58 protein-coding genes (1 of these 58 running past the window's edge) are annotated in these 56,363 nt (G+C 70.5%); 31 read left to right on the forward strand and 27 right to left on the reverse strand.

The window, feature by feature from the left end; translation table 11 throughout:
- Positions 1–201: 201 nt before the first annotated feature.
- Positions 202–846: an SIMPL domain-containing protein gene (locus VMD91_17460; GenBank protein ID HTW85861.1), complete on the forward strand. Its 645-nt coding sequence runs from the start codon at positions 202–204 to the stop codon at positions 844–846.
- A gap of 9 nt (positions 847–855) precedes the next feature.
- Here VMD91_17460 and VMD91_17465 read toward each other — a convergent pair whose 3' ends face one another.
- Both VMD91_17465 and VMD91_17470 read right to left on the reverse strand, forming a co-directional pair.
- Positions 856–1,560, reverse strand: a complete 705-nt coding sequence (locus tag VMD91_17465; protein ID HTW85862.1) for a GNAT family N-acetyltransferase — start codon at positions 1,558–1,560, stop codon at positions 856–858.
- A gap of 73 nt (positions 1,561–1,633) precedes the next feature.
- Positions 1,634–1,984, reverse strand: coding sequence for a hypothetical protein (locus tag VMD91_17470; protein HTW85863.1), 351 nt, complete (start codon positions 1,982–1,984; stop codon positions 1,634–1,636).
- A gap of 233 nt (positions 1,985–2,217) precedes the next feature.
- On the opposite strand from VMD91_17470, the gene VMD91_17475 reads away from it, so the two are divergent.
- From VMD91_17475 to VMD91_17490, 4 genes are read left to right on the forward strand one after another with little or no spacing between them, the layout of a single operon-like run.
- Positions 2,218–3,357 (forward strand): hypothetical protein, encoded by a 1,140-nt coding sequence (locus tag VMD91_17475; GenBank protein HTW85864.1) that lies wholly within the window; start codon positions 2,218–2,220, stop codon positions 3,355–3,357.
- A complete protein-coding gene (locus tag VMD91_17480) occupies positions 3,357–4,925 on the forward strand; it encodes a hypothetical protein (protein ID HTW85865.1) in 1,569 nt (522 codons plus the stop codon). The genes VMD91_17475 and VMD91_17480 overlap by 1 nt, the downstream gene beginning before the upstream one ends.
- On the forward strand, positions 4,922–5,557 hold the full coding sequence (locus VMD91_17485) for a hypothetical protein (protein HTW85866.1): 636 nt from the start codon (positions 4,922–4,924) through the stop codon (positions 5,555–5,557). Before VMD91_17480 ends, VMD91_17485 begins: the two co-directional genes overlap by 4 nt.
- Positions 5,557–6,387, forward strand: coding sequence for an alpha/beta hydrolase (locus VMD91_17490; GenBank protein HTW85867.1), 831 nt, complete (start codon positions 5,557–5,559; stop codon positions 6,385–6,387). The genes VMD91_17485 and VMD91_17490 overlap by 1 nt, the downstream gene beginning before the upstream one ends.
- Before the next feature lies 1 nt (position 6,388).
- On the opposite strand, the gene VMD91_17495 is transcribed toward VMD91_17490, so the two are convergent.
- The 3 genes from VMD91_17495 to VMD91_17505 form a co-directional block, all read right to left on the reverse strand.
- Entirely contained in the window at positions 6,389–6,853 is a 465-nt protein-coding gene (locus VMD91_17495) for a hypothetical protein (protein ID HTW85868.1), read from the reverse strand.
- Positions 6,854–6,969: 116 nt separating this feature from the next.
- Positions 6,970–9,000 carry an elongation factor G gene (locus VMD91_17500; protein ID HTW85869.1) on the reverse strand — a complete coding sequence of 677 codons (2,031 nt, stop codon included), beginning with the start codon at positions 8,998–9,000 and terminating at the stop codon, positions 6,970–6,972.
- Positions 9,001–9,036: 36 nt separating this feature from the next.
- Positions 9,037–10,230, reverse strand: a complete 1,194-nt coding sequence (locus VMD91_17505; GenBank protein HTW85870.1) for an MFS transporter — start codon at positions 10,228–10,230, stop codon at positions 9,037–9,039.
- A gap of 146 nt (positions 10,231–10,376) precedes the next feature.
- Between VMD91_17505 and VMD91_17510 the strand changes: the two genes are divergently transcribed.
- From VMD91_17510 to VMD91_17575, 14 genes are all read left to right on the forward strand, one after another.
- On the forward strand, positions 10,377–11,294 hold the full coding sequence (locus VMD91_17510) for a branched-chain amino acid ABC transporter permease (GenBank protein HTW85871.1): 918 nt from the start codon (positions 10,377–10,379) through the stop codon (positions 11,292–11,294).
- Positions 11,295–12,170 carry a branched-chain amino acid ABC transporter permease gene (locus VMD91_17515; GenBank protein HTW85872.1) on the forward strand — a complete coding sequence of 292 codons (876 nt, stop codon included), beginning with the start codon at positions 11,295–11,297 and terminating at the stop codon, positions 12,168–12,170.
- Positions 12,167–12,982 (forward strand): ABC transporter ATP-binding protein, encoded by an 816-nt coding sequence (locus tag VMD91_17520; protein ID HTW85873.1) that lies wholly within the window; start codon positions 12,167–12,169, stop codon positions 12,980–12,982. Before VMD91_17515 ends, VMD91_17520 begins: the two co-directional genes overlap by 4 nt.
- Positions 12,979–13,698, forward strand: coding sequence for an ABC transporter ATP-binding protein (locus VMD91_17525; protein ID HTW85874.1), 720 nt, complete (start codon positions 12,979–12,981; stop codon positions 13,696–13,698). Before VMD91_17520 ends, VMD91_17525 begins: the two co-directional genes overlap by 4 nt.
- 11 nt (positions 13,699–13,709) lie before the next feature.
- On the forward strand, positions 13,710–14,882 hold the full coding sequence (locus VMD91_17530) for an ABC transporter substrate-binding protein (protein HTW85875.1): 1,173 nt from the start codon (positions 13,710–13,712) through the stop codon (positions 14,880–14,882).
- Between the two features lie 62 nt (positions 14,883–14,944).
- The gene (locus VMD91_17535; GenBank protein ID HTW85876.1) at positions 14,945–15,889 is read left to right on the forward strand and encodes a thiamine pyrophosphate-dependent dehydrogenase E1 component subunit alpha; all 945 of its coding nucleotides are present in this window, start codon (positions 14,945–14,947) and stop codon (positions 15,887–15,889) included.
- On the forward strand, positions 15,882–17,324 hold the full coding sequence (locus tag VMD91_17540; protein HTW85877.1) for a pyruvate dehydrogenase complex E1 component subunit beta: 1,443 nt from the start codon (positions 15,882–15,884) through the stop codon (positions 17,322–17,324). Before VMD91_17535 ends, VMD91_17540 begins: the two co-directional genes overlap by 8 nt.
- Complete coding sequence (locus VMD91_17545) at positions 17,314–18,156, forward strand: 2-oxo acid dehydrogenase subunit E2 (GenBank protein ID HTW85878.1); 843 nt, start codon at positions 17,314–17,316, stop codon at positions 18,154–18,156. The genes VMD91_17540 and VMD91_17545 overlap by 11 nt, the downstream gene beginning before the upstream one ends.
- 79 nt (positions 18,157–18,235) lie before the next feature.
- The gene (locus VMD91_17550) at positions 18,236–19,399 is read left to right on the forward strand and encodes an ABC transporter substrate-binding protein (protein ID HTW85879.1); all 1,164 of its coding nucleotides are present in this window, start codon (positions 18,236–18,238) and stop codon (positions 19,397–19,399) included.
- Between the two features lie 7 nt (positions 19,400–19,406).
- Positions 19,407–20,513: an Ldh family oxidoreductase gene (locus VMD91_17555; protein HTW85880.1), complete on the forward strand. Its 1,107-nt coding sequence runs from the start codon at positions 19,407–19,409 to the stop codon at positions 20,511–20,513.
- Between the two features lie 148 nt (positions 20,514–20,661).
- Complete coding sequence (locus tag VMD91_17560) at positions 20,662–20,940, forward strand: hypothetical protein (GenBank protein HTW85881.1); 279 nt, start codon at positions 20,662–20,664, stop codon at positions 20,938–20,940.
- Positions 20,941–20,978: 38 nt separating this feature from the next.
- A complete protein-coding gene (locus VMD91_17565; protein HTW85882.1) occupies positions 20,979–22,172 on the forward strand; it encodes a thiolase family protein in 1,194 nt (397 codons plus the stop codon).
- 58 nt (positions 22,173–22,230) lie between these two features.
- The gene (locus VMD91_17570) at positions 22,231–23,718 is read left to right on the forward strand and encodes an alpha/beta hydrolase-fold protein (GenBank protein ID HTW85883.1); all 1,488 of its coding nucleotides are present in this window, start codon (positions 22,231–22,233) and stop codon (positions 23,716–23,718) included.
- On the forward strand, positions 23,719–24,576 hold the full coding sequence (locus VMD91_17575) for a hypothetical protein (protein HTW85884.1): 858 nt from the start codon (positions 23,719–23,721) through the stop codon (positions 24,574–24,576). It abuts the gene before it with no gap.
- Here the strand turns inward: VMD91_17575 and panB are convergent.
- The 6 genes from panB to VMD91_17605 are packed head-to-tail and all read right to left on the reverse strand — an operon-like array spanning position 24,564 to position 29,585.
- The gene (panB, locus tag VMD91_17580; protein ID HTW85885.1) at positions 24,564–25,367 is read right to left on the reverse strand and encodes a 3-methyl-2-oxobutanoate hydroxymethyltransferase; all 804 of its coding nucleotides are present in this window, start codon (positions 25,365–25,367) and stop codon (positions 24,564–24,566) included. The two genes, VMD91_17575 and panB, sit on opposite strands and share 13 nt — an antisense overlap.
- Before the next feature lie 41 nt (positions 25,368–25,408).
- Positions 25,409–26,305, reverse strand: a complete 897-nt coding sequence (locus VMD91_17585) for a 2-dehydropantoate 2-reductase (GenBank protein HTW85886.1) — start codon at positions 26,303–26,305, stop codon at positions 25,409–25,411.
- Between the two features lie 10 nt (positions 26,306–26,315).
- On the reverse strand, positions 26,316–26,777 hold the full coding sequence (locus VMD91_17590) for a GNAT family N-acetyltransferase (GenBank protein ID HTW85887.1): 462 nt from the start codon (positions 26,775–26,777) through the stop codon (positions 26,316–26,318).
- Complete coding sequence (locus VMD91_17595; protein ID HTW85888.1) at positions 26,774–27,577, reverse strand: enoyl-CoA hydratase-related protein; 804 nt, start codon at positions 27,575–27,577, stop codon at positions 26,774–26,776. Before VMD91_17595 ends, VMD91_17590 begins: the two co-directional genes overlap by 4 nt.
- Positions 27,562–28,314 carry an enoyl-CoA hydratase-related protein gene (locus VMD91_17600; protein HTW85889.1) on the reverse strand — a complete coding sequence of 251 codons (753 nt, stop codon included), beginning with the start codon at positions 28,312–28,314 and terminating at the stop codon, positions 27,562–27,564. The genes VMD91_17595 and VMD91_17600 overlap by 16 nt, the downstream gene beginning before the upstream one ends.
- The gene (locus VMD91_17605; GenBank protein HTW85890.1) at positions 28,311–29,585 is read right to left on the reverse strand and encodes a phenylacetate--CoA ligase; all 1,275 of its coding nucleotides are present in this window, start codon (positions 29,583–29,585) and stop codon (positions 28,311–28,313) included. Before VMD91_17605 ends, VMD91_17600 begins: the two co-directional genes overlap by 4 nt.
- A 122-nt stretch (positions 29,586–29,707) precedes the next feature.
- On the opposite strand from VMD91_17605, the gene VMD91_17610 reads away from it, so the two are divergent.
- Entirely contained in the window at positions 29,708–30,745 is a 1,038-nt protein-coding gene (locus tag VMD91_17610; GenBank protein ID HTW85891.1) for a methyl-accepting chemotaxis protein, read from the forward strand.
- Position 30,746: 1 nt separating this feature from the next.
- Here VMD91_17610 and VMD91_17615 read toward each other — a convergent pair whose 3' ends face one another.
- Genes VMD91_17615 through VMD91_17635 form a run of 5 tightly spaced genes read right to left on the reverse strand, consistent with a single transcriptional unit; the run spans position 30,747 to position 35,668 of the window.
- On the reverse strand, positions 30,747–31,592 hold the full coding sequence (locus VMD91_17615) for a LysR family transcriptional regulator (protein HTW85892.1): 846 nt from the start codon (positions 31,590–31,592) through the stop codon (positions 30,747–30,749).
- A gap of 9 nt (positions 31,593–31,601) precedes the next feature.
- Positions 31,602–32,600 carry a polyprenyl synthetase family protein gene (locus tag VMD91_17620; GenBank protein ID HTW85893.1) on the reverse strand — a complete coding sequence of 333 codons (999 nt, stop codon included), beginning with the start codon at positions 32,598–32,600 and terminating at the stop codon, positions 31,602–31,604.
- A complete protein-coding gene (hpnH, locus tag VMD91_17625) occupies positions 32,600–33,619 on the reverse strand; it encodes an adenosyl-hopene transferase HpnH (GenBank protein HTW85894.1) in 1,020 nt (339 codons plus the stop codon). Before hpnH ends, VMD91_17620 begins: the two co-directional genes overlap by 1 nt.
- Positions 33,619–34,623: a hopanoid-associated sugar epimerase gene (gene hpnA / locus VMD91_17630; GenBank protein ID HTW85895.1), complete on the reverse strand. Its 1,005-nt coding sequence runs from the start codon at positions 34,621–34,623 to the stop codon at positions 33,619–33,621. The genes hpnH and hpnA overlap by 1 nt, the downstream gene beginning before the upstream one ends.
- A 4-nt stretch (positions 34,624–34,627) precedes the next feature.
- Positions 34,628–35,668 carry a squalene/phytoene synthase family protein gene (locus VMD91_17635; GenBank protein HTW85896.1) on the reverse strand — a complete coding sequence of 347 codons (1,041 nt, stop codon included), beginning with the start codon at positions 35,666–35,668 and terminating at the stop codon, positions 34,628–34,630.
- A gap of 146 nt (positions 35,669–35,814) precedes the next feature.
- On the opposite strand from VMD91_17635, the gene VMD91_17640 reads away from it, so the two are divergent.
- On the forward strand, positions 35,815–36,690 hold the full coding sequence (locus VMD91_17640; GenBank protein ID HTW85897.1) for a hypothetical protein: 876 nt from the start codon (positions 35,815–35,817) through the stop codon (positions 36,688–36,690).
- On the opposite strand, the gene shc is transcribed toward VMD91_17640, so the two are convergent.
- Complete coding sequence (gene shc / locus VMD91_17645; protein HTW85898.1) at positions 36,651–38,618, reverse strand: squalene--hopene cyclase; 1,968 nt, start codon at positions 38,616–38,618, stop codon at positions 36,651–36,653. The genes VMD91_17640 and shc overlap by 40 nt on opposite strands.
- Here shc and VMD91_17650 point away from each other — a divergent pair.
- A complete protein-coding gene (locus VMD91_17650; GenBank protein HTW85899.1) occupies positions 38,608–39,786 on the forward strand; it encodes a glycosyltransferase in 1,179 nt (392 codons plus the stop codon). The two genes, shc and VMD91_17650, sit on opposite strands and share 11 nt — an antisense overlap.
- Positions 39,787–39,795: 9 nt before the next feature.
- On the opposite strand, the gene VMD91_17655 is transcribed toward VMD91_17650, so the two are convergent.
- From VMD91_17655 to VMD91_17675, 5 genes are read right to left on the reverse strand one after another with little or no spacing between them, the layout of a single operon-like run.
- The gene (locus VMD91_17655; GenBank protein HTW85900.1) at positions 39,796–40,230 is read right to left on the reverse strand and encodes a lysozyme; all 435 of its coding nucleotides are present in this window, start codon (positions 40,228–40,230) and stop codon (positions 39,796–39,798) included.
- Between the two features lie 30 nt (positions 40,231–40,260).
- Positions 40,261–40,872, reverse strand: a complete 612-nt coding sequence (locus VMD91_17660) for a hypothetical protein (protein HTW85901.1) — start codon at positions 40,870–40,872, stop codon at positions 40,261–40,263.
- Positions 40,869–41,990, reverse strand: a complete 1,122-nt coding sequence (gene hpnI / locus VMD91_17665; GenBank protein HTW85902.1) for a bacteriohopanetetrol glucosamine biosynthesis glycosyltransferase HpnI — start codon at positions 41,988–41,990, stop codon at positions 40,869–40,871. Before hpnI ends, VMD91_17660 begins: the two co-directional genes overlap by 4 nt.
- On the reverse strand, positions 41,980–42,834 hold the full coding sequence (gene hpnK / locus VMD91_17670) for a hopanoid biosynthesis-associated protein HpnK (protein ID HTW85903.1): 855 nt from the start codon (positions 42,832–42,834) through the stop codon (positions 41,980–41,982). Before hpnK ends, hpnI begins: the two co-directional genes overlap by 11 nt.
- Positions 42,835–42,850: 16 nt before the next feature.
- Positions 42,851–43,489, reverse strand: coding sequence for a hypothetical protein (locus VMD91_17675; protein ID HTW85904.1), 639 nt, complete (start codon positions 43,487–43,489; stop codon positions 42,851–42,853).
- Between the two features lie 88 nt (positions 43,490–43,577).
- On the opposite strand from VMD91_17675, the gene VMD91_17680 reads away from it, so the two are divergent.
- The 5 genes from VMD91_17680 to VMD91_17700 all read left to right on the forward strand — a co-directional run bounded on the left by VMD91_17680 (position 43,578) and on the right by VMD91_17700 (position 47,539).
- Positions 43,578–43,739: a hypothetical protein gene (locus tag VMD91_17680; protein ID HTW85905.1), complete on the forward strand. Its 162-nt coding sequence runs from the start codon at positions 43,578–43,580 to the stop codon at positions 43,737–43,739.
- Positions 43,736–44,056 (forward strand): hypothetical protein, encoded by a 321-nt coding sequence (locus VMD91_17685; protein ID HTW85906.1) that lies wholly within the window; start codon positions 43,736–43,738, stop codon positions 44,054–44,056. Before VMD91_17680 ends, VMD91_17685 begins: the two co-directional genes overlap by 4 nt.
- A 30-nt stretch (positions 44,057–44,086) precedes the next feature.
- On the forward strand, positions 44,087–45,154 hold the full coding sequence (locus VMD91_17690; GenBank protein HTW85907.1) for a type I phosphomannose isomerase catalytic subunit: 1,068 nt from the start codon (positions 44,087–44,089) through the stop codon (positions 45,152–45,154).
- 1 nt (position 45,155) lies between these two features.
- Complete coding sequence (locus VMD91_17695; GenBank protein ID HTW85908.1) at positions 45,156–46,490, forward strand: APC family permease; 1,335 nt, start codon at positions 45,156–45,158, stop codon at positions 46,488–46,490.
- A 143-nt stretch (positions 46,491–46,633) separates the two neighbouring features.
- Positions 46,634–47,539, forward strand: a complete 906-nt coding sequence (locus VMD91_17700) for a restriction endonuclease (GenBank protein HTW85909.1) — start codon at positions 46,634–46,636, stop codon at positions 47,537–47,539.
- Positions 47,540–47,572: 33 nt separating this feature from the next.
- On the opposite strand, the gene VMD91_17705 is transcribed toward VMD91_17700, so the two are convergent.
- A complete protein-coding gene (locus tag VMD91_17705; protein ID HTW85910.1) occupies positions 47,573–47,890 on the reverse strand; it encodes a cyclic nucleotide-binding domain-containing protein in 318 nt (105 codons plus the stop codon).
- A gap of 117 nt (positions 47,891–48,007) precedes the next feature.
- Entirely contained in the window at positions 48,008–48,439 is a 432-nt protein-coding gene (locus VMD91_17710) for a metallopeptidase family protein (protein HTW85911.1), read from the reverse strand.
- Positions 48,440–48,608: 169 nt separating this feature from the next.
- Between VMD91_17710 and VMD91_17715 the strand changes: the two genes are divergently transcribed.
- The 4 genes from VMD91_17715 (at position 48,609) to VMD91_17730 (ending at position 53,178) form a co-directional block, all read left to right on the forward strand.
- A complete protein-coding gene (locus tag VMD91_17715; GenBank protein ID HTW85912.1) occupies positions 48,609–50,300 on the forward strand; it encodes an efflux RND transporter periplasmic adaptor subunit in 1,692 nt (563 codons plus the stop codon).
- The gene (locus VMD91_17720; GenBank protein HTW85913.1) at positions 50,297–51,007 is read left to right on the forward strand and encodes an ABC transporter ATP-binding protein; all 711 of its coding nucleotides are present in this window, start codon (positions 50,297–50,299) and stop codon (positions 51,005–51,007) included. Before VMD91_17715 ends, VMD91_17720 begins: the two co-directional genes overlap by 4 nt.
- The gene (locus VMD91_17725; GenBank protein ID HTW85914.1) at positions 51,004–52,224 is read left to right on the forward strand and encodes an ABC transporter permease; all 1,221 of its coding nucleotides are present in this window, start codon (positions 51,004–51,006) and stop codon (positions 52,222–52,224) included. The genes VMD91_17720 and VMD91_17725 overlap by 4 nt, the downstream gene beginning before the upstream one ends.
- Before the next feature lie 216 nt (positions 52,225–52,440).
- Positions 52,441–53,178 (forward strand): hypothetical protein, encoded by a 738-nt coding sequence (locus tag VMD91_17730; protein ID HTW85915.1) that lies wholly within the window; start codon positions 52,441–52,443, stop codon positions 53,176–53,178.
- On the opposite strand, the gene VMD91_17735 is transcribed toward VMD91_17730, so the two are convergent.
- The 3 genes from VMD91_17735 to VMD91_17745 all read right to left on the reverse strand — a co-directional run.
- Positions 53,175–54,035, reverse strand: coding sequence for a hypothetical protein (locus VMD91_17735; GenBank protein HTW85916.1), 861 nt, complete (start codon positions 54,033–54,035; stop codon positions 53,175–53,177). The two genes, VMD91_17730 and VMD91_17735, sit on opposite strands and share 4 nt — an antisense overlap.
- A complete protein-coding gene (locus VMD91_17740; GenBank protein HTW85917.1) occupies positions 54,032–54,919 on the reverse strand; it encodes a hypothetical protein in 888 nt (295 codons plus the stop codon). Before VMD91_17740 ends, VMD91_17735 begins: the two co-directional genes overlap by 4 nt.
- A 64-nt stretch (positions 54,920–54,983) precedes the next feature.
- Positions 54,984–56,363: the 3' portion of an aldehyde dehydrogenase gene (locus tag VMD91_17745; GenBank protein ID HTW85918.1), read on the reverse strand. 102 nt of this gene lie beyond the right edge of the window; the window shows 1,380 of its 1,482 coding nt (coding positions 103–1,482); its start codon lies off the right edge, out of view; its stop codon occupies positions 54,984–54,986.

A 56,363-nucleotide genomic window follows, 5' to 3' on the forward strand; every position in this document is an offset into this window, starting at 1 on the left:
GGAGGTGGTGCGCGCCGCCGACCACGCGCTGCTCCAGCCGATGTTCGTGGCCAAGCTCGAGCCGGCCGGGACCGGCTTCGAGCCCAAGCTGCTGCGCACGATCCCGCGCGAGGCGGTCGCACCGCCGGTGCGTCCCTTCAAGTAGCGAAACCGCTAGTCGAACCGGAGTGCTCGCACGGACCCACGAAGCGAGCGCGTATGGTGAAGGCGTTGGTATTCGCGGCGTTGGCCGCGGTCGTTCCGGCCGCGGCCGTTGCGCAGGCTCGGCTGCCGATCTCGCAGCATCCGCCGGCCGGGATCACCGTCACCGGTCACGGCACGGTGACCGTGAGGGTGCAGCAGCTCTGGTTCGTCGCGTTGGTGCGCGGGACCGCCGACGAGCAGTCGATTCGCGCCGCGCTCGAGGCCGCCGGCATCGATAACGTCTCGATCGGCAGCGAAGGTTCGGCCGTCTTTCCGAACGCGCCGACGGCGGTGCGCGGGATGATCCACGACGTCTCGCCGCTGCGGCTCGATCAGGTGCGGGCGGCCGCGGCCGACTTCGTGCGCACGCACCCGGGGACGACCATCGACAACATCCGCTTCACCCCGCCGCTGGTCGGGTGTGCGACGAACTTCGAACAGCCCGCTCGCGAGAACGCGATGGCGGACGCGCGCCGCAAAGCCGAGGCACTCGCCGCCGCGAGCCAGGTCAGCCTCGGCGCCATCGTCGCCGTCGACGAGAGCGGCGGCTGTCCGACCATCGACCCCGGGAGCGTGATGAGCGCCGGCCAGACGAACTTCAACCTAACCACGCTCACGGCCGCGGTCAACGTCACCGAGACGGTGACCTACGCGATCCGCTGACGGCGCGGGCTAGGGCTTCGGCGCGCGGCTCGCGGTGAAGTAGTAGTCGGCCAGCCGGAAGCCCGCGCTCTCGAGCGCCGCTCGCTCGCGGCCGGCGACGGTCTCGATCGCGGCGCAGACGCGCTTGCCGGTCGCCTCGGCGCGGTCGGCCGCGGCGGCCAACACCACCGACGCATAGCCGTGGCCGCGGTGCGGCGGATAGACGACCAGGCGCAGCTCGGTCCAGTGCGCGTCGAGCGCCTCGCTCAGGACCAGCGCGACGCTCTCGCCGCCGATCTCGGCGACCTCGATCAGCGGCGCGCGGAAGGCCGGCGCGTGGTCGCGCTGCAGGTCGGGCAGCGTCAAGCGATCGCGTTGCGAGGGCGGCCGGAACCCGACCTGTGCGACGCGCGCGGCGTCCATGCGGCGCACGAACGTCGCCCCGACCGGGCGGAGCACCAGGTCCATCGCGCTCACCGCACGGCGCGTCACCTCGTCGCCGCCGTAGAACCAGACGGTGCGCGCGGCGGTCGCGGCCAGCGCGTCGGCGAGCCGCCGTGGCGGATCCTCGCCCTGGGTGACGTCGAAGCGCACCAGGGTGTCGGCCGGCAGCAGCGAGCCGTCGGCGACGAAGGCGACGGCAACGGCGCGGGCACCGTCGCGGATCGCGACGCCGCGCGCGTGGGCGCGCACGAGCTTGGCGCGGGAGAGATCGGGCAGCTGATCCAGGTACATCGCAACCTCGGAAACGACGGAGCGCGCCGCGAGCTTCCTCGCGACGCGCTCCGTCTCCGTGATGATCAGGGACTCAGGCGGCCTTTTTGCGGCGCGTCGTCTTGCGGCGCGTGGCCTTCCGGCGCGTGGCCTTGCGCACGACCTTCTTGGCGCCCTTGCGGGACGCGCTCTTCTTGCTCGTGCTCTTGCGGGTCGACGACTTCTTGCGAGGAGCCGCCTTACGCGTGGACTTCTTGCGGGTGGTCTTCTTGCGGCTCGTGCTCTTGCGAGCCGAGGTCTTGCGGGCCGCCTTCTTCCGGGTGGTCTTCTTGCGCGCGGTCGCCTTACGCGGAGCCGCCTTGCGGGCAGCCTTCTTGCGCGGCGCAGCTTTGCGCGTTGATTTCTTGCGCGTTTTCTTCTTCGGCGCAGCCGTGGTATCGGCCATTGATCGTGACCGTGTCCTTTCTTGCGCCCGCGGTCACCCGACGGGCGCGCGGAGACCGGCGGATACGCCGCCGGCGGGAGTTGCCTACCTTATACCATTCATCGGCGATTCGTGCAACTTTTAGCAGGAGCTCCGCCCGGTGACGTCGTTGCGGCCGTGTGCCGCGCAACGTCGCCGGACGCCGTCGCGCGGGGTACAGGAACCTTGCTGCGGATGTCGCAACGGCCGGGTTCATGAAAAGACGTATGTCGGCGCTCGGGTGCGCCCTCGCGTGCGTCGCCGTCGCTCTAGCGCCGCTTTCGGCGCGCGCCGACACGACGGAGGCCGCCGCCCTCAACGCCGGATTACTCGAATCCGCCAACGCCGCGCTGGAACGCGCGATGCTCGACGAGCACCCGACGGTCGCGCAAGCGAACCCCGTCGGCAGCCCGCAGCAACCACTGCGCAAGCCGTCTCTGCCGCAAGGCCTTACCTATAACGTCGACGTTTCAGCGGCGTTCCCGGAAGGCCGGCTCGGCTACAACGCCGGCGACCCGGGCGGGATGGACGCGGGCATCGGCTACGCGTTCTCGCGGACCAATCGCCTGCAGCTGGGCTACTACGAGATCCAGCAAGTCCCGGTCGGCTTCAGCAACGTCAACGTGCCGCTGTACCTCCAAGGCTACACCGGCCCGGGCACCAATCTGCCCGGCGCGTCGCTCGGCAACGCCAACACCGGACTGGTCGACGTCACGACGAAAGACAAGATATTCACCGCCGTCGATCAGAACTTGATCATGGCCGGACCGCTCCCGATTGTGATCTCGCCCACGTACCTGGCGCACTGGGCGTCGATCGGCGGGCTCGGTCAGAGCGACGTCGAGACCGTCGAATACGACGGCTACCCGACCACGCTGCACCTGCGCACCGAGCAAGAGTGGCTGTTGCCGCTCACCATCCCGTTCCTCTCCACGCCGCGCATGTTCGGGACGATCACCGGCGCGGCGCAGTGGCTGGTCCACCCGGCGGGCGTGAACCAGACGAACCATCCGCAATTCTTCGGATTGCTCTATCTCGAGTACCGCGCCAGCCCCAAGACGACGATCTTCTTCCAGCCCTCGCGGCTGGTGCAGTACGACCCCGTCGATCCGTATCCGCAGTACACGCCGACCTTCGTGTTCGGCCTCTCGCACCGGTTCACGCCGTGGCTCTACACGCAGTGGACGTGGCTCGAAGGCGGCGCGTCGAACACCGGGCAGTGGGGCATCACCAGCCTGACCTGCCAACGGTTGCCCTGTACGCCGAGCCTCGTCGCGCCGACGATCGCCGGCCTCCACGCCGCCGAGATCCAGCTCCAGCTGGGCATCGGCTCTCCCACGGTAATTCCGCTGTGATGCATCATCTCCGTGTCGCCGCCGTGCTCGCGGCCGTGGCCGTCCTCGCCGCCTGTTCCGGCGGCGGCGGCGGCAAGAGCACCACCAACGCGCTGCTGCCGCCGGCCCACGTCGGCTCGACGGCCAGCGGCACCGTGACCATCGCCGGCGTCGGCGACAGTTTGACCGCCGGCGAACAGTCGGACGGTACGATGGGCGCCGATCTCCCGATCATCGAGGCGACCTCGCCGCTCGGCCAGATCGGTCCGGTGCAGCGCACGCAGGAGCACGGCTTCTTCGCGCTGCTCTGGGAACAGGCCAACGGCGTCGACATCACGACGATGAGCAACCCGGCGACCTCGCCGTTGCCGCTGCTCACGCCGCCGGGACTGGGCTCGATCCTCGCGCCGACGGCGGCGGGATTCCCCTACAGCGGCATCACCACGCCGTGCGACGCGCACCAGATCGCGGCCAACACGTTCAGCACCGCGCTCTCGCTGCGCGAGAACCCCGCGCTCAACCCGTGGGACGTCGGGATCCCGGGCCAGACGACGCACGAAGCGCTCTACATGGTCGGCCCGACCGGAAACTGCAGCGTCAACGCGTCGAACTCGCCGGCGTCGTTCGTCGACCTCAACGCGCTGGTCAACGGTGAGAGCCAGATCTTCTGGCCGATCCTCGCCGGCTTCGGCCAGGGCGTCACCCAGGTCGAGGCGGCGGCCTCGCTGCACGCGCAGCTGGCCACCGTGTGGCTGGGCAGCAACGACCTGCTCAAGTTCGCGCTCTCGGACGGCGCGGCCCCGGTCACCGCGCCGGCGTCGATCCAGGCCGACATCACCGCGATCATCAAGCAGCTCCAAGCCGCGGGCTCGAAGGTCGCCGTCGCCAACCTGGTCGACGTGATGGGCGCGGCGACGTTCATCCCGGTGACGCCCAGCAATCCCTCGCAGCTGAGCTATCAGAACGAGCTCGCGCTGTTCATCCTGCGCGGGATCGAAGAAGAGAACCCGACCATCCCGGCCTCCGTCGCGCAAGGGATCGCGAACCAGTACGCGACCGCGTACGCGCAGCAAGAGATCGCGCAGACCGGCTTGGGCAACGCGGGCTACTTCACCATCAACGCGTTGTTCGCGACGCTGCAGACGGCGCTGACCCAGATCCAAACCCAGGCGACGCCGGTCGCGCCGACGATTCCCGCCGGCGACGTCGTTCCCGACGCGGTGGCGACCGAGGTGGAGACCCTCAACACGGCCTACAACGCGTCGATCGCCGCCGCCGCCTCGGCGACGGACGCCGCACTGGTCGACATGCACACCGCGTTCGTCCAGATCGAGCAGGCCGGCGGCCTGCCGGTCAATCCGCCGGCCTGCTGCTCGCTGATCTACGGCGGCGGATTCTTCAGTCTGGACGGCTTGCATCCGTCGAACACGGGCTACGCCGTGCTGGCGAACCTGTTCATCGACAAGATCGACTCGGCGTACGGGATGTCGATCCCCGAGGTCAACGTCTCGACCATCTACGCCACCGACCCGTACGCGCCGGGCAACGGCGTGTCGGGTTCCGCGCACCTCCGAAAGACGGTGAAATGACGATAGCACGTACGCAGCTGATCGCTGCTGCTTGCGCCGCCGGCGTCGCGCTCTTGGGCGCGGCGCCGACCAGCGGGCCGGCGGCGGCGTTCCTCGACGCGTGGGGCAAGATCCAGAGCTACACGTGCAACTTCAAGGTCCACGAGACGAAGGGCACGGACACTCAGGACCGCACCTATCACTACGCGTATCTCAAGCCGCACTACGCGCGCATCGACATCACCGGCGGTCCGGGCCGCGGCGGCGGCGCCGTCTGGACCGGCGGCGACACGGTCAGCGGGCATCAGGGCGGTTTTCTCAGCGGCATCCACTTGACGGTCGGCATCCACGACGGCCGCGCGGTCGATCTGCGCGGCGGCACGATCACCGACGGCTCGTTTCAGAACATGGCCGACGACGTCACCGCGGCCAGCTCGCTCACGCTCGGCACGGCGAGCTACCAAGGTGCGACCGTCGACACGGTGACGTTCCCGTACACCGATGCGAACGGCGCGACGAAGCGCACGATCTTCCTCTCGCAGACGACGCACCTGCCGGTGCGCCGGCTGACCTACTGCGGCGAGGCGGTCTGCATCGACGAGGCCTTCACCGACGTCAATCCCGACGCCAAGCTGACCCCGCAGAACTTCTGATGCAGGCCACCGTGGACGGCCGCCGGATCGGCTACGACGATTCCGGCGGTCGCGGCACGCCGCTGGTGCTGCTGCACGGCTTCCCGCTCGATCGCACCGTCTGGGACGACGTCGCCGGCGCGCTGGCCGGCACGCGCGTCGTGCGGATCGACGTGCGCGGCTGCGGCGAATCGGAGCCCAGCGAGGGTCCGGCGCTGATGGAACAACTGGCGGGCGACGTCGCCGCGCTGCTCGACCGGCTCGACGTCGAGCGCGCGGCGCTGGTCGGCCACTCGATCGGCGGCTACGTCATGATGGCGTTCTTCCGCATGTACGCCGAACGCGTGGCGGGGCTCTCGCTGGTCGCCAGCCACGTCGCCGCCGACGCCGCCGGCAGCGCGGCCGCCACGTCGAGCGCCGAGCAGCGCACGCTCGCGAGCGGACGCGATGCGCTCGCGCGCGAGCTCGAGACGGGCGGCACGATGGAGCCCGCGATCGCGAGCTATCTGCCGCGCTATCTCGCGCCGCCGCGCTACGAGCGGCAGCCGGAGCTGGTCGAACGGCTACGCGCCCTGATGGCGCGCCAGAACCCGGCCGGCTGCGCGCAGCTCGTGCGCGGTATGCAGGCGCGGGTGAGCGGCGAGGATCTGCTCGCCGACGTCGACGTTCCCGCGCTGGTCATCGCGGGCGCGCAGGACTACTACCTGACCACGGCCACGCTGCGGGGCCTGGCCGACGCGATGGGTGCCGACTACGTCGAGCTCGACGGCGTCGGGCACGTCCCGATGATGGAGGCGCCGGCACCGACGGGGGACGCGCTGGCGGCGTTCGCGCAGCGCGTCCGCGGCTGAGCTATGACGAGCCGGTCTTGAAGCTCGCGAACGACTTGTTCTCGCACGTCGACGCCGTGTTGTAGAGCGAGACGTCGTACTCGGTGTTCGCGGTGAGCGTCACGGAGAGCGTTCCCATCAGGTACGTCGTGTTCGCCGGCGCTCCGGAAGGCGGCGAGGTCGCCGCGAGCGTGACGGCCGCGACCTCGGCCCCGGTGCTGGCGTTCTCGATGATCAACTGGTATCCCGACGGCGTCTCGGCGGGTCCGCTGGTGCTCGGCGAGACCGACATCTCGACCGAGCTGATCGTGGTCGAGACGGTCTGGTCGCCGCTCGCCGGCGAGACGAGCGCCGGCGTGAAGCCTTGGCATGCGGTGGTGCTGATCGACTGCGTCCCGTAGTCGAGGCCCGCGCCGCCGCAGCCGGCCAGGGCCAGCGCGGCACCGACCAGGACGGCACTGCGCGTGAAAACTGAGCTGATACGCAAGCGGGCGTTCTCCGGGAAAAGTGGTGGTAGCGTCCGTACCCGCTACGTCACCGGAGCCCCTTTCGGTTCCGCAGGCCGGAGAGACGGAACGCTCGCCGTCCCTCCGGCCGCGGCCACTACACGCCGGTCGGGTTGCGCTCGGGGACGAACTCGAAGCGCTCGTGCTTCGCGGTGAAGGTCCCCAAGCCGACGGTCGCCGTCCGCAGCTCGGTGGCATACCGCCCGAGCTCCGCTTGCGGGACCAGCGCCAGCACGCGGTCCCAGCCCGGTTTCTCGCCCGGCTCGAAGCCGAGGATCTGGCCGCGCTTGGCCGTCAGCTGCGCGACCGCACCGGACAGCGACGCGGAGGGAACCTGCGTTTCGACGCGGGCGAGCGGTTCGAGCACCTGCGTGCCGAGCTTCTCGAGCGCATCGCGCACGGCCATCCCCGCCGCGATCTTGAACGAGGCTTCGCTCGAATCGACGCTGTGGAAGGAGCCGTCGAACAGCGTGACGTGCAGGTCGGTGACGGGATACCCGTGCGGGCCGCCGCTCGCGAGCGCTTCGCGCACGCCTTTCTCGACCGCGGGGAAGAACTGCCGCGGCACCACGCCGCCGACGATCTTCTCCTCGAAGGTCACGCCGCTGCCGCGCGCGCGCGGCTCGAAGCGCAGCTTGACGTCGGCGAACTGGCCGTGGCCGCCGGTTTGGTGCTTGTAGCGCGCGTGCACCTCGGTGCCGCCGCGAATCGTCTCGCGATAGGCGACCGCCGGCGGGTTGGTCTTGACGTCGACGTTGTACTTGCGCGCCAGCCGCTCCGTCGCGGTCGCGACGTGCACTTCCCCGTTGCCCAGCAGTTGCAGCTCGTTGGTGAACTCGGCGCGCCCCACGCGCAGCGCCGGGTCCTCGTCGATGAGCCGCGCCAGCGCTTGCGAGAGCTTCGCTTCGTCGAGCCGCTGCGCCGGCGCGATCGCGACCGCGAACGACGGCTCGGCGAGGGGGACGGTCGGCATCAGCACGCCGGCGTTGGGCGAGCTCAGCGTGTCGCCGGTGCCGACGTTCTCCAGCCGCGCCAACGCGACGATCGAGCCCGGGCCGGCCGCGGTGACCGGCTCTTGCCGCTTGCCGAACAGCCGCACGATCCCGCTCAAGCGGACCGTCGCGTTGCCGCGCGAGGCGTCGACCAGCGCGCTCTGCGCGGTGATCGTGCCGCTGAACACGCGCACGACGGAGAGCTTTCCCTGCTGCGGGTGGTTGATGGTCTTGCACACCTGCGCGACGACGGGCGCGTCGGCGCGCGGCTCGACCACGCGGCCGTCGACGTCGTGGCGCGGCTCGGTCTGCGGCGAGGGAAACAGGCGCGCGACGGCGTCGACCAGCGGTGCGACGCCGACGTTCTCCTGCGCGCTGCCGACCAGCACCGGAACGATCTGATCGTGCGAGCAGTCCTCGCACAGGTCGCGATCGATCTCGTCCTGCGGCGGTTCTTTCCCGTCGAGCAGCTCTTCCATCAGCGCGTCGTCGAAATCGGCCAGCGCTTCGAGCAGCGTCGTGCGCTGCGCTTCGACCAGGTCGTGCATTTGCGCCGGGACGTCGATCTCCGAGACGCGCGCGTCGCCGTCGAGATAGGCTTTGCGGGTGGCGAGATCGACGTAGCCGCCGAACTTCTCGCCGCCGCCCAGCGGCAGGTGGGTCGCGACGACGTGCGGTCCGTACGCGGCGCGCAGCGCCGCCAGCGTGCCCGCGAAGTCGGCGCCCGGCCGATCGGCCTTGTTGACGAAAAAGAGATGCGGCATCTTCCGCATCTCCAAGTAGTCTACGATCGCGGCGGTCTGCGCCACGCGGTCGGGGTCGGCATCGAGCACGACCACCGCCGCGTCGACCGCGGCCAGCACGGTCTTCGTCTCCCCGAAGAAGTCGACGAAGCCGGGCGTGTCGACCAGCGTCAGGTCGACGGGTCCGCATGCGGCGTGCGCGAAGCCGCAGCACACGGATTGGAGGTGGTCGATCGCTTCGGGCTCGCAGTCGGTGATCGTCGTCCCGTCGCGGACGGATCCCCTGCGGGGAATCGCCCCGCAATGTGCGAGCAGCGCTTCGACCAGCGTCGTCTTGCCCGCATGGTGCGGTCCGACGATGGCGATGTTCCTGAGGCGCGCGATGTCATCCATCGGCTGCCCTCCTGCACTCACAAAAGGTCCGCGGGGCTACGCGTCCCGGCGAGGTTCCTCCTGCGGGGAGCGTGGCCGCAGGACCAGATAGGCCAGCGCCGCGGGCAGCGGCGCCAGGGCGGCCAGGGTGAGCGCCGCGTCGGCGCCGGCGCGGGTGACCACGACCCCGATCAGGGCGACCCCCAGCGAGCCGATCCCGAAGGCCACCCCGTTCATCAGACCGAGCGCCGTCCCCAGGTGCCGGGGCAGCAGCTCCTGGGCCAGGGTGACCCCGGGCGCGTTCTGGACGGCCAGCAGCGCCGAGCCGATCAGCAGGGCCACCACCGCCGGCGCACCGTGGAGGGCCAGGCCGGCCAGCAACGGGGGCACCGAGAGGAGCAGCCCGAGCACCGCCACGCGGCGCGCGCCGAAGCGGTCGGCGCCGGCGCCGCCGGCGTAGAGCCCGAGCGCCGCCGCGATCAGGAAGGCGGTGACGATCGCGCCGCTGGCCGTCAGCGGCAGGCCGCGCGCGCTGAGCAAGTTCGGCAAGTAGAACGCGAACGCGGCGGCCGTCAGGTAGCGCAGCGCCGTGCTGGCGACCAGGAAGCCGATGGCGACGTGGTCGACCTGCCCGAACGAGAAGCGGGCGGTGTGGCGCGGCGCGACCGCGTCGGCGTCGCGGGCGAAGGCCGGCATCAGCGCCGCCACGCCGAGCGCGGCGAGCACGCCCGGCACCGCCATCGCGACCGCCGCGCCGCCGCCGGCGTGCGCCAGCAGCACGGCCGCGACGATCGGGCCGATCCCGTAGCCGACCTGGCCGCCGATCTGGTAGATCGAGATCGCCGAGGCCCGCCGCGTCCCGCCCAGCAGCGCCGAATAGCGGCCCGCCTCGGGGTGCATGACGGCCGAGCCGAGGCCGCCCAGCACGACGCACGCCACCAGCACCGCCATCGACGCCGTCGCCGCGGCGGCCGAGACGGCGACCGCCGTCAGCGCGACCGACGCCGGCAAGAACCACCACCGCCCGCGACGGTCGCTGTACGCGCCGACCAGCGGCTGGGCGACGGAGCTGGTCAGATACCAGGCGAAGGCGAGCGCGCCCTGACACCACGCCGGTAAGCCGGCGCGCGCGACGTCGTAGAAGAGCACGAACGGCAACACGCCCGAGTACAGGTCGCTCGCGCCGTGGGCGAACGCCATCAACGAGACGCCGCGCAGGTCCCAGCGGCGGGTCAGCGAGGCGGTTGACATTGCGTTGCCTTTCGGCAGGGCCGATTCGCGGCCTTCGGACCATTCGGCCACGCACGCGGCGCGCGTGACAAGGAGTTGCGTGCCTGCCCGCTGAGAATCGAGGCGCAGGAATGTTGTTGCGCTCGACCGCTTACGGTCGCATCGGTGTGCTCCTGCTGCTCGTCGTCGCCGTGGCGGCGTGGCTGTTGCCGCCGTACTACACGGGGCTGATCGCGCTGGTCGGGCTCTACAGCCTGGTGACGATCGGGCTCAACCTGTTCATGGGCTACGCCGGACAGGTCTCGCTCGGACAGGCCGCGTTCTTCGGCATCGGCGCGTACGGCTCGGCGGTGCTGGCCACGCGCTACGGCGTCTCGCCGTGGATCGGCACCATCGTCGGGGCGATCCTCGCGGCGGTCGTCGCCTACGCGCTCAGCTTCGTCGCGTTGCGCCTGCGCGAAAACTTGCTGGCGCTCGCGACGCTCGCGCTGGGGATCGTCATCGGCGTCGTCTTCAGTCAGTGGGACTATCTCGGGGGCACCTCGGGGATCAAAGGCATCCCCGGCTTCGCGCTCGGCCCGCACCTCTTCGGACTGCGCGACTATGCGGTGCTGGCGTTCGCGGTGCTCGCGATCGGCGTCTGGTTCGCCGGCAATCTCGTGCGTTCGAGCTTCGGGCGCGCGCTGATCGCGGTCTCCGCGGGCGAGCTGGGCGCGCAAGCGCTGGGCGTGGACGCGGAACGGCTGCGCCGCCAGACGTTCGTGCTCTCCGCCGTCTACGCCGGCGTCGCCGGCGGCATCTACGCCTCGTACCAGTCGTACATCGATCCGACGCAGTTCGGCTTTCTGCTCTCGGTACAGTTCGTGCTGATGTCGGTGATCGGCGGGATCCGCTCGCTGTGGGGCGCGGTGATCGGCGCCGCCGTCGTCGTCGCGCTCGGCCAAGTGCTGCAGGCCGTCGTCCCGCTGGTGCTGCCCAGCGCGCGCGGCGACTTCCAGCAGTTCTTCCTCGGAATCATCTTGGTCGCGATGCTGATCCTTTTGCCGCGCGGTATCGCCGGCCGCCTCGCGGAAGGCCGGGCCTGAGTGCTGCTGTCCTCGATCTGGCAATACGTGCTGGCCGGCGTCGTCGTCGGCGCGATCTACGCGCTGGTCGCGGCCGGCTTCGTGCTGATCTATCAGGTGACCGGGATCATCAATTTCGCGCAGGGCGAGTTCACCATGATCGGCGCGATGACGGCGGCCTCGCTGGCCGCGGCCGGGATGCCGTTGCCGCTGGCCGCGCTGCTGGCCGTGCTGGCCGCCGCCGTGGTCGGCGCGCTCTGCTATCTGCTGGCGATTCGACCGGCGGCGAAGGCGACCGGGGTGACGCTGATCTTCATCACGCTCGGTCTCGACGTCGCGATACGCGGTGCCGGCCTGTTCGTCTGGGGCACCAACCCGCTCAGCTTGAACGCGTTCAGCAGCGGGACGGCGATCACCATCTTCGGCGGCGTGTTGCCGCCGCAAGCGCCGTGGGTGCTCGCGACCGACCTCGTCGTGTTCGCGGGGCTGTACCTGTTCTTCCGGCACACCTACGCGGGGACGGCGGTGCGCGCGGCGGTCGCGAACCCGCCGATCGCTTCGACCTTCGGCATCCCGCTGCGCGCGTTCGCGTTCTGGAGCTTCGTCGTCGCGGCGGCGATCGGCGGACTGGGCGGCGTGGTCATCGCGCCGATCCAGAGCCCGACCTTCGACATGGGACTCAACCTGGGCTTGGCCGGCTTCGTCGCCGCGGTGCTGGGCGGACTGGACAGCCTGCCGGGCGCGTTGCTGGGCGGTTTCGTGCTCGGCATCGTCGAGAACGTCGCCGGCGGTTTGCTCTCGACCGGATGGGAAGAAGGCATCGGCTTTCTGATCCTGGTGATCGTGCTCGTGCTGCGACCGCAGGGGCTGCTCGGACGAGCGGCGCGCCGCGCGTGACGGCCGGCGCGCCCGCGTCGACCGCGACGCTCGCGGTGCGCGGCGTGACGATGCGCTTCGGCGGCGTCGTCGCGGTCGACGACGTCGCCTTTACCGCGCGCGGCGGCGAAGTGCTGGGCGTCATGGGGCCCAACGGCGCCGGCAAGACGACGCTCTTCAACGTCATCAGCGGCGTGCAGCGCCCGACCGCCGGCAGCGTGGAGCTCGACGGCACGGTGCTGACGGGGATGAGCGTCGACCGCGTCGCCGGCCACGGCGTGACGCGTACGTTCCAAACGCCGGTGATGTTCTGGGGGCTGACGGTGCGCGAGAGCGTCGCCGTCGCGCTGGCCGCGCGCGAGACGGGCCGCGTCTATCCGCCGCCGCCGGTGCACGGGCTGGTGCCCAGCGGGCTGGGTTTGCCCGGACGGCGCGCGCGCGACGAAGCGTTGCGCGAACAGGCCGATGCGCTGCTGGCCGCGGCCGGGATCGCACACATGGGCGATCGCGTCACCGAGTCGCTGGCGTTCGGCGAAGAGCGGCTGCTGGAGATGACGCGCGCGCTGGCGATGGGCCCGCGCGTGCTGCTGCTCGACGAGCCGCTCTCCGGGCTCAACCCCGACGAGATCGCCGACGTCATCCGCGCCGTGCGTGCCGCGCGGGCCGACGGCATCGCGGTGCTGCTGGTCGAGCACGCGGTGGGCGAGCTGCTCGGCGTGGCCGACCGCGTCGTCGTGCTCGACCACGGGCGCACGATCGCGCAGGGCGACCCCAAGGCGATCGCGGCCGATCCGGTGGTGATCGACGCCTACCTCGGAGACGAGCTCGAATGAACGACGACGCGCCGGTCCTGCAGGTCGAGAACGTCTCGACGACGCGCGGGCGCGTGCAGGTGCTGTGGGACGTCAGCCTGCAGGTCGGCCGCGGCGAGACGGTCGCGCTGGTCGGTCCCAACGGCGCCGGCAAGACGACGCTGGTCGGCTCGATCACCGGCTTGATCCCGCCGTTCGCCGGCAGCGTGCGCGTGCGCGGCGAGGACGTCACGGGCAACGCGCCGCGGGCGATGGCGAAACGGCGCGTCGCCCTGGTGCCGGAGCGGCGCGGAATCTTCGCGCCGCTGACGGTGCGCGAGAACCTGATGCTAGGCGCGTATTCGCGGCGCGCGTCGCGGGCGGAGCTGGCGGCCGACGTGGCCGACGTGCTCGAGCTGTTTCCCGCGCTGCGGCGCTACATCGACGCGCTGGCCGGTTCGCTCTCGGGCGGCGAGCAGCAGATGGTCGCGATCGGCCGCGCGCTGATGGCGAAGCCGGAGCTGCTGCTGCTCGACGAGCCGAGCCTCGGTCTCGCGCCCAAAGTGCGCGCGGAGAACTTCGGCGCGCTCGCGCGACTCGCCGAGCGCGGCGTCACGATCCTGCTCGTCGAGCAGAATTTGCGACTGGCCGCCAAGATCTGTTCGCGCGCGTACATGATGCAGCGTGGCCGCGTCGTCGGCACCGAATCGTCGGACGAGCTGGCGCGCTCGGCCCGGCGCGTCTACCTGGAGTTGTAGGAGGAAATAGCATGCGTTCGTCCCTTCGTCTCGCCGCGGGCGCACTCGGTCTCGCGCTGATCTGCTCGGTCGCACCGAGCCGGCCCGTCGCCGCGGCCGGTGAACCGTACGTCATCGGCGCCATCCTCTCCGAGAGCGGGCCGGGTGCGACGCTCGGGCGCCCCGAGGCGGACAGCATGCAGCTGGCCGTCGACGACATCAACAAGGCGGGCGGGATCGCGGGCCGCCAGATCAAGCTGACGATCCTCGACGATCAGTCCGACGCGACGACGGCGGTCAACGACTTCCGCAAGCTCGAGGACGATCACCCGATCGCGATCTTCGGTACGCCGCTCACGCCCACGTCGCTCGCGCTCGTCGACGAGGCGCAAAAGGCGCAGATCCCGCTGGTGTCGTTCGCATCGAGCGCGAGCGTCGTCACGCCGGTCGACCAGCACAAGTGGATCTTCAAGATCCCGATCAACGACACCGAAGTCGCCAAAGCGATGCAGGCCTACATGAAGAAGCACGGCCAGACCAAGGTCTCGTTCATCTACCGCAACGACGACTACGGCAAGACCGGGCGCGCGCACTTCCTGGAGGCCGGGAAGGCCGAGGGCTTCACCGAGGTCTCGAGCGACGCGATCGACGCGACCGCCGGCGACGCGACGACGCAGCTCACGCACGTCAAGGCCGCCAACCCGCAGGCGCTGATCTGCTGGACGACGCTGCCGTCGGCCAACGTCATCCTGCGCGGCTTCCGCGAGCTGGGCTTGACGATGCCGCTCTACTACTCCGACGGCGCCGCGACGGGCGTGTTCCCCAAGCAGGCGGGGCCGGCGATCGACGGGACGTACATCGCGACGATGAAGGTCAACGTCGCCGACCAGCTGCCCGAGGGCGACCCCACGAAGAGGCCGCTCGACCACTACATCGCCGCGTTCGACGCCGGGTATCCGAAGGACGCGCCGGTCAGCATCTTCGGCACCTGGGGCTACGACGGCGTCGGCTTCCTCAAGGCCGCGCTCGAGAAGCTGAACGGCAAGAACGTCACGGCGGCGACGCTGCGCGACCAGTTCGAGCACACGACCTTCGTCGGCGTCTCGGGGACGTTCCGCTTCTCGCCCAGCCAGCACTACGGACTCTCCGAGAGCGACGTGCTCGTCTCGCAGATCCAGCACGGCAAGTTCACCATCGTTCATTAGTGGGTTCGCCTTTCGGCGAACCCGTCGCGTTCGGGCTTCGCCCGAGCCGCCGGAGGTACGGTATGACCCAAGCCGAGCGGGAGCGTGCGTACCGCGCGTTCTCCCTCGCGCGGGCACTCGACGAACGGATGTGGCGGCTCGCGCGCGCGGGCCGTGCCCACTTCGCCGTGCCGTGCAGCGGCCACGAAGCGATCGGCATCGGCTACGCGCTGGCGCTGCAGCCGGGGCTGGATTGGCTCTCGCCGCACTACCGCGACCTGGCCGCGCTGCTCGTGCTCGGCATGCAGCCGCGCGAGGTGATGCTGTGCTTTTTCTCGCGCCCGTCCGATCCGAACGCGCGCGGGCGCCAGCCGTACGCGCACTTCGGCTCGCGGCGGCTGCACGTGCTCTCGCAGCAAGGACCGCAGCCCAACCACTGCACGCACGGCGTCGGCTGCGCCTGGGCCTCAAAGCTGCTGGGCGACGGCAGCGTTTCGGTGGTGGCGTTCGGTGACGGCGGGGCGCAGAAAGGCGAGGTCCACGAGTCGATGAACCTGGCCGTCGTCCACCGCTTGCCGGTCGTGTTCGTGATCCATCGCAACGGCTGGACGCAGTCGGTCAAGCGCGCCGACGAGTACGCGACCGAGACGCTGGTCGAGCGCGCCGCCGGCTACGGGATGCCGGGGCACGCGGTGGACGGCATGGACCTCGAGGCGATGTTCGCCGCGGCCGGCACCGCCGTCGCGCGCGCCCGCGCCGGCGAAGGCCCCTCGCTGATCGACGCCGCCTGCGTGCGTTTTCTTCCCAACACCTCGAACGACGACGACACGCGCTACCGCGATCCGGCCGAGGTCAGCGCCGCGCGCGCCACGCTCGACCCGCTCGTGCGCGCACGCGCGCTGGTCGACCCCGCGTTCGCCGACCGTGCCGACGCCGAGGCCGCGGCGGCGGCCGACGACGCCGCCGAGTGGGCGGAGGCCCAGCCGCTCGGCGATCCGGCCACCGTCGCGGAGCACGCCTATGCGTGAGCTGACGATCATCGAGGCCGTGCGCGAAGCGCTCGGCGAGGAGATGGCGCGCGACGAGCGCGTGGTCGTGTTCGGCGAGGACGTGGGCAAGCTGGGCGGCGTCTTCCGCGCCACCGACGGGCTGTACGAGCGTTTCGGTGCCGAGCGCGTCATCGACATGCCGATGTCGGAGACCGCCATCGCGGGCATCGCGGTCGGCATGGCGATGCGCGGGCTGCGTCCGGTCGCCGAGATCCAATTCGCCGACTTCATCCACGCGTGCATGGACCATCTGGTCGGCGAAGCGGCGAAGATCCGGTGGCGTACCGGCGGCGACTGGTCGGTGCCGATGGTGATGCGCACCGCCTACGGCGGCGGCTTCCGCGGCGGGCCGTACCACTCGCAGAGCGTGGAGGCGTACTACGCGCACGCGCCGGGGCTCAAGGTCGTCGCGCCCGCGACGCCGGCCGACGCCAAGGGACTGCTGCTGGCGGCGATCCGCGATCCCGACCCGGTGCTGGTGCTCGAGCACAAGCGCACGTACCGCGCCATCCGCGGCCCGGTGCCCGACGGCGATTACGTCGTGCCGATCGGCGTCGCGCACGTCGCGCGCGAAGGGCGCGACGCGACGATCTTGGCCTACGGGATGATGCTGCACGAATCGCTGGCCGCGGCGGAGACGCTGGCCGCCGAAGGGATCGACGTCGAGGTCGTCGACTTGCGCACGCTGCTTCCGCTCGACCGCGAGACGATTCTCACCTCGCTGCGCAAGACGCGGCGGCTGTGCGTCGTCCACGAGGACACGCTCACGATGGGGTTGGGCGCGGAGCTGTGCGCGATCGCGGCCGAGGCCGACGTGCTCGACGTCCCGCCGGTGCGGGTCGCGATGCCCGACATCCCCGGCATCCCGGTCGACGACGTCCTCGAGGACGCGGTGCTGCCCAACCGGCAGACGGTCCACGCGGCGGTGGTGCGGCTGATGGACGCGCGGCCGTCGCGCGCGAGCGCGCGCGCCGCCTACGATCCCGGCATTCCGCAAGCGTCCAGCACGATCGAAGTCGCGCTCCCCGAGGAGCATCTGCGCCGCGCCGTCGACGCGTTGGTCGACGCCTGCCGCGCGTTCCCGCGCCTCAACGCGACGTTCTCGTGGACCGGGATCGTCGAGCACGACGAGGTGATCGTCGACCTCGATCTGGGGCCGACGGCGCCGGCGCGCGGCGGCGGCACGATCACGCTGATCGACTACGGAGCGTCCGGGGCCGATCTCGCGGTGCCGTTCGTTCGCCCCGGCCAAACCGCCGCGGTTCGGATCGGCGCGGTGCGCGGCGGACGGGCTTTCGTGACGTGCGCGGTCGATCACCGCGCGGTCGACGGCGCGCTCGTCGGCCGATTCCTCGCTGCGTTCAAGGCGGCGCTCGAGCGCCGTCGATCTCCGGAGGCCGTTCGTGCAGGTTGAGTTCCCGCGTCTCGCCGACACGCTCGTCGAGGGCGTCGTCTCCGCGTGGTACAAGCGGCCGGGCGAGAACGTGCGCAAGGGCGAGCCGTTGTTCGCGGTCGAGACGGACAAGGTCAACACCGACGTCGAGTCGCCGTATACCGGCGTGCTGGCCGAGATCCTGGTCGCCGAAGGCGAACATGCCGAGGTCGGTCAGGTGCTGGCGCGCGTCACCGCGCCGGGCGAGTCGGCCGCGAGCGGGGCAACGAGCGCGCCGATGACGCCCGCGACGCCCCCCTCGGCGCCGCCGGTCGCGAGCGCGAACGGGCTCTCGCCGATCCGCCGCCGCATCGCCGAGCGGATGACCGAAGCGCGCGCGACGATCGCGCAGGGCTCGTGCGCGCGACTGGTCGACCTGCGCGGCATCGACCGGCACGGCGTCACCTGGACGGCGTTCTTCGTGCGCGCCCTGGCGCGCGCGCTGGACGCCGACCGCATCGGGGTCGCGATCGAGATCCCGGACGGTCTGGTCGTGCCGGTGGTTCCCGATGCGCGGGACGCCTCGCTGCACGATCTGGGCGTGCGCATCGCCGATCTGGGCCAGCGCGCGCGCAGCGGAACGCTGACGGCGCTCGACGTCGGCGGCGCGGCGGCCAGCGTGACCAACGTCGGCGCGACCGGGACGCTGCTGGCGTTTCCGCTGGTCGCGCCCGGCGAGCCGCTGATCCTGGCGCCCGGCGCAATCGTCGAGGGATCGTGTTGGTTGGCCCTGTGCTACGACCGGGCGAAGCTGGACGAGTACGAAGCCGACCGGCTCCTGGGCCGCGTCGTCGCGGAGTTGACCGGCGCGTAGATTTCTTCCGAGGCCTCCGGCGCCGCTTGCAGAAGAACGCCGCCACATCATCCGTCCCGGAGGTCTTTTTGCGATGCGTATGACCGACGCGCGTCTTGGCGCGCTAACGCTGGGTGTGGGCCTGCTGTTCACGGCGGCGGCGCCGCCCCGCGTGGTGGCCGCGGCCGGAACGCCGTACCTGATCGGCGCGGCGGTCTCAGAGAGCGGTCCGGGCGCGTCGCTCGGGCGGCCCGAGGCCGACAGCATCCAAATGGCGGTCGACGAGATCAACGCCGCCGGCGGCGTCGACGGCCATCCGCTCAAGGTCACCATCCTCGACGACCAGTCGGATCCGACCACGGCCGTCAACGAGGTGCGCCAGCTGCTCGGGCAGCACGTGATCGCGATCATCGGCTCGTCGCTGACGCAGACCTCGATGGCGATGGTCAAGGACGTGCAGGACGCCGGGATTCCGATGATCTCGCTGGCGTCGAGCGCGCAGATCATCGAGCCGGTCGCCGACCACAAGTGGGTCTTCAAGATGCCGATCACCGACACGATCGTCGCCAAGATGATGCAGAGCTACATGAAGCGCCACAACGAGACGAAGGTCGGCTTCGTCTACCGCAACGACGACTACGGCAAGACCGGGCTGCAGCACTTCGAGGACGCGGCCGGCTCGTCGATGACGGTCCTCGATCCGCAGGCGATCGACGCCAGAGCCAGCGACGCGACCACGCAGCTCACCCACGTCAAGGCCGCGAACCCGCAAGCCACCGTCGTGTGGAGCACGCTGCCCTCGGTGACCGTGATCATGAAGGGCTACCGCGAGCTGGGGCTGACGCCGCCGATCTACTTCTCCGACGGCGCCGCGAACGGTGCGTTCTTGCAGCAAGCGGGACCGGGGATCGACGGCGCGTTCATCGCCAGCACCAAGGTCAACGTCGCCGAGCTGCTGCCGGCGAGCGATCCGCAAAAGAAGATCCTCGATCACTACATCGCCGCGTTCTCGAAAGCGTATCCGAAGGATCTGCCGATCAGCATCTTCGGCGGCTTCGGGTACGACGCGGTCGAGATCCTCAAGTCGGCGCTCGAGCGCGCTCATACGAGCGACCCGGCCAAGCTGCGCGACGCGATCGAGCACACCACCTACGACGGCGTCTCGGGGCTCTACCGCATCACGCCCACCGATCACAACGGGCTGGCGGAGGACTCGCTGGTGCTCACGCAGGTGAAGGGCCAGAAGTTCACGCTCGTCAAGTAACGCCGGGATGATCGGCGAGGAACCTTCCAAGATCCGCACGCACGAGGCGGCCGAGCACGCGTTCATCCGCGCGTCGCTCGCCGCCGTCGGCGTCTCGGAGAGCGACGCGCGCGACGTCGCCGACGTGCTGGTCGCCGCCGACGTGCGCGGCGTCGAATCGCACGGCATCGCGCGGCTCGATTTGTTCTACGTCAAGCGCATCGAGGCGGGCGTCGTCCGGGCGCGGCCGGAGTACACGGTGCTGTGCGACCGGCCGGCGCAGTTCGCGATGGACGCCGGCAACGGTCTCGGGCATCCGGCCGGCAAGCACGCGATGCGCGCCGCGCTGCGCAAGGCCAAGGAGAACGGCATCGCGTTCGCGACCGTCAGCCACTCCAACCACTACGGCATCGCGGCGTACTACGCGATGATGGCGCTCGAGGAAGAGGGCCTGATCGGCCTCTCGATGACGAACTCGACGCACCTCGCGGTGCCGACCTACGGCCGCGACAAGACGACCGGCACCAATCCGATCGCGGTCGCGATCCCGGCCGGCAACCATCCGCCGTACGTGCTCGACATGGCGACCACCGGCATCACGTACGGCCGGCTCGAGGTCAGCGAGCGCAAGGGCAAGCAGCTCAAGCCCGGCTGGGCGGTCGGTCCCGACGGCACCGAGACGCTCGATCCGACGCTGGCGAAGACGCGCGGCGCGATCCTGCCGCTGGGCGGCTTCGGCGTCGATCACGGCGGCCATAAAGGCTATGGGCTGGGCGCGCTGGTCGAGATCCTGTGCGGCGTGCTCTCGGGCGGCGTGTTCGGCAACGCGCTCAACACGCCGGAAGACGGGCTGCACGGCGGTCACACCGGCCACTTCTTCGGCGCGTTCCGCATCGACGCGGTGCGCGACCCGCTCGCGTTCGCGCGCGACATGGAGCGCGAGCTGGCGACGTTCGAGAACAGCACGCCGGTCGCCGGCGTCGAACGGGTGCAGACGGCCGGCGAGCCGGAACGCGTGTTCACCGAGCGCTACCGCCGCGAGGGCGTACCGATCGATCCCAAGGTGTGGGAAGGCATCGACGCGATGGCCGACCGGCTGGGAATCGCCAGGCTGGAGCGCTTCGAGGTCGCCTGATCCGCGAGATGAACGGCCCGTGAAAACGGGCGCGCTCGCGCGACGACGACGCATAGCGGAGCCGTTTTCGGGATATCGTTCTCCTGTCTGCTCTCTTTACCACTTCGGAGGTATCGATATCACGATGATGATTGCACATGGCCGGCGCATGCTTGCCGCGCTCCTGCTCTCCGCGACGGCGGTGGCGGCGAGTGCCGGCGCTGCGTCGGCGCAGTGGTGGCACGGCAACCCGCCACCGCCGCGGTACGAAGCACATCCATACCGTCACGGTTACGTCTGGGAAGGCGGCCACTACGCCTGGCGCGGCGGCGCGTGGGTGTGGATCGGCGGCAACTATATCGTCGCCCGCCCGGGCGCGCACTGGGTCCCGGGCCACTGGCGCTACAGCCAGTACGGCCGCCAGTGGGTCCCCGGCCACTGGGTCTAACGTAGGCCGGTGCGCGGCGCGCGACGTAACGAAAGCGGGTGAGTGAAGCTTTCGTCGTCGACGCGCTGCGCACGCCCATGGGGCGGTACGCGGGCGCGCTCGCCTCTGTCCGTCCCGACGATCTGAGCGCGCGGGCGATCCGCGCGCTCGTCGAGCGCACCGGCGTCGACCCGTCGGTGATCGACGACGTCTTCTGGGGCGCCGCGAACCAAGCCGGTGAGGATTGCCGCAACGTCGGCCGCATGGCGACGCTGCTGGCGGGGCTGCCGACGACCGTCCCCGGAACGACCCTCAACCGCTTGTGCGGGAGCGGATTACAAGCGCTCAACAGCGCCTACCATGCGATCGCCGCCGGCGTCGTCGACGTCGCCATCGCCGGCGGCGCCGAGTCGATGTCGCGCGCGCCCTTCGTCATCCTCAAGGCCGAGAAGGCGTACGACCGTGCGCCCGAGATCCACGACTCGACGCTCGGCAACCGCATGATCAACCCGCGGCTGGCGGCGATGTACCCGCCGATCGCGCTGGGCGAGACGGCCGAGAACGTCGCGGTGCAGTTCAACGTGTCGCGCGACGATCAGGACCGTTTCGCCTACGCCAGCCAGATGCGCTATCAGGCCGCCAACGCCGCCGGCAAGTTCGCCGACGAGATGGTCCCGGTCACCGTCGAGCAAGGGAAGAAGAGCTACGAGGTCAGCGCCGACGAACCGCCGCGCGCCGACACGACGCTCGAAGGACTGGCCAAGCTGCGGCCCGCGTTCCGCGAGGGTGGGACGGTGACGGCCGGCAATTCCTCGCCGCTCAACGACGGCGCGTCGGCGCTGCTGGTGTGCAGCGTGGAAGCGCTGCAGAAGTACGGTTGGACGCCGATGGCGCGCTTCGTGACCTCGGCGACGTTCGGCGTCGACCCGAGCATCATGGGGATCGGCCCGATCGGCGCGACGAAGAAGGCGCTCGCGCGGGCGAAGCTCACCGCAGACGATCTCGACCTGGCCGAGCTGAACGAGGCGTTCGCGGCGCAGAGCGTCGCCTGCGTGCGCGAGCTGAAGCTCGATCCGGAGAAAGTCAACGTCAACGGCGGCGCGATCGCGCTCGGCCACCCGCTGGGGTGCAGCGGCGCGCGCATCACGACGACGCTGCTGCACGAGCTGCGTCGCCGCGGCGGCCGCTACGGCTTGGCTACCATGTGCATCGGCATGGGCCAAGGCATCGCCACCATCTTCGAGCGCGTGTAACCGCCGCATGCGATCGTTCGTCGCGCCGCTTCTCGCGGTGTCGGTTTTCTCGTGTGCCGTGCCCGCGGCGGCCGCGCCGGAGCGACCGGCGCACGTCACCGTGCGCTTCGCCCCCGGGCTCGGCGAGCTGCACGGGCGTCTGTTGCTGTTCGCGGCGCGCACCGCGCCGCCGCGGGGCGAGCTCGAGCCGTCCTACCTGCACCCGCGTGCGGTCGAGATCCTCGGCGTCGAGGTCCACGGCGCACCGGCCGGTTCGTCGATCGAGCTGCCCGTCGACGGTGACGCGTACCCGACGCCGTGGCGCGCGCTCGCGCCCGGCCGCTACGTGGTGCGGGCGGAGCTGGACGTACGCCACCGGTACACCTACGACGGCGGTCAGCCCGGCGATCCCGACAGCGGCAACCTCACGGTCACGCTGGCGCCCGGCGCCGACGTCACCGTCAACGTGCGCGCGCGGCGGGGCCCGGAGCCGGTCCCGCCGCGCTTCCGCGCGCCCGAGCCCCAAGGTGCGCGCATGGAGACCTTCGTCTCGCCCGCGCTGAGCGCGTTCTTCGGCCGCCCAATCGTCATGCGCGCCTACGTCGTGCCGCCGCCCGGCTACGACGTCACCGCGTCGAAACGCTACGCGACCGCGTACGTGATCGGCGGCTACGGCACGTCGGATCGCGTGCTGCCCTTCGCCGCCGCGGCGCGCGCGCGGCTGCTCGCCAAACACGGCGGCACGCAGCTGTTCTACGTCTACCTCGATCCGCACGTCCCGCTCGGGCACAGCGTGTTCGCGGACTCGGTCAACAACGGCCCGTGGGGCCGCGCGCTGACGACCGAGCTGATCCCGTACCTCGAGTCACGCTGGCCGCTGCGGGCGCAGTCCGGCGCGCGCTTTCTGACCGGTCACTCGTCGGGCGGCTGGACGACGATGTGGCTGCAGACCACGTATCCCGAGGTGTTCGGCGGCACGTGGTCGACCTCGCCCGATCCGCTCGACTTCCACGACTTCACCGGGCCGAATCTCGTCGATCGTCCGAACGGAAACATGTACGTCGACGCGCACGGCAAGCCGTACATGCTCGTGCGCATCGCCGGCAAGGACGCCGTGCCGCTGAAGGACTACATCCTGCAAGAGCGCGCGCTGGGCGAGTACGGCGGCCAGTTCGGCTCGTTCGACGCGGTCTTCGGCCCACGCGGGGCCGACGGCCGGCCGCAACCGTTGTTCGATCGCACCAGCGGACAGATCGACGCCGCCGTCGCGCGTGCGTGGGAAGCGCACTACGACATCGTCCACAACCTCGTGACGCACTGGGCGACGCTGGGGCCCGAGCTGCGCGGCAAGCTGCACGTGTACGTCGGCACCTGGGACACGTTTCATCTGGAAGCCGGTGTCCACCGGCTGCACGACGCGCTCGCGAAACTGCCCGGCAGCGACGCGCAGACGACGTTCGTCCCGCACCGCACGCACTTCGATCTCTACCAAGGGCCGAACGGCGGCCTGACGGTGAAGATCGACCGCGCGATGACGGCCGCCGCGAAAGCGTCGGCGAACCCCTAAGTGTCGCGAGGCGCCGACGTCACCGTCGTCACCTACCGGAAATACCCGGACCTGCCGCCCGACGATCAGCTGTTCCGCCGCGCGCTCGACGCGCGCGGCGTGCGCGTGCGCGCCGCGGTCTGGACGGATCCGACCGTCGACTGGTCCGCCTCCCCACTGACCGTCATCCGCGCGACCTGGGACTACCCGCAGCGTTTCGCGGCGTTCCAGGCCTGGCTCGACCAGGTCGAGCACGCGACTCGGCTGGTCAACGACGCCGCGACCGTGCGCTGGAACGTGCACAAGCGTTACCTCGCGGAGCTGGCGTCGCGCGGGATCGCGATCGCGCCGACGGCCTTCGTCGGCGTGGACGAGGCGGTCGAGCTAGCAGCCCTCTGCCGCGCGCGCGGCTGGGACGACGTCGTGCTCAAGCCGAGCGTCGGCGGCAGCTCATTCGGCGCGCGGCGCTTTCGCGGCAAGGAGCTCGCATCGACCGGCGCGGCGCATCTGCGCATGCTGCGGCTTCGGGGCACGGTGCTGGTCCAAGCGTACGTCCCCGAGGTCGAGACGGCCGGCGAGCGCGCCCATGTCTTCGTCGGCGGCGCGTGGTCGCACGCGGTGCGCAAGGTTCCCTTCAACGACGCGACCGAGACCACGGCGGAAACGCTGCACCAGCCCGATGACGCCGAGCTGACGTTCGTCCACGGCGTGCTCGCCGCCCTCGACGGGCCGCCGCTCGCCTACGCACGCGTCGACGTGCTCCCGACCGCGCACGGCCTCGTGCTCATGGAGCTGGAGCTGATCGAACCCAGCCTGTACTTCGAGCTCGCGCCGCCGTCGGCCGACCGGCTGGCGGAAGCGGTGCTTCAGACCCGGTAGCCGTTGGTTTCCCGCACGGCGGCGAGCTTGGCGGGGGGATAGACCTGTTCACGGACTTCGTTCGCGTAGGCGCGCAGGGCGCTCGTGGCCGCCTCGGCGAGGTGGGCGTACTGCTTGGCGAACGGCGGCGATTCGGGATAGAGGCCGAGCACGTCGTGCAGGACGAGCACTTGGCCGTCGCAGTGCGGGCCGGCGCCGATGCCGATGGTCGGGATCGGAACCGCGGCGGTGATCGCCTCGGCGATGCTCTCGTCGATCATCTCGAGCACGACGGCGAACGCGCCCGCCTCGGCGATCGCTTCCGCGTCGCGCAGCAGCTGATCGCGTTCGCGCTTGCGCTTGAAGCCGCTGCCGAGCGCGGCGGTCTGCGGGAGCACGCCGATGTGCGCGCAGACGGGGATGCCGGCTTCGACGATCGCGCGAATGCGCGGCGCGGCGGCGGCGCCGCCCTCGAGCTTCACCGACGAGGCGCCGGAGCGTTTGATCAGGTCCGAGGCGCTGGTGACGGCGAGGTCGTCCGAGGCGGCATACGTCCCGAACGGCAGGTCGACGATGACGTGCGCCTTCTCGGTGCCGCGAACGACGGCGGCGCCGTGGCGGACCATGTCGTTCAGCTCGACGGGGATCGTCGAGGTGTAGCCGAGGACGACTTGGCCGAGGGAGTCACCGCAGAGGAGGACGTCGATGCCGGCCGCCTCGGCGCAGCGAGCGAACGGCGTGTCGTAGGCGGTGACCATCGGGAACGAGGCGCCCTTGCGGGCGGCGATTTGGCTGGCACCGAGCCGGGTCATGGATGAGCGCTTCGCCATCGCCGGCTGGGCCCCGCCCGAGGTCAGCGACCGGAGCGCGCCCGGACCAGCCGCAGGACCGTTCGCGTGGCCGGCACCGGGATGCCGTGGGTGGCGGCGCGTCGGACGATCGCGCCGCTGATCGCGTCGATCTCGGTGCGGCGGCCGGCGTCGAGGTCTTGGAGCATCGAGTTGCGGTTGGCGGCGGTGGCGCGCGCCGTGGCCTCGACCAGCGGCCACGCGTCGCGGACGGCAGAGCCTTCGGCTGCCGCGACGCTCGCGGCCTCGTCGGCGAGGGCCGTGCCGAGCGCGCGCAGGTCCGGGTCGTCGGCGATCGCGCCGTTCGGGCGGCCGGTCAGCGCGCCGAGCGGATTGATCGCCGCGTTGACGACGAGCTTCTTCCAGAGGACGGCCTGCACGTCGTCGACGACTCGCGCCGCCAGCCCGGCGCCGGTGAACGCGTCGACCAGCGCGCCCGCCGAGGTCCCCGGCGGATCGACGCGGCCGAACAGCGTTTCGCCGCGTCCGACCGGGCGCACGCGGTTGGCGCCGCGGCCGATCGCGCCTTGCGTCGTCGAGCCGGCCGCAAGACGCGCCCGCCCGCCGAGCGCTACGGTCGCGTCGGCCATGAAATCGATGCCGTTCTGCACCGAGGCGACCAGCAGATCAGGCGTCAGCGCCGCGCGCAAGGTCGTCAACGCGTCGCGGGTCGCGTACGCTTTGACGGCGACGATCCACGCCGCGCGGTCGCCGAGCTCGCACGGATCGACGGTGGCGCGCACGGGGACGGCGTGTCCGCCCGCGTCGGTCTCGACGATGACGCCGTCGCGATTGACGGCGTCCGCGACGTCCGACCGGCGAGCGAGGACGATGACGTCGTGTACCGGCGCGAGGGCTGCGGCGAACGTGAGGCCGAGCGCGCCCGCGCCGATGATACCGATGCGCGCGGCCCTACTCCTCGAAGTAGAGCTTCATCTCGTCGAGCGGCGTGAAACCCATCGACACGTAGAGCGGCTTCGCGTCGTCGGACGAGTGCAGCGTGAGCCGGCGCAGCGGGTAGGCGCGCGCGTGCTCCACCATGACGTCCATCAGCGCGCGGGCGATGCCGCGGCGGCGCCAGCTCGGCTCGACCCACACGCTGTGCACGCGCCCGTCGTGCTCGGCGGCCGAGTCGGGGCCCGGCACGGCCGGCGCGATCAGCAGCCACGCGCTGGCGACCGGTGCGGTGTCCTCTTCGGCGATCCACGCCACGAGTCGCCCGTCGGTCAGGGCTCCGACGAGCCAACGCCGCCAGACCCCGACGTGCGGATGGTCCTCGGTGTCGAACTCGCCGACCTCGACCCACACCCGCGCGCGATGGCGCGCGAGCAGCGCCGCGTCGGACGGCGTCGCGCGACGGATCGTGGACGTCACCTGCCGGTGTAGACCGGCGCGCGCTTTTCGCGGAACGCCGCGACGCCTTCGACGGCGTCCTGCGATGCGCCGGCGACGGCCTGCATCTCGGCCTCGTACGCGAGCGCCGCGGCGACCTCGCCGAGTCCGTTGCGCACCAGCTCGCGCTTGGCCAGACCGAGCCCGCGCGGTCCGCGCGCGAGCGCGACGGCCAGCGCGTGCGCTTCCGCGACGCAACGCTCGGCCGGGACGACCTTCGTGCACAGGCCGAGCGCATCGGCCTGCGCGGCGTCGATCTTCTCGGAGAGCAAGCACAGCTCGACCGCTTTGCCGTAGCCGATCATGCGCGGCAAGAGGTACGAGACGCTGCTGTCGGGGACCAGGCCGATCTTCACGAAGGCGGTCGTGAACGACGCCGTCTCGGCGACGATACGGAAGTCGCAGGCCAGCGCGATGCCGAATCCGGCGCCGGCGGCGACCCCGTTGACGGCGGCGACGACCGGCTTCTCGATCCCCAGCAGGCCCAGGATGAGCGGATTGTAGCGCTCGCGCACGGCCGTCGCGACGTCCATGGTGCCGTCGGGGCCGGCGAGCGCCGGATCGTCGAGCGCCTGGCCCGCGCAGAACGCCTTGCCCGCGCCGGTCAGCACCAGCGCGCGCACGGCTGGGTCGCGGTCGAGGCCGCGCAGTGTGCCGTGCAGCGAGCGCACCAGCGCGCCGGTCAGCGCGTTGTACGCTTGCGGGCGCGCGAACGTGACCGTCGCGACGCCGTCGTCGATGGTGACCGTATGCTCGACCGCCTCGCTCATCGTCCCTGCCATGTCGGCCTCCGCTTGTTGAGGAACGCGTCGATCCCTTCGTGCGCGTCCTCGGATTTCAAGAGCTCGTAAAAGGCACGCCGCTCGTCGAGCAGCGCGGTGTGGAGCGGGTCTTCGAACGCGCGCGAGACGGCGCGCTTGGCGACCCGCACCGCGTGCGGCGCTTGGCGCGCGAGCGCACCGGCCAGCTCGAGCGCGACCGGCAGCACCCGTTCGGTCGGCACGCAGCGGTTCGCCAGACCGTGCAGCTCGGCGGTGCGCCCGTCGATCTCGCGGCCGAGCAGCACCATCTCGGTGGCCAGCGCCTTGCCGACCGCGCGCGTCAGCCGCTGCGTTCCCCCCGCGCCCGGCATGACGCCGAGCAGAATCTCCGGCTGCCCGAGGCGCGCGTCCTCCGCGACGACGAGCAGATCGCACGACATCGCCAGCTCGAGCCCGCCGCCGAACGCGACGCCGCGCACGGCGCCGACGATCGGGAGCTGCGTCGCCCACAGCCGGTCCCACGTTTCGAGCTCGGGGCCCGCGGTGAGGAACTCGGCGACGTCGCCGCCGGCGGCGAACGCGCGCTCGTCGCCGGTCAGCACGATCGCGCGCGTCGTGCCGTCGGCGTCGCAGGCCTCGAACACCTCGGCCAGCTCCGCGAGCAGCGCGTTCGAGAGCGCGTTGAGCACGCGCGGACGCGCCAAGCGCACGAGGGCGACGCCCGCTTGCGGTCGCTCGACGATCAGGTTCTCGCTCACAAGCTCCTCCGGTCGTACACGCGTTTTGCTTTGCCGGCCTCGATCCGCTCGATCGTTCCCGGAACGAGGACGGACGTCTGCAGCGAGACCAGCAGCGTCTCCGCGAGCCGATCGTTCACCGCGCGCGCGAGCGCGGCGACGTCGACGCCCGCGTCGGGCTGATGCTCGACCTCGATGGTCAGCTGGTCGAGTCCGCCGGCCGGCCGGTCGACGAGGATACGATAGTTGGCCGACAGCTCCGGGAAGCGCAGCAGCACTTCTTCGATCGCCGAGGGAAAGACGTTGACACCGCGGATGATCAGCATGTCGTCCACCCGTCCGGTGAACCAGTCGATGCGTGCCGTCGTGCGCCCGCAGCTGCAGCGTTCGCGCACCATCGACGTCAGGTCGCGCGTCCGGTACCGCAGCACCGGCATCGCTTGGCGCGTCAGCGTCGTCAGCACCAGCTCGCCGCGCTCGCCGTCCGGCAGCGGCCGGCCGGTTTCCGGATCGACGATCTCGGCGAGGAAGTGATCCTCTTGGACGTGCATGCCGTTCTTGGCGGTGCACTCCTGCGCGACGCCGGGCCCGATGATCTCGGTCAGGCCGTAGATGTTGGTGCAGGTGACGCCGAGCAGCTCTTCGAGCTCCGCGCGCATCTCGCGCGTCCACGTCTCGGCGCCGCAGATCGCGTAGCGCAGCGAGCGCGGACGTTTGCCGTCGGCGCGCAGCCGTTCGCCGATCACCATCGCGTACGACGGCGTCGCGCCGAATCCGACCACCGGCAGATCGCACAGCAGTTGCAGCTGGCGCGCGGTGTTGCCGCTCGAAGCCGGGATGACGCACGCGCCGAGCGTCTCGCACCCGCCGTGCGCGCCCAGACCGCCGGTGAAGAGCCCGTAACCCCACATGACCTGGAACATGTCGCCCGGCTCGATCCCGCCGGCGGCCAAACTGCGCGCGACGACCTCGCGGAAGATGCGCTCGTCCTCACGCGTGTAGGCGCCCACGGTCGGATTCCCGGTCGTTCCGCTGGAGGCGTGGATGCGCGTCAGCTCGCGCTCGGGGACGGCGAGCAGCCCCAGCGGATAGGCGTCGCGCATGTCGGCCTTGGTGCTGAACGGCAGTGACGGCAGGTCGCCCAGCCCGGCCGGGTCGGGAACGCCACGCAACCGCGGCCGGTAGACGTCGTTCGCGTCGCGCAGCCGGCCGACCAGGTCGCGCAGTCGTTCGGCCTGCAGCGCCTCGAGCGCATGCCGCTCCAGCGTCTCGTACTCCGGCTGAAAGATCATCGGCAGGGTCTACGCGGCGAGACCCGGCGGACCCCGTCTCGCCATCAGGCCAACGGGACCCCGGTGGCGGCCGCGAAGGGCGGCTCGAACACGCCCCGCTCCAAAGGACGGGCCACTTTCGCATGGCTGACCCCGAACGCATCGTCACGCTCTCGAAGTCCGTCTCGTCGCTGGCGGGCCGCAAGATCGCGCAAATCGCCAACATCACCGCCGAGACCAACGTGCTCGCGCTCAACGCCTCGATCGAGGCGGCGCGCGCGGGGGCCGCGGGCCGTGGCTTCAGCGTCGTCGCCCGCGCGGTCCGCACGCTGTCCGACCGAATCACCGACATTTCGCGCGACCTCAACAGCGAGCTGGCCGGCGCGATCGCGGAGCTGACCGATTTGGGCGAAGTGATCGTGCGCGAGATGCGCGGCGAACGGCTGGCCGATCTGGCCGGCACCATGATCGATCTGATCGACCGTAACCTCTACGAGCGCTCGTGCGACGTCCGCTGGTGGGCAACGGACGCGGCCGTCGTCGACGTGCTCGAACACGCGTCCGATGAGAGCGTGCGTCACGCGGCGCACCGGCTGGGGGTGATCCTGGCGAGTTACACCGTCTACCTGGATCTGTGGGTCGCCGACGCGAACGGGCGCGTCGTCGCCAACGGGCGGCCGGACCGCTACCCGAACGTGCGCGGCACCGACGTCTCGCGCGAGCGCTGGTTCCAGGACGCGATGGCAACCGTCGACGGGACGCAGTTCGCGGCACACGACGTCGCGGTGAAGCCGCAGCTCGGGAACGCGCAGGTCGCCACCTACGCGACCGCCGTGCGCGCGGGCGGCGCCACGCACGGCGCCGCGATCGGGGCGCTCGGGATCTTCTTCGACTGGCAGCCGCAGGCGGCCGCGATCGTGCGCGGCGTGCGCTTCGAGGACGACGACCGGCGACGTACGCGCTGCCTGCTCGTCGACGCGTCGCATCGCGTCATCGCCGCGTCGGACGACGTCGGCCTGCTGAGCGAGCGCGTCGCGCTCGAAACCGGCGGCGAGGAGCGCGGCTACTACACGACCAGCGGCGGCGATCAGATCGGCTTCGCGCGCACGCAGGGGTACGAGACGTATCGCGGCTTGGGCTGGTACGGCGTGGTCGTGCAGCGCACGCCGGGCAGCGCCTAGCTCAGCCGCAGAGGTCGGCGATGACGGGCTTGTAGGCGTGCGCGCTGGCGAGGAAGGCGACCAGGGCCGGGCTCTTCGCGGCGCGGCGTGAGACCAGGCCGAAGCGCTGGCGCACGGCCGGCACGTCGAACGGGACGGCCTCGAGTGAGCCGGCGTCGAGCTCGGGCTTGACGGCCCAGCGGGGAAGGAACGCGGTGCCGGCGCCGTCGGCCACCAGGCGCTTGAGCAGCGCGACGTCGTTGCTGGTCACCGCGATCGGGACGGCGGCCTGCGCGAGCGCGCGCTGCAGCTCGGGCGAGCCGTCCCAGACGAGAACGCGATCGCCGCGCGCGCCGGGCAGCGCCACCGCGATCAGCTCGGTGTGGCCGAGCTGGTCGACGTCGAGATCGTCGGCGTCGGCCGGCAGCGTGACGAACGCGGCGTCGGCGGCGTCATCGCGCACGGCGGCGAGCGCGGCGGCGCGCCCGATCCCCGAGCGCATCGCCAGCTCGACGTCGGGATAGCTGCGGGCGAAGCGTTCGTACAAGCCGACGTACAGGAACGAGGAGGCGACGGTCTCGGCCACGATGCGCAGCCGGCCCGCCAGCGTGCGCGGCGCGTCGAGCAGGTCGCGCACGCCGTCGACCAGCGAGACGACCTCGCGAGCGCGCGGCAGCAGCGTCGTGCCGGCTTCGGTCAGCTCGACCGCGCCGCGCTCGCGCACGAACAGCGCCGTGCCGAGCAGCGTCTCGAGCGACCGGATCTGTTGGCTGACTGCCGATTGCGTGAGGAACAGCTCGTCGGCCGCCAGGGTGAAGCTGCGATGCTTGGCGACCGCGAGGAACGCGCGCAGGGTGCGCAGCTCCACGTGTCGCGATCAGACGCTGCGGCGGGCGGTGGCGTCGAAGATCGCGGCGAGCTTGCCGTCGCGGTCGAGGTCGTGACGCGCGGCGAGCGCGTTCGCCTCGTCGATCGCTTTCGCGCACGCCTCGTCGGCCGCGCGCTGCGCGCCCAGTCGTTCGAGCGCGGCGATGACGCGTTCGGCGGTCGCGTCGTCGAGCGGCGCGTTCGACGCGTACGCATCGGCGACGGTCGCGCGGTCGGGCGACGCCGAACCGTCGAGCGCCCAGGCGACCGGGAACGACCATTTGCGGCGGCGGATGTCGGCCCCGCTGGGCTTCCCGGTCTCCGCCGTCGCGCCCCAGGTGCCCAGGATGTCGTCGCGGATCTGGAACGCCAGGCCGTAGGCGCGGCCGACGTTACCGTAGGCCGCCGCCCGTTCCGCGTCGCAGCGGGCCGCCAAGGCGCCCAGCTCGCACGACGCGCCGAACAGCGCCGCGGTCTTGCCTTCGATCATGCGCTGGTACTCGTCGAACGAGACCGTCGCGGCGCGCTCGAAGCTGATGTCGTACGCCTGTCCCTGGCACATGCGAAAGTGCGCGCGGTACAAGCAGCGCGCCATCGCGACGACGCTCTCCGCCGGCAGTCGCGCCGAACCGTCGATCAGCGTCAGGTAGCTGAGCGCGCAGAGCGCGTTGCCGGCTTCGAGCGCGGCCGGAATCCCGTACCGCGACCACAGTGTCGGCCGTCCGTGCCGCAGCTCGTCGCGGTCCTCGATGTCGTCGTGGACCAGCGAGAAGTTGTGCAGCAGCTCCAGCGCCGCGGCCGCGCCGAACGCGTCCTCCGCCGGCGCGCCCTCCGTCTGCGCGACGGCGACCAGGATGCGCGGGCGCAACCGCTTGCCGCGCTTGGCGCTCGGGTCATCGAGGGCGAAGTGCTCGCGGATCAGGGCCCGGTTCGGCGAGCTGGCGTCCAGACGGTCCAGTGCGCCTTCGAGGTAGCCCTCGAAGGCGTCGAAAGGAGCTTCGGCCAGCACTACCGCGCGACGAAGCTCTTGACCGACGCGATGATGCTCGCCGGACGCATGTGATCGGCGGCGGCGGTCGCCTCGAAGCCGGAATGGACCATGCAGTCCTCGCACTTCGGGTTGCCGCTGCCGTGGCCGTACTTGTCCCACTCGGTCTCCTCGAGCAGCTCCTTGTACGACTTGGCGTAGCCCTCGCCGAGCAGATAGCACGGCTTCTGCCAGCCGAAGAGACTGTACGAGGGCATGCCCCACGGCGTGCAGTCGTAGTCTTTCTCGCCGGTCAGGAAGTCGAGGAAGAACGGGCTGGCGTTGAATTGCCATTTCTTCTCGCCGCGCTTCATCGGCGCGAAGATCTCGCGGAACAGCGAGCGCGTCTGCTCTTTGGCCAGGAAGTGATCCTGGTCGGGCGCCTTCTCGTAGCGATAGCCGGGCGAGATCATCATGCCGTCGACCTTGAGGTCGTCGGTGAGGAAGTCGAAGAAATCCTGGAACGTCTTCGGATCGGCGCCGTCGAAGATCGTCGTGTTGGTCGTGACGCGGAAGCCGCGCGCTTTCGCCGCGCGGATCGCCTTGACGGCGACCTCGTAGATCCCTTCGCGCGCGACGGCGTGGTCGTGCACGTCCTTGGGACCGTCGAGATGGACGCTGAACGAGAAGTAGGGCGAGGGCGTGAACTTGTCCAGGCTCTGCTCGAGGCGAATCGCGTTGGTGCAGAGATAGACGAACTTCTTGCGCTCGATCAGCCCCTTGACGATGACGTCGATCTGCGGGTGCAGCAGCGGCTCGCCGCCGGGGATCGAGACGACCGGCGCGCCGCACTCGTCGACCGCCGCGAAGCAGTCTTCGGGGGAGAGGTGCCGGCGCAGGACCTCGACCGGGTGCTGAATCTTGCCGCAGCCGCTGCACGCCAGGTTGCACCGGAAGAGCGGTTCGAGCATCAGGACCAGCGGGTAGCGTTTGCGCCCCGCGAGCCGCTGGCGCAGCACGTACGTGCCGACCGACACCGCTTGCTTGACCGAGATCGCCATCAATTCTCCACAGGGCGGCTGCCGGGATCGGCGTAGCCGTAGGTACGGAACCACGTGACCGCAGCCGCGAGCGCTTCGGTTACGCTGCCGGGCCGAAACCCGAGCTCACGCTCTGCTTTCGCGGCGACGTACCACATCCGCTGCTTGGCCATCCGTACGCTCTCGACCGAAACGTCCGGCCGCACGCCCAGCGGCGCCAGCAGGGTCTCGCCGACCGCCGCGTAGGCCAGCGGAATCCAGCGCGGCAGCCGCACCCGCGGGGCCGGCCGGCCCGCCAGCGGCGCCAGGCGCTCGAGCAGCGCGCGTAAGGTCAGGTTCTCGCCGCCCAGGATGTAGCGCTCGCCGGTCCGGCCCTGCCGATAGGCGGCGATGTGGCCGGCGGCGACGGCGCGCACGTCGACGACGTTCAGTCCGGTGTCGACGTAGGCCGGCATCTGGCCGCGCAGGAAGCGCACGACGATCTCGCCGGTCGGGGTCGGCTTGGCGTCCCAGGGACCGATCGGCGTCGTCGGGTTGACCAAGACGACGTCCTGGCCGCCGGCAACCGCCCGATCGACCTCCTCTTCGGCCAGCCGCTTGGACTTCTTGTAGGCGCCGATCAGCGCGGCGGTCGGGCTGCGGTAGGTCTCGTCGGCCGGCCGCCCGTCCGCTCGCACGCCCAGTGCCGCGACCGAGCTGGTGTGGACGACCCGCGGGACGCCGGCGGCGCGGGCCGCGGCCAGGACGTTGCGCGTCCCCTCGACGTTGGCCCGCAGCAGCGCCGCGCGGTCGCGGCGCCACAGGCTGTACAGCGCGGCGACGTGGAAGACCGCGTCGCTGCCGCGCATCGCCGCGACGAGGTCGGGCGCGAACAGGTCGCCGGGAACGCGCGCGACCTCCAAGCCGTCGAGCGAGGGTGCGGCCCCGCGCACGAGCGCCCGGACCTGCCAGCCGTCGTCGAGCAGCGCGCGCACCAGGTTCGCCCCGACGAAGCCGGAGCCGCCGGTGACGAAGGCCGTCGGCACGCGCTCAGGCGCCGAAGGTGAAGGGACGTTTGCGAACGCGGTCGGCGAGCCAGCGCAGCGTCGGGTTCGTCAACGTCGAGGTCGTCGCGGCCAGCACGACCGCGCGCACTTCGGCGCGCCCGATCTTCACCGCGCCGCCGGGGACCAGCATCTCATCGGTCCGCTCGAGCTCCCGCATCGTCGCGATCGCGAACAGGATCGGCAGCACGCAGAACAGGCGAATCCGCATCGCGGCCGCCGGGATCGCCTCGATGTAGCGCAGCGCGCGTTCGATGTCGTCTTGCGCCAGGGTCATCAGCGGCGCCAGCGCGGTTCGGTTGGCCGCGCGCAGCGCGGGTTCCAGCAGCCGGTCGTGGGCGCTGCCGGCGGCGGCCAGCGCGTCAGCCGGGACGTAGATCGCGTTCTCGTGCTCGGCGTCCCACGCGATGTCTTTGAGGATGTTGACCGTCTGGAGCGCCTCGCCGAACGCTTCGCAATCGTCGAGCAGCCGCGCGTAGGTCCGTTCGCCGATCAGGATCGAGTGCTCGTGCCACAGCTCGGTGAGCAGATGCCCGACCGTGCCCGCCACGTAGTAGCAGTACTCCTGGAACTCGGCCGTCGTGCGGATGCGGATGCCGTTCGGCTGCGCGATCACGAACGAGCGCATCCCGCGCACCATCTCGCCGACCCAGCGGTGCAGGATCGCGCGGGTCGGCGGGTCGAGCGCGCGGTAGAGCATGAAGACGCGTCCGGTGGCGGCGACCAGGTCGAGGTACTCGGCGTTCGAGGTCAGCTCGGGGACGACGTTGCCGAACGAATCGGCGGCCTCGACCTCGTCGAAGCACGTCAGGAAGGTGGCGAGCAGCTCCGCCTTGCGGGTCGCGCTCAGGGCCAGGTCGTCCTCGATCGTATCGGCGATCCGGCACAGCAAATAGCCCAAACGCACCGGTGCCTCGAGCCGGGCCGGCAGCAGCTTGATGCCCAGCGCGAAGGTCCGCGAGACCCGCGGCAGCAGCAGGCGCGATTCCCGAACAGCCTCGTCGACCGACGTCTCCTGCGCCACCATGGGCGTGCCAACACCTCCCCAGCTCATGCCGTATGGGTCCACACGGCATCGTATGTCCGATGGATACCCGCTCCGGGTTCCATCGCCGGGAGCCGCGTCCTTCGAAAAGGCAGGAACCACCTCGTCCCCGTGGCGGAAAATATGGCATGCGACCCGGAACGCTTGCCCACCGCGATCTCTTCTGCCGCACGTTCGTCGAGACGCACGTCGCCTTCGAACCCGCCGAATTGCCCTGGCCGGTCCTCGATCCCACGCTGCTCGCGCGCGTCCGATCGTTCCCGTTCTGGAACATCGCGCGTTCGATCGAACAGCGCGCCGGCCGAATGGTCAGCGCTTTCGCGCAAACGCTCGACGACCCCGTCATCGCCGACGCAGTCGCCTTGCAGGGCGTCGAGGAGACACGGCACGGCCGGTTGATGGACCACGTCTGCGAGCGCTACGGCATCGACGCGCCGGTATTGGCGATCCCCGACGCCCCGGCGACGCGGGACGACTTCTGTGAGTTCGGTTTCGGCGAATGTCGGGATTCGTTCATTGGCTTCGGCGCGCTCGCGATCGCGCGCGAGCGCCAGCTCTTCCCCACCCCGTTGCTGGCGATCTTCGATCAAGTGCTGTGGGAAGAGGCGCGCCACATCATGTTCTTCGTGAACTGGTGGGGCTACGAAGAAGCGCGCGCCGGCCGCGGCGGTTGGATTCCCCGGACGCTCGCCGCGCTGGGTCACCACGCCGCCGCGCTCGCCGGGACCGTCAAGAGCGCGTCCGAACAGCCGACCGGCGAGCTCGACCTGAGCGCCGCCGGCGACATGCTCGACGGCGTGACGCCGGTGACGTTCCTCGAAGCGGCGTTGGCCGAGAACCGCCGCCACATGAGCAAGTTCGATCCGCACCTGCTGCGCCCGCGGCTGGTGCCCGTGCTGGCCACGGCCGCGCTGACGGCGATCCGGTTGTTGCCGCCGCGCAGCGACGCAGCCGTGAGCGTCGATCACCCCGCGCTCGCGCTGCGCGCGCGCAACGCGGCGTAGCGGCCCAGCGCCGTGAGCGGGAAGTGCAGCCGGTAGTAGTGGTAGTTGAGGTAGAAGTGAACCGGGAAACCGGTGCCGGTGAACTCGGGCTCGTCCCAATTTCCGTCGGCGCGCTGCGTCGCTAGCAGATACGCGACGCCGCGCTCGACGGCCGGCATGAACGCGTCGGCGATGGTGGGCAAGCGTTCGACGCAGGCCAGCAGCGCGATCAGTGCCCAGCCGGTCTGGCTGGCCGTGCTCGGCCCGATCCCGCGCAGCGCGGGCTGCTTATAGGAATCGGTCGTCTCGCCCCATCCGCCGTCGGCGTTCTGCACGCTCTTGAGCCAGACCGCACCGCGCACGACCGCCGCGTCGACGCGGGGATCGCCGACGTTGGTGCGCTCGAGCGCGGCCAACGCGTTGCTGGTGCCGTAGACGTAGTTGACGCCCCAGCGGCCGAACCACGCGCCGTCGCGTTCCTGCTCGGCCAACAGATACGCGAGCGCGCGCGGCGCGCGATCGTCGCGCAACCGCAGGTCGCCGCGCCAGAGCATCTCGAGCACGCGCGCCGTCACGTCGGCCGTCGGCGGATCGATCGATGCTTTGAGGTCGCTGTAGGCGACGCGGTTGAGCCACGCCTTGTCGTTGTCGACGTCGAACGCGCCCCAGCCGCCGCCGCGGCACTGCATCCCGGCGATCCATGCGGTCGCCTTCTCCATCGCGCCGCGCACGCGCGCCGCGTCGGGGTGTTCGGCGGCGGCCAGCGCCATCACGACGACGGCGGTGTCGTCGACGTCGGGATACCAGGCGTTCTCGAACTCGAACGCCCAGCCGCCCGGCTTCCCGTCGCGGTTCTTGACCGCCCAATCGCCGTAGCGCGCGACGATCTGCTTCTCGAGCAGCCATTCGACGGCGCGCACCAAGCGCGGATCGTCGCGCCGCACGCCGGCGTCGACGAGCGCGCGCACCGCCAGGCCCGTGTCCCATACCGGCGAGATGCACGGCTGCACGCGGTACGCGCCGTTCTCGGTGACGGTGAAGCCGTCGATCGCGGCCCAGCCGCGCTGCACGACGGGGTCGTGCAGGTCGTACCCGATGGCGCGCAGTCCGAGCATCGCGTTGAGCATGGCGGGAATGATCCCGCCCCAGTCGCCGGTGTGCTCTTGGCGTTCGACCGTCCAGCGCTCGGCGCGGCGCAGCCCTTCCGCGCGAAACGGAATCGCGTCGAGCCGCTCGCACTGCTTGAAGAGCGCGTCGATCCGGTTGAAGAAGCGCTCCCAGTCGTCCTTCGGCGGCGGCAGCGCGAAGCGCGCGTTCTCGTAGCCTTCGGCGTAGAGCTCGTCCACGCGCAGCACCGGGCCGTAGACGGGTTTGCGGTCGAACAGCAGGATCAGCGGCACCGTGCTGCCGCGCGCCCAGCTCGAGAGATCGTAGATCGAGAACGGGCCGCGCTCGGGCAGCATCATCAGCCACGGGGGCAGCGCCGGCAGGCCGGCCCAGTCGTACGCGCCGATGAGGGCGAGGTGCATCTTGGTGAAGATGCGTGTCTGGGTGACGCCGCCGCGCGCGAGGATGTACGCCCGCGCGCGCACGAGCGCCGGATCGTCGACCGGCACGTCCAGCATGCGCAGCGCGAGATACGCCTCGACGGTGACGCTCAGCTCGCCGCCGTCACCGTAGGCCAGCTCCCAGCCGCCGTGCTCGCGCTGCTCGCCGCGGAAATACGCTTCGGCGCGCGCGCGCGGCACCCGATCGAAGGTGCCCCAGACGTGGTGCAGCAGCAGCACTTCCGCCGTGATGGTGACGTTGGACTGCAGCTCGGCCCACCAGTAGCCGTCGGCGTGTTGCAAACGGAACAACGCGCCAACCGCGCGTGCGATCGCGTCGTCGAGTGGAGGGGCGGGTTCGTCCTCGCGCGGCTGCGAAAGGGCGGTGTGAATGCTGCTCAACGGTGTACGAATCTGTGCTTGGGTTGCTGCTGCGGTGTGGGTCGGACTGATCGCCGGACGGGGCCGGTTTTGGGACGCGAGTGCCGACGGCCTTCGTGACCCCGCGCCGGGCGAGCCCGCGCCGGACGTGCACGCGGTCGTTCCGGCCCGCGACGAGGCGGACGTCGTCGCGCGCACGCTCTCCTCGCTCTTGACCCAAGACTATCCCGGACGGCTGCACGTCACGCTCGTCGACGATCGTTCGAGCGATGGGACCGCGGCGATCGCGCGCGAGACGATCGCGTCGGCGGGCGCAGCGGGGCGCGCCGCCGTGGTGACGGGACGGCCGCGGCCGGAAGGCTGGACCGGCAAGGTGTGGGCGCTGAGCGAAGGCGTCGCCGCCGCGCGCGCGGACGGTACGCCGCCGGCCTACTGGTGGTTCTCGGACGCCGACGTCGAGCACGATCCGCGGACGCTCGGGCGACTGGTCGCGACCGCGCGCGCCGAGCAGCGCGCGCTGGTATCCCAGATGGTCGCGCTGCACTGCCGCTCCGGCTGGGAGCGCCTGCTGATCCCCGCTTTCGTGTTCTGGTTTCGCATGCTCTACCCGTTCGCGTGGGTCGCCGACGACCGGCGCGCGACCGCGGGTGCCGCCGGCGGCTGCGTGTTGCTCGCCGACGAAGCGCTGCGCGCGATCGGCGGCGTCGAACGCATTCGCGGCGAGCTGATCGACGACTGTTCGCTGGCGCGTGCGGTGAAGGACGCCGGTTTCGGGCTGCACCTCGAGCTGACGACGCGCTCGCGCAGCGTGCGCCCCTACGCCGGCCTCGAGACGATCTGGAAGATGGTCGCGCGCACCGCGTACACGCAACTCGGCTACTCGCCCCTGCGGCTCGCGGGCACGCTGGCCGGGATGGCGTTGCTCTATGGTATACCAGTCGCCGCGACCGTCGCCGGAGCGGTCACGCGCCGCGCCGACATCGCCCTTCCCGGCGCGTTCGGCTGGGCCTTGCTGGCGGGCGCGTACGTTCCCACCCTGCGGTTGTATCGCGTTCCCGCGCTCGCCGCGCTCGCGCTGCCGGCCGCCGCGGCGCTCTACACCGCGATGACGGTCGACTCCGCGCGCCGGCACCACGCCGGCCGCGGCGGCAGCTGGAAAGGCCGCGACTTCACGCCCGCGCGGAGCTGACGCGCCGCGTCACGCTCGCAAGAACAGCGCTTTTTCGGCGGCGCGGCGCCGGACCAGCCCCGGCATGACCTGACCGTTGGCGTACACCCACCTGCCGAACTGATCGGCCGCCGCCGCGAACTGCTGCTGGTTCAGCAGCGCCAGCAGCGTCGAGCCGTCCAGGGCGCCGGTGTTGTACTGAAACGACACCAACGCCGAGAACTGGTTCGGCGTCAGCACGACCTGCACGAGCGCGGCCACTTGCTGCTCGAACATTCGCAGGTCGGAGATGAGGAACGCGTCGGCTTGTGCTTGGGTGACCGTTTGCCCGGGCTCGACGCCGGCGGTGTGCCCGTACCCGATGGTCCAGGGATCGCCGCCGGTGGCGGGATCCGGATACGCCTGGAGGCGACACCCTTCGAACTCTTTGATCAGCGCGATCCCGGCCGCGTTGGTTGTTGGCACCGTACGCGGCCCTTCAGGGGTGGCGCTCGCTTACCCTTGGGCGACGGCGCGCGCGACGGATTCGAGCGCCGCCAGCGCCCGGCGCACGTCGCGCACGAAGGAGTACGCGGCCCGCGGTGCGCGCGCGAACGCCAGCGCGATGCGCAGCCCGTCGACGCGACCGTCGACGATCGCGCGCTCGAGCGCCGGCAAATCGCGGGTCGCATCGTCGCTGACGACGCGCACCATGGCAGCCGTCCGGCCGCGCGCGGCGAGCGCGGCGGCCAGGTGCGTCCCTTCCATGTCCACGACGTCGGCGCGATACCGCTCGGCCAGCGCGGCGCGTTCGCGCCGCGTCGTCACGACGTGATCGGTCGTGCAGCCGGCGACGAGCCGCGCGCCGAGCGCGCTCGCGAGGGCCGTCTCGCACGCGAACGTGCCTCGTTCGCCGGTGACGCTGCGATAGACGACGACGTCGCCGACCCGCAGCGCGCCGAGCGCGCCGCACAGGCCGAGCACGACGATCGGCGCGTCGGCGGAGAGGGACGGCAGCTCACCGCCGCGGGAGCCGGGTGCGATCTCGACCAGCTCGGCGCGCGAGGCTGCGCGCCGCACCGCGGCGGCTTCGGCGCCGCGCGGAACGAGCAGCGTCGGCGGCGTCACGTGGTGTGCTGTTCGCCGCGCCAGCGCACGTCGCGCCCGGCGTAGGCGGCGGCCCACACCGCCAGCCCGAACGCGTCGCGCAGCGGGACGAGCCACGGCGCCGCCGGCGCGGGCGGCTCGAACGCCGAACGCGCCGCGCGCGCCAGCGCGAAACGCGCCGCCAGTGCGGTCGCCGTCAGCGCCAGCGCGCGCCCGCGATGCCGGCTGAGCGCGAGATACGCTAGCGCGAGCGGGACCGGATAGGTGACGAACAACCCCGCGTAGCCGCCGGGACGCAGGAAGCGGTGGGTGCGTGCCCAGCGCAGCTCGTGGTGCCACAGGTCGCGCAGGCTCGGCTCGTCGACGACGTTGCCGACGACGTAGGTCGAGAGCTCGACCCGCAGCCCGGCGTCGGCGACCAGCTCGCCCAGCTTCGCGTCGTCGGCCAAATGCGTCCCGATCGCGTCGAGGCCGCCGATCTGCTCGAAGAGCGCACGGCGCACGGCCATCGTCGAACCGAACGTGTAGCGCAGCGGGCCCAGCGCCTGCGCGACCAGCACCGAGGGCGCGAAGTGCTCGTGGTTGGCCATCGCGCCGAGCGCCGACGCGAAGCCCGGCAGCGGTTCGCCGCGGTACAGGCACGTCACCGCGCCGACCTGCGCGTCCTCGAACGGCGCGACGATCGCCAGCAGCCAGTCGGGACCGACGCGCATGTCGCTGTCGGCGATCACCAACAGCTCGCCGTGCGCGTGCGGGACCATCGCCGCCAGCGTGTTCGCCTTCGGATTGCGGTGCCGCGCCTCGACGCCCGCGCCGTCGACGACGCGCACCCGGTCGGGAAACTCGGCGGCCAGCGCGCGCGCGACCGCCAGCGCCGGGTCGCGCGGATCGCGCGCGCCGAGGATCACCTCGAGGTCGGGATAGTCCTGATCGCAGAACGAGCGCAGGTTCTGCAGGAGCAGCGTCTCCTCGCCGTGCAGCGGTTTGAGCACGCTGACCCGCGGCGCGCGCGCGGCGGGACGGCGGGGCCGGCGCGCGAACGCGCGCACGCGGCCGAGCGCGAAGAGCGTGTAGCCGACGCCGGCCAGCGTCGCGCCGAGCGCCGCCGCGGCCGCGATGCCGCGCAGGTCAGCTCGCACGGCGCAGCGCGGCGAACGGGATGCGCTCGACGCCCGGGGCGTCGAGCAGCGCGGCGACGTCGGGGCTGGTGAGCGCCGTCAGCTCGTCTTCGAGGTGATAGCCGGCCAGCGCCGGATCGATGCCCGGCCAGCGTTCCGTCGCGCAGTGGAAGAAGATCTCGGTCACGCCGGGCTCGAGTTGATCCAGCAGCGCGACGACCCGCGCGGGCGTCATGCGGCCGACGTCGGAGAGCCCGAACACACGGTCGTTGTGCGGGACGCCGCGCGCGCGCAAGCGCGCCCGCATCAGCGCAAGCCACGGCGCGAGCAGGTACGCGTTGGCGAAGCGCAGCCCGCGCAGGTCGCCGTTCGCACGCCACGACGGCCCGAACGGCTCGTACGGAATCCGGATCGGGGGGCTGCCGTACTCGCGCGCGATCGTCAGCATCAGTCCGAAGACGGTCGGGTGCAGATGGAAGTGCGACTGTGCGTTGACGTGGTCGAACGGCAGCCCGCTGGCCGCGAACGCGGCGAACTGCGCGCGCATCTCGGCTTCGAGCTGCCGCCGCGCGCGCGGGTGGAAGAAGTAGCGTACGCCGGCGCGCGCCAGGTCCGCGCTGAACGTCCCGTCGCGACCGACCAGGTCGGGAATCCGTTCGGGCGGCAGCAGCGGGCGGCCGGCGACGACGACGACGTGCAGGCCGACGCCCAGCGCGGGCAGCGCGCGCGCGCGGCGGATCGCGTCGGCGGCGGCCGGTTCGGCGACCATCAAGCTGGTCGCGGTCAGCACGCCCTCGCGGTGCGCGCGCTCGACGGCCTCGTTCACGGGCACCGACAGACCGAAGTCGTCGGCGGTGACGATCACGCGGCGCGCGGCGCCGCTATTGGCCGACGCCACCGCCGGTCGTGCCGGCGTCCGTCACGATCGCATAGTCGCTGAACGTCGCGTGGGCGACGACGTGATAGGCGGGCAGCACGATCTCGGCGTCTTCGCTGGCCGGCACCGGAACGCCCTGGACCGCGGTCGGATTGACCCGGACCTCGATGCGGCCGCCGTTGGTGTAGTGCCACACGATGCGGCGCAAGCCGTCGGGGTCGAGCTCGGCGTGCACGTCGCGGATGTTGCCGGCGATCTTGTCGTGCATGTCGACCAGGGTGCGATCGCCCGCGCGAGCCAGTTGCGTCACCTCGTAGTGCGCCGGCCACGTCGCGGGGACCAGCGGGTCCATCTTCATGTTCTCGAAGCCCTTCCCGAACCACGGCACGTGCTCGAAGTGGACCGAGAACAAGTTGGGCTTCTGGTAGCGGATCTCGCCTTCGAGGTGCAGCTTGAGGTACGGGAACGAGCGCAGCGCCACGTCGACGTGCAGCTTCGAGGTGTACGATTGGACCGCGGCGGTGCGCTGGCCGCTGAGCGCGAACAGGCGCGCCGCCTCCGCCGTGTCGAGCGGGGCGGGCGCCTCGGCCAGCAGCGCGACCGCCGCCGTGAGAACGGCGAGGCGAGCGGGTAGCGAGGGCATCAACGCCGACTCAACCACACCGAGCGTACACCGAGCTACCACCTTGGTCGTTTCGCTTGGTGACCTGCCGGGAACGTTCGGAGGCGCGATGTACGCCGAATACCAGGTTCCCGGCCCCATCCCAGAAGTGCCCGCCATGCCGGACTCGCCGCCCAACATCCCCGAGATCCCGGTCGACCCGACCGAGCCGGGCGGCGATCCGGAGCCGATGGACACGGAGCGCGCGTACGCGAAGGAGGACAACGAATGACGCGAACCTTGGCCCGCGTTGCAACGGGCGTACTCGCGCTGTTTCTCGTGGTTGCGCCGGCCACCGGCTGGGCGCAGACCACGGGAGCCGGCGGCACCACGAGCGGCAGCACCTCGTCGACGACCACGACGACGGTCGGCGGACAGCCGGCCACGAGCTCGACCACGACGACGTCGCCGAGCGGAACCAACACCACGACGACGCTGAACTGGACGTGGGTCGTCGTCGGCGCGGTCGTGCTGGTCGTGATCGTCGGTCTGGTCGCGATGGCCGGGGGACGTTCCTCGACCACCACCACCGAGATTCGACGCGAATAGCGGCGGAACGGCGAGCGCGTAGGGCGTAGAGTGGAAGCGGTGAGCGACCGCGTCTACCCCTACGTGCTCGAGCCCAAAGAAGCACCCGCGATTTGGGGCGGCGACGCGCTCGTGCGCGTCTACGGCAAGCCGCCCGATCCGGGCGTCCTGCTCGGCGAGTCGTGGGAGTGCTGGGACGCCAACCGGATCGCGAACGGCCCGCTCGCGCAGCACACGGTCGCCGACCTGCGGGCCGAGCTGGGCGCGACGCTGTGCGGCCCGATCGACGCGCACGGCATCTTTCCGGTGCTGACCAAGATCATCGACGCGCACGAGGCGCTTTCGGTGCAGGTGCACCCCGACGACGCCTACGCGCGGCGCGTCGAGCACCAGGCCAACGGTAAGACGGAGTGCTGGTACATCTTGGCCTGCGAGCCGGGTGCGGAACTGGTGCTCGGGTGGACCCGCGACACGACGCGCGCTGAGTACGAACGGCGCGTCGCGGACGGGACGCTCGGCGACATCTTGCGCCGCGTGCCGGTCGCGCCGGGCGAGGCGTACTATCTGCCGGCCGGCACGCTGCACGCGATCGGTGCCGGCATCCAGCTGTTCGAGACGCAGCAGGCCAGCGATTTGACCTACCGCATCTTCGATTGGAACCGCCTCGGCACCGACGGCAAGCCCCGCCAGCTGCACGTCTCGAAGGCGGGCGACGTGCTCGATTTCCGCGCGACCTTCCCCGGCGCGGTCGAACAGCTGACGTTCACCACCGACGGGCTCGATCGGACGCTGCTGATCGCCGACTCGCGCTTCGTGGTCGAGCGCGTGCGGCTCGGCGCGGCGACCGGCCTGGCGCTCGAGGGCCGGCCCGTCACGCTGACCGCGTGCGCCGAACCGTTGCGCGTGCAGGTCGACAACACCAGCGTGCGGCTCGCGCCGTGGCAAAGCGTGCTGATCCCGGCCGCGAGCGCCGAGGCGCTGCTCGTTCCCGACGGCCGCACGACGGCGAGCGCGCTGGTCGTGCGCCCGCAGCCCGATCTCGAGGCGCTGCGCGACGCGGTCGCGGCGGACGGCGTCCCGCACGACGTCTCGGAGCGGTTCTTCGCGCAATTCGGCTGACGTGACGACGCTGGTCCGCGGGGTCGGGCTCCGCGGCGCCACCGCGATCAACGTCATCACGATGGTCGGCATCGGACCGCTCATCACGATCCCGCTCGTGCTGGCCGCGCTGCACGGTCCGCTCTCGCTGGTCGCCTGGATCGCCGGCGCGCTGATCGCGCTGTGCGACGGACTGGTGTGGGCGGAGCTGGGCTCGCTCTTCCCGGGCTCGGGCGGCACGTACGGGTTCCTGCGCGCGACGTTCGGCGCGCAGGGCGTGCGCGCGCTGCCGGCGTTCCTATTCGCCTGGCAGACGATCTTCGCCGCGCCGCTGCTGTTGGCGTCGGGCTACATCGGCTTCGCCGACTACGCGGCGTATCTGGTTCCCGGCGGTCTGGGTCCGTGGCCGACGAAGTTGCTGGCCGTCGCGATCGGCGTCGTCACGCTGCTGGCGCTGGCGCGTGGGATCGGCGCGATCGCGCGGACGGGCATCGTGCTCGGCGCCGGGGTCGTCGTCACGCTGCTGTGCGTGATCGTGGCGGCGTACGCTCACCCCACCGTCGCCCAGCCGTTCGCGCTGGGCGCGGGCGACTCGCTCTGGGGCGGCCTGCGCACCGGCTTGGGCGCCGCGCTGATCCTCACGATGTACGACTACCTCGGCTACGGCCAGGCGGCGTGCATCGGCGACGAGCTGGTCGAACCGCGCCGCACGCTGCCGCGCGCGACCGTGTTGGCGGTGCTGCTGGTCGCGGTGCTGTACGTCGCGCTGCAGATCGGCGTCTTGCGCGCGCTGCCGTGGGCGGCCGTCGTCGCCGACCCGAGCGGGCTGGGCCAGCACGTCGGCTCGACGATCGTCGAGCACGCGGCCGGCGTCGGCGCGGCGATCGTGGTGACGGTGCTGATCCTGGTGACGACCTTCGCCTCCGTCTACGGCAACCTGCTGGGCTTCTCGCGCATCCCGTTCGCGGCGGCGCGCGACGGCCTGTTCCCGCGCGTCTTCGCCCACGTGCAGCGGCGCCACCGCTTCCCCGACGTCTCGCTGGTCACGATCGGCGTGCTGGCGCTGCCGGCGTGCTTGTTTCCGCTCGATCAGGTCATCGCGGCGCTGACGACCGCGATCGTGCTGGTCCAAGCGATCGCGCAGATCGTCGCGCTGGCCGTGCTGCGCGCGCGCGGCGAGCGCGCGCCGTACAGCATGCCGCTCTATCCGCTGCCCGCGCTGGTCGCGCTGGCCGGCTGGCTCTACGCCTTCGCCAGCGCCGGCGGCGCCGCGATCGGCTACGGGTTGGTCAGCATTGCCGCCGGCGTCGCGGTCTTCTGGTGGAGAGGGAATCATACGCGACCCGAGTGGCTTTGAGCGCCTTCGCAAGTGTCTGAGGGTGGGGTCGATCGCTACGGGTCGGCGAAAGGATTAGCGGAGGCTGGCCGCCCGCTTTCGCATTTAGCCGAAGATGGCGGCGTTGCTACCTTTTCGAGGGTGGAGTATGGGTGGTCGGTAGCATGGCTGGTAAAACGCACCTTCCTTTTGATGTTGTCGAGGCAGCAATCCAAGTTGCGGGCCAGGCATTTCACTATAAGAGCGGCTTGAAAAGGCTGTTCTTACGGGCGGGAGTACCACCCGCGATGTACGAGCGCTATGAGCAAGAAATGAAATATGTCATCGCGAGGAATGTTTTTGCTGATCTCGATGAACGCAGCACCGCAGGATACGAAATCGCGGTGCGGATTGTTCAAGAGATGTGCTCAATTAGGCGCATTGCTGATCCGAGCGTTGATGCAGCGGCTGCCAAGAAGGCCATTGAGCGGCTTAAGCAGCTTGCGAATGCTACCCTTATTTCCGAGGCAGAAGACGAGGTCGAACGAAAACGCCGGGAGCGACTCGAAAGCGAAAGGCTTTCGCAACTAAACTTCCGCCAAAAGACGCTCGGCGAGTTGCTACTGAAATACGGAGAACTGCTAAGAGAGGCGAATAGGCAAAAGGCCGGCTACGCCCTCGAAGAATTGCTTGAGGACCTTTTCCGAGCATATGAATTGGAATATAGACCATCTTATCGAGCGGCAGCGCAGCAGATCGATGGCGCTTTCAAGTTTGAAAAATTTGACTATCTGCTGGAAGTCAAGTGGACACAAGACGAAGCCGGACTTGAGCAGTTAGTAGCATTTAAGGGGAAGGTAGATAGCAAGATTCAGAGCACCCGCGGATTGTTCTTGTCAATGAATGGCTTTCGGGCCGACGTCGTCGAGGTTTTTCACCGCGGTACGAGCACAAACGTCATTTTGATGGACGGGCATGACTTGGTACTGATTCTCGAGGGACGGATCGAGCTACCTGATGCACTCGAATTAAAAACTTCGAAAGCCGCTCACGAGGGCACGCTATATGTGCCCCTCAGGCTCCACTGCTAGTGTTGAAGATTTCGGGGCTGGGGCATCTCAGCGCTAGCGGAGCTGCAGATCGTCCATGCGGCGCAGGCGCGCCGCCATCGTGCGCATCACGTCGAGTGCGAAGAAGGGTGTATTCTGGACGAGATAGAGGAACCGCTTCTGATCCACCTCGACGATCTTTGTCGGGGAGAACGCGGTCGCGGTGGCCGTGCGCGGCATCTGCTCGATGAGCGCCATCTCACCGAACATCGCGCCTGCCCCGAGGCGTTCGACGACCATGTCGCCGACCGTGAGGACCACCTCGCCGTCGAGCACTACAAACATCGTGTTGCCGGGGTCGCCGCGGTGAAAGAGCGTCTCGCCGGCGATCAACGTCCGGATATTGGGGTCGTTCTCGAAAATGTTCACGAGACCACTCCGAAGCGGGGGCGGGAGGTGCACACTATTTTTCGCCAAGCTCAATGCCGTACCCCGCGTAGAAAACCCGCTTCAGTACGGTAGGTCGTCGTGCTCGAGGCCGAAGTAGTGACCGAGCTCGTGCATGACGGTCTCGCGGACCTCGCGGAGCGCTTCTCGCCGCGAGCGGGCGATGCGGTTGATCGGGCCGCGGAACACCGCGATCTCGTCCGGCAGCAGGGGGTCGTCCGGGCCGCGGTCCGGCAACGCGACGCCGCGGTAGATGCCGAGGATCTCACCGCCGTCCTCGTCGTCGTGCCCCACCACCGACTCGACGTCGTCGGCGTTCGGCTCTTCCTCGACCGCGATCACGACGTTGTCGAGCATGGCGGCGAACCGTTCCGGCAGCGACGCCAGCGCCTCTTCGACGACGGCCTCGAACTCCGCGACCGTCAAGTTCGCGCCGGTATGCCGCGCCAGCCGCCGTTGGTATCGCGAACGCGGTGACGGATCCTGGCTTTCCATCGCGCCGATCGCCTTCCGCACCCTTGCGCGAAAGCACTGCTGAATGAGAGCCGGGTGACAAGCGGGCGCGTGTCGTGAGGGAAAGCGACGGAGTCTGGTAGTGCGCTGAGAACCATTCTCATCTTACGTTCAACACGTTCGGCAGTCTGGGAGCGTCGTACAGAGTGCCATGAATATCGCAGAGCGGCCGGCGACGAACGACCGCATTCATACCGTCATCTTGGAGCCTCCGCGCCGTCGCCCGCGGATCTGGCTCGCTGCCGCGGCGGTGCTCTGCATCGTCGCGATCATCGCTACACTGTTCGTCGTGCGTTCGCGTGCGTCGGCGGTGAGCTACACGACCGTTCCGGCGCAGACGGGATCTCTCGCGCAGACCGTCACCGCGACCGGCACGCTCAACCCGCAGAACACGATCAACGTCGGCACGCAGGTGTCCGGCACGATCAACACGATCCAAGCCGACTACAACTCCCACGTGAAGAAGGGCCAAGTCCTGGCCACGATCGATCCGACGACCTTCAACGCGGCGTTGGCGCAGGCGCAAGCACAGCTGGCGCAGGCGCAAGCGAACGCGCAGGCCGCCGCGGCCACCGCCACCGGCGGCCCCTCGAGCGTCGCCGAGGCGTCGGCGCAGGCCGCCGCCGCGGCCGCGGCCAGCAAAGCCGCGCTCGCGACCGCCCAATCGGCCCAGGCCGGCATCGCCACCGCGCAGTCGACGGTGACCAAGGACCAGAGCGCGCTCACCCTCGCGCAGCAGACGTTGTCTCGCGACCGGCAGCTGCTGGCTCAGGGCTACGTCGCGCAGAACCAGGTCGACACCGATCAGACCAACTTCGTCGCCGCCCAGCAGACGCTCGACGCGGCCAAGCTCGCCGTGACGCAAGCGCAAGCTCAGACCGCCGCTGCACAAGCGCAGGCGGTTCAGGCCGGCGCGACGCAGCAGGCGCAGACGGCACAGACGGGCGTGAGCAGCGCGCAGGCGGCGAATCAGGCCGCCACCGCGCAGGCCGACATCGCGGCGATCGGGATCGATCGCGCGCAGGTGACGACCGCCGAGCAGAACGTCAAGAACACGATCATCACCTCGCCGGTCGACGGCACGGTGATCGCGCGTGACGTCACGGTCGGGCAGACCGTCGCGGCCAGCCTGCAGACGCCAACGCTGTTCTCGATCGCGCAGGACCTCTCGAAGATGGAGCTGGACCTCGCGGTCGGCGAGCCCGATATCGGGCACGTCGCGGCCGGGGACCCGGTCAGCTTCAGCGTCCTGGCGTTCCCCAACCGCACCTTCACCGGGACCGTCGAGCAGGTGCGTCAAGCGCCGACGACCGTCAACAACGTCGTGACCTACACCGTCGTGGTGCTGGTCGGCAACACGGACGGCTCGCTGCTCCCGGGCATGACGGCCAACGCGACGATCCAAGTCGCGCACGTCGACAACGCCACCATCGTCCCGCTGGCCGCACTCAGCTTCCAGCCGCCGAGCGGCGCGTTCGGCAGCCATCACGCACGTCGTCCGCAGGGTGCGAGCGCACCGGCCGGTGCCGCCAAGTCGACGGCGCATGCGTCGAGCAGCTCTCCGTGGGGCGCGACGCAGACGGTGAGCAGCGGCGCGGTGACGCCGGGCTCGACCGGACGCGTGTTCGTCCTGAGCGGCAAGACGCTGCGGCCGGTTCCGGTCCACGTCGGACTCGTCAGCGCGACGCAGGCGACGGTTACGCCGCTGCGCGGGACCCTCGCGGCCGGTGACGCGATCGTCACCGCCGACACCGGCGGCGCGCGGGCGACGCACGCCGCAGCCGGCAATCCGCTGGCCGGTGGTCAGGGCGGCGGTGGCCGGATGCTCGGAGGTGTGCGATGACACCGGTCGTCCAAGTGCGCGCTCTGCGCAAGGTCTATCCGCTCGACGGCGGCGACGACGTCGTCGCCCTGCGCGGGGTGGACCTCGACATCCATGACGGCGAGTTCCTCGCCGTCATGGGGCCCTCGGGCTCGGGCAAGTCGACGTTCATGCACATCGTCGGCCTGCTCGACCAGCCGACGTCCGGTTCGTACACCTTCGCCGGTCACGAGCTGACCTCGCTGGGCAAGGACCAGCTCGCCGACCTGCGCTCGCGGGCGCTGGGGTTCGTCTTCCAGGCGTACAATCTGCTGCCGCGCACGACGGCGGTCGAGAACGTCGAGCTGCCGATGATCTACGCCGGCGTCTCGGCGAGCGAACGCCGCGAGAAGGCGATGGCGGCGCTCGACGCGGTCGGGCTCGCCAAGTACGCGCATCATCAGCCCAATCAGCTCTCCGGCGGTCAGCAGCAGCGCGTCGCCATCGCGCGCTCGATCGTCAACCAACCACAATTGATCCTGGCCGACGAGCCGACCGGCGCGCTCGACACCGCGTCCTCCGAGGACGTGATGGCGCTCTTCCGGCGGCTCAACGAGGAACGCGGCATCACCGTCATGCTCGTCACGCACGAGCCCGACGTCGCCGCGCACGCGCGCCGGCTGGTCACGTTTCGCGACGGCGTCATCGTCTCCGATGCGCCGACCGCGAAGGAGGTCGTGCTGGCATGATCAGCTTCGTTCAAACCGTACGCATGGCGCTGCAGGCGCTGGTACGCAACAAGTCGCGCTCGCTGCTCACGATGCTCGGCGTCGTAATCGGCGTTGCGGCGGTGATCGTCACCGTCGCGATCGGAACGGGCGCCAAGAGCTCCGTCGCGAGTCAAATCAACGCTCTCGGCAGCAACATGCTGGTCGTGCTGCCGGGCAGCGTCTCGACGACGGGCGCGCGCACGGGCCTGGGCGGTGCGTCGACGCTCACCGCGGCCGACGGCATGGCCATCGCCCAGTTGCCCGGCGTCGCGGCGGTCTCGCCGGTGGTCAACCTGCGCACGCAGGTCATCGCCGGCGGGCAGAACTGGCAGACGACGGTCAGCGGCGTCGCGCCCAGCTACACCTACGTGCGGAGCTGGCCGACCGCCAGCGGCCGGTTCTTCACCCAAGACGAGACCAACAGTTCGGCCAAGGTCGCGGTGCTCGGCCAAACCGTCGTCTCGCAGCTCTTTCCGGGCGGTCAGAACCCGGTCGGCACGACCGTCGAGATCGGCAACGTCCCGTTCACGGTCATCGGCACGCTGACGGCCAAAGGACAGAGCGGTCCGGGCCAAGATCAGGACGACACGGTGCTCATCCCCTACACCTCGGCGCAGCAGCGCATCACGGGGACGACGACGGTCGCCGAGCTGATGGTCTCCGCGGTCGACCAGGATCACCTCGATCCGGTGCAGGCCCAGATCACCTCGCTGCTCGAGCAGCGTCACCAGATCGCGGCCGGGCAGCCCGACGACTTCCAGGTGCGCAACCTGGCCGACATCGCGCAGGCCGCGTCGGCGACGGCGTCGATCCTCGCGCTCCTGCTGGCGTCGGTCGCGGCGGTCTCGCTGCTGGTCGGCGGGATCGGGATCATGAACATCATGCTCGTCTCGGTCACCGAGCGCACGCGCGAGATCGGTTTGCGCGTCGCGGTCGGCGCCCGCGGCGCGGCGATCCTGCGCCAGTTCCTGATCGAAGCGGTCGTCTTGGCGACCGGCGGCGGCGGGATCGGCGTCGTGCTCGGCGTCATCGGCGCCGGTGCGATCGCGCTGTTCGCGCACTGGCCGGCGAGCGTGCCGTTCTCGGCGGTCGCGATGGCGCTGGCGTTCTCGGCGGCGGTCGGCGTGTTCTTCGGCTACTGGCCGGCGCGCAAGGCGGCCGCCCTCGACCCGATCCGCGCCCTGCGCTTCGAGTAGCGCGCGAAGAGGGAGCGCGTCGCCTGACGGCGGCGCGCTCCCCAGACGCTAGCGTCCCTTACCACTGCATCGGTGCGCGGTCGCAGGGACTTGAGAGCTCGATTGTGCGCTGCGAAGCGGGTCACAGATCGAGCTGCCGCCACCCGTGCCGGCAGGTGCCAGGCAAGGGCCTTCATCGTTATCCGGCGCCGTCGAATGGGGACGTTGCCGGACACGATGAGCAGGACGAGTACGCAGAAGACGGCAGCCGGCGCCCTCTTGGCGCTGGCGCTGGGGGTCCTCCCGGCGCTCGCGATCGCGCAGGGAACGGGCGCCGGCGGGGGCACGAGCGGCGGTGCAGGCACGAGCGGCGGCACGAGCGCCGGTGCCAACGGAACCGGGGGCGCCAACGGCAGCGCGGCCGGCACGAACGGCGGCACGACCGGGACGACGAGCACGACCAACGGGTCGACGGGGACGAACGGCGTCTCGACCGACACGACCGGCTCGACCAACGCGACCGGCAACAACGGCACGACGAACGCCAACGGCACGTCGACCGACACCACGACCAACGCGAACGGCACCAACGCCAACGGGACCGGCGGCACGACCAATGCGGCGGGTGGCGGGAACGACAACGGCACCGGCACGGGCTCGACCAACGCCAACGGCGGTACCGGCGGCGGCAACGGCAGCGCGAACGGCGGCAGCGCCGGTCAGGACACGAAGACGACCGACAACACCTCGTCGAGCGGCGAAGGCGGCGGCTGGGGCCTGATCGGTCTGCTCGGCCTACTGGGCCTGATCGGGCTGCGCCCGAAGCGCGCGACGACCACGACCGTCGCGACCAAGCCGCCGGTGACGGCCGCGCCGATGACCGATCCGCTGACCGGCAAGACGATCGCCGTCGTCAAGGAAGAGACGGTCGTCGAGCCGGTCGTCAGCGAAGTCGGCGTGGGCGACGAAGGTTAACGGAACCAGAAGTTCGACTGACCGGTTCCGATCGCGGCCTCGTAGCGGCCGAACTGCTGGCCCGGCGTGTTCCACGCCGGGCCGCCGTGCGCTCCGGCCAGCACGAGATAGTGCGCGAAGCGCCCCTCGGGCGAGCACGTCCGGCGGAACTCGTCGGCGTGCGCCAGCACGGCGGCGTGATCGCCGGCGCGCCACCAATCCATGATCCGCTCGTCCCATGCGCGCAGCGCCGGGTCGCTGATGTCGCGCGGATCGGCGCTGGCGCGCTCGCGGATCGTGGCCAGCGGCCAGAACCGGTGCGACATCCCGCCCGAGGCGATCAGCAGCACGCGCCGTCCGGTCCGCGTGGCGGCGGCCGCGATCGCCTCACCCAAACGCAGGTTCGGCTCGACCTCGGCGGTGTCGCAGACGGAGATCGGCAGGACGCGCTGCTTGGCCGGGCCCGGGTTGTAGTAGTGCATCGGGTTGAGCGTCCCGTAGTGCACCGGCAGGCCGCGGTGCGCGGCCGCCTCGGCCGGCACGCCGCGCTCGCGCGCCTCCGCCGCGATCGCGGCGGCCAGCTCGGGATCGCCCGGATAGTCGTAGGCGTACTCGTGGATCATCCACGGGATCTCGTCCGAGGTGTAGATGCCCGCGTGCCGTTCGTGCGCGTTGAGGACGAACTCGAGCGTCGTGTGCCAGTGGGTGTCGATCAGCACGAACGTGTCGAACTCGAGCGCCGCGATGCGCTCGCGGTGAATCTGCGCGAGCGCGTCGTAGAACGTCGTGATGTTGTCGCGCATATACTCGCGCCGCGCCTGCTGGTCGAGGATCATCAGGCGCGGGACGTGCGTCGAGAACAGGCCGGCGGCGATCACGCGACGATGGCGGCTCGGCTGTCCTCCGGCGTCCAGCCGTCGGGGCCGGCGTAGCGCATCGGCGGCAGGTTGGGGATCTTCGAGCGGAAGATCAGGTACTGGCGAAAACCATCGAGCTCGAACTGCCGCTTGTCGGCGATCATGCCGGCCTCGTAGAGTGAGTTGGCGATGGCGGAGTCGCGGCCGAGCTTGCGGATCGTGATCGGCAGCAGCTTCTCTTCGAGGTCGAGGATGCGGAAGGCGGCCTCTTCGGGGTCGGGCGACGCGTCGATCGCCTCTTTGACGATCTTCAGCCCGGTCCCGATGTGCCGCACCTCGTCGTGCATGACGTACTCGTAGGTCACCGCGGTCGCCAGGTCGCCGTAGCGTTTGGCCAGGTCGATGATCGAGTTGAAGAGCACGTGCGCCGAGTACGACTCGAGCGTGCAGACCTGGCCGTAGACGATCTCGACGAAGGTCGGCAGCCCGTTGACGAAGCGGAACAGCTCGGTCTGCTCGTAGGGAACGTCGAGCGAGTCGGCCAGATCGAGGTCGCGCACGCGACGCCACTCGATCTGGGTGTGCCGCACCTCGTCGAGCGCGTGCGTCGCGTAGAAGTACTGGATCGTCGGCCGGTTGGTCTTGGTGATGATCTGCGCGACTTGGCTGGTCGTCTGCGCCTCGCCCCAGCAGGTCGTCAGCATGATCGGCTTCATCGCCGCCTTGTACTCGCGGGAGAGCTCCGGATCGTGCGTCTTGTGCGTGCGATACTTTTCGAGCAGCGCCTTGGTGTCGCGGTACTGGTGCTCGATGTATTCTTCGTACGACTCGAGCGTGCCGAAGGTCTGCAGCTCCGCGTCGGGGACGTGCTTGGGGATGACGCTGACGGAGTTCACGAATGACATGACGTTCCTCTTCAGGCGGCTCGGGCGAAGCCCGAACGCGAAGGCTTCCGCGAAGCGGAAGCCACTAGTAGGCGATGCACACGAGCTTGGGCTCGGTGAAGAAGTCCAGCGACCAGCGGCCGCCCTCGCGGCCCAGGCCGCTCATCCCGACGCCGCCGAACGGCTGGCGCAAGTCGCGCAAGAAGTAGCCGTTGACCCAGCACATCCCGGCGCGCACGCGCTCGGCGAAGCGCAGGCCGCTCCCGACGTCGCGCGTCCAGATGTAGGAGGAGAGGCCGAAGCGCGTCGCGTTCGCGCGCTCGACCACCTCGTCGAGCGATGCGAACCGGAAGATCGACTGGACGGGACCGAAGACCTCTTCGCGCGCGATCGTCTGCGTCTCGTCGCGCGGCGCGTAGATCGTCGGCGAGTAGTAGTTGCCGGCCGCGAGCGCGGCGCTGCCCGGCCGCGCGCCGCGCAGCAGTGCCTCGACGCCCTCGGCGTCGGCCTGCGCGCAGAAGGCCTCGACCCGTTCGCGGTGCTGCGGCGTGATCAGCGGCCCCAAGTCGCTCTCGCGCGACTGCGGATCGCCGACGCGCAGCGCGCGCACCGCCGCCAGATAGCGCTCGACGAAGCGGTCGTAGATCCCGCTCTGCACGTAGAGGCGCGTGCCGGCCAAACAGACCTGCCCGCTGTGGCGGAACATCGCCAGCACGCTGCCCTCGACCGCCAGCTCGAGGTCGGCGTCGTCGCAGACGACGTTGGCCGACTTGCCGCCCAGCTCCAACGTCACTTTCTTGAGCGTCGCGGCGGCGGCCAGGTTGATCGCCTTGCCGGTCGGCTCGCTGCCGGTGAACGCGACCGCGTCGACGCGCGAATCGGCGACCAGCGGCGCGCCGGCACCCGGCCCGAAGCCGGTCACCACGTTGACGACGCCGTCGGGGACGCCGGCCCGCGAGCACAGCTCGGCCAGCTTGAGCGTCGAGAGCGGAGTGAGCTCCGAGGGCTTGAGCACGCAGGTGTTGCCGGCTGCGATCGCCGGCGCGATCTTCCACGTCGCCTGCATCAGCGGCGAGTTCCACGGCGTGAGCAGCGCGCAGACGCCGACCGGCTCTTCGCGCACGATCGAGGCGATCTCGCGCTGCGCGCCCAGGAACGGCTTGCGGTCGAAGAACGCCGCTTGTTCGCGGTGCTCGATCGCGCCGGCGAAGAACGCGCAGTTGTCGGCCGCGCGCGGGACGTCGCGGTCGGCGGTCTCGCGGAACGGTTTGCCCGCGTCGCGCGATTCCAGCCGCGCCAGCTCCTCGCGCTGCTCGATCAGCAGCTCCGCCAGCCGGCGCAGCACCGTGGCGCGCTGCGCGATCGTCGTGCGCGGCCACGGTCCGTCGTCGAACGCGCGGCGCGCCGCGGCGACGGCGCGCTCGACGTCGGCGGCACCGCCGCTCGCGATGCGCGCGACGATCTC

Source organism: Candidatus Sulfotelmatobacter sp. (assembly GCA_035504415.1).
Taxonomy (GTDB): domain Bacteria; phylum Vulcanimicrobiota; class Vulcanimicrobiia; order Vulcanimicrobiales; family Vulcanimicrobiaceae; genus Vulcanimicrobium.

What these genes read in the sequence shown, in the direction of transcription:
- VMD91_17595 (HTW85888.1), bottom strand. Translation starts at nt 27,577, where the DNA reads ATGGCAGGGACGATGAGCGAGGCGGTCGAGCATACGGTCACCATCGAC.
- VMD91_17700 (HTW85909.1), top strand. Translation starts at nt 46,634, where the DNA reads ATGGCTGGTAAAACGCACCTTCCTTTTGATGTTGTCGAGGCAGCAATC.
- panB (HTW85885.1), bottom strand. Translation starts at nt 25,367, where the DNA reads ATGACCCGGCTCGGTGCCAGCCAAATCGCCGCCCGCAAGGGCGCCTCG.
- VMD91_17715 (HTW85912.1), top strand. Translation starts at nt 48,609, where the DNA reads ATGAATATCGCAGAGCGGCCGGCGACGAACGACCGCATTCATACCGTC.
- VMD91_17680 (HTW85905.1), top strand. Translation starts at nt 43,578, where the DNA reads ATGTACGCCGAATACCAGGTTCCCGGCCCCATCCCAGAAGTGCCCGCC.
- VMD91_17555 (HTW85880.1), top strand. Translation starts at nt 19,407, where the DNA reads ATGATCGGCGAGGAACCTTCCAAGATCCGCACGCACGAGGCGGCCGAG.
- VMD91_17725 (HTW85914.1), top strand. Translation starts at nt 51,004, where the DNA reads ATGATCAGCTTCGTTCAAACCGTACGCATGGCGCTGCAGGCGCTGGTA.
- VMD91_17475 (HTW85864.1), top strand. Translation starts at nt 2,218, where the DNA reads ATGAAAAGACGTATGTCGGCGCTCGGGTGCGCCCTCGCGTGCGTCGCC.
- VMD91_17505 (HTW85870.1), bottom strand. Translation starts at nt 10,230, where the DNA reads ATGTCAACCGCCTCGCTGACCCGCCGCTGGGACCTGCGCGGCGTCTCG.
- VMD91_17490 (HTW85867.1), top strand. Translation starts at nt 5,557, where the DNA reads ATGCAGGCCACCGTGGACGGCCGCCGGATCGGCTACGACGATTCCGGC.
- VMD91_17480 (HTW85865.1), top strand. Translation starts at nt 3,357, where the DNA reads ATGCATCATCTCCGTGTCGCCGCCGTGCTCGCGGCCGTGGCCGTCCTC.
- VMD91_17560 (HTW85881.1), top strand. Translation starts at nt 20,662, where the DNA reads ATGCTTGCCGCGCTCCTGCTCTCCGCGACGGCGGTGGCGGCGAGTGCC.
- VMD91_17610 (HTW85891.1), top strand. Translation starts at nt 29,708, where the DNA reads ATGGCTGACCCCGAACGCATCGTCACGCTCTCGAAGTCCGTCTCGTCG.
- VMD91_17650 (HTW85899.1), top strand. Translation starts at nt 38,608, where the DNA reads ATGCTGCTCAACGGTGTACGAATCTGTGCTTGGGTTGCTGCTGCGGTG.
- hpnH (HTW85894.1), bottom strand. Translation starts at nt 33,619, where the DNA reads ATGGCGATCTCGGTCAAGCAAGCGGTGTCGGTCGGCACGTACGTGCTG.
- VMD91_17485 (HTW85866.1), top strand. Translation starts at nt 4,922, where the DNA reads ATGACGATAGCACGTACGCAGCTGATCGCTGCTGCTTGCGCCGCCGGC.
- VMD91_17635 (HTW85896.1), bottom strand. Translation starts at nt 35,668, where the DNA reads ATGGTGGCGCAGGAGACGTCGGTCGACGAGGCTGTTCGGGAATCGCGC.
- VMD91_17540 (HTW85877.1), top strand. Translation starts at nt 15,882, where the DNA reads ATGCGTGAGCTGACGATCATCGAGGCCGTGCGCGAAGCGCTCGGCGAG.
- VMD91_17465 (HTW85862.1), bottom strand. Translation starts at nt 1,560, where the DNA reads ATGTACCTGGATCAGCTGCCCGATCTCTCCCGCGCCAAGCTCGTGCGC.
- VMD91_17740 (HTW85917.1), bottom strand. Translation starts at nt 54,919, where the DNA reads ATGTCATTCGTGAACTCCGTCAGCGTCATCCCCAAGCACGTCCCCGAC.
- VMD91_17500 (HTW85869.1), bottom strand. Translation starts at nt 9,000, where the DNA reads ATGGATGACATCGCGCGCCTCAGGAACATCGCCATCGTCGGACCGCAC.
- VMD91_17720 (HTW85913.1), top strand. Translation starts at nt 50,297, where the DNA reads ATGACACCGGTCGTCCAAGTGCGCGCTCTGCGCAAGGTCTATCCGCTC.
- VMD91_17640 (HTW85897.1), top strand. Translation starts at nt 35,815, where the DNA reads ATGCGACCCGGAACGCTTGCCCACCGCGATCTCTTCTGCCGCACGTTC.
- VMD91_17730 (HTW85915.1), top strand. Translation starts at nt 52,441, where the DNA reads ATGAGCAGGACGAGTACGCAGAAGACGGCAGCCGGCGCCCTCTTGGCG.
- VMD91_17525 (HTW85874.1), top strand. Translation starts at nt 12,979, where the DNA reads ATGAACGACGACGCGCCGGTCCTGCAGGTCGAGAACGTCTCGACGACG.
- VMD91_17470 (HTW85863.1), bottom strand. Translation starts at nt 1,984, where the DNA reads ATGGCCGATACCACGGCTGCGCCGAAGAAGAAAACGCGCAAGAAATCA.
- VMD91_17685 (HTW85906.1), top strand. Translation starts at nt 43,736, where the DNA reads ATGACGCGAACCTTGGCCCGCGTTGCAACGGGCGTACTCGCGCTGTTT.
- VMD91_17710 (HTW85911.1), bottom strand. Translation starts at nt 48,439, where the DNA reads ATGGAAAGCCAGGATCCGTCACCGCGTTCGCGATACCAACGGCGGCTG.
- VMD91_17550 (HTW85879.1), top strand. Translation starts at nt 18,236, where the DNA reads ATGACCGACGCGCGTCTTGGCGCGCTAACGCTGGGTGTGGGCCTGCTG.
- VMD91_17535 (HTW85876.1), top strand. Translation starts at nt 14,945, where the DNA reads ATGACCCAAGCCGAGCGGGAGCGTGCGTACCGCGCGTTCTCCCTCGCG.
- VMD91_17675 (HTW85904.1), bottom strand. Translation starts at nt 43,489, where the DNA reads ATGCCCTCGCTACCCGCTCGCCTCGCCGTTCTCACGGCGGCGGTCGCG.
- VMD91_17605 (HTW85890.1), bottom strand. Translation starts at nt 29,585, where the DNA reads ATGATCTTTCAGCCGGAGTACGAGACGCTGGAGCGGCATGCGCTCGAG.
- VMD91_17530 (HTW85875.1), top strand. Translation starts at nt 13,710, where the DNA reads ATGCGTTCGTCCCTTCGTCTCGCCGCGGGCGCACTCGGTCTCGCGCTG.